At 52.5% G+C, this 56,947-nt stretch carries 55 protein-coding genes and 1 riboswitch (1 of these 56 only partly in view); of the genes, 21 read left to right on the top strand and 34 right to left on the bottom strand.

Features of this window, described 5'->3' with window-relative positions:
- Nucleotides 1–476: 476 nt before the first annotated feature.
- Nucleotides 477–1,376, top strand: coding sequence for a lipid kinase YegS (gene yegS, locus LDB27_RS07845; RefSeq protein WP_001273393.1), 900 nt, complete (start codon nt 477–479; stop codon nt 1,374–1,376).
- A 52-nt stretch (nt 1,377–1,428) separates the two neighbouring features.
- On the opposite strand, the gene fbaB is transcribed toward yegS, so the two are convergent.
- Nucleotides 1,429–2,481 carry a class I fructose-bisphosphate aldolase gene (gene fbaB, locus LDB27_RS07840; protein WP_000129590.1) on the bottom strand — a complete coding sequence of 351 codons (1,053 nt, stop codon included), beginning with the start codon at nt 2,479–2,481 and terminating at the stop codon, nt 1,429–1,431.
- Between the two features lie 253 nt (nt 2,482–2,734).
- On the opposite strand from fbaB, the gene LDB27_RS07835 reads away from it, so the two are divergent.
- Genes LDB27_RS07835 through LDB27_RS07825 form a run of 3 tightly spaced genes read left to right on the top strand, consistent with a single transcriptional unit; the run spans nt 2,735 to nt 5,969 of the window.
- On the top strand, nt 2,735–4,006 hold the full coding sequence (locus LDB27_RS07835) for a nucleoside permease (protein WP_000858692.1): 1,272 nt from the start codon (nt 2,735–2,737) through the stop codon (nt 4,004–4,006).
- Nucleotides 4,003–5,007, top strand: a complete 1,005-nt coding sequence (locus LDB27_RS07830) for an ADP-ribosylglycohydrolase family protein (protein ID WP_000642800.1) — start codon at nt 4,003–4,005, stop codon at nt 5,005–5,007. Before LDB27_RS07835 ends, LDB27_RS07830 begins: the two co-directional genes overlap by 4 nt.
- Nucleotides 5,004–5,969, top strand: a complete 966-nt coding sequence (locus LDB27_RS07825; RefSeq protein WP_000012011.1) for a PfkB family carbohydrate kinase — start codon at nt 5,004–5,006, stop codon at nt 5,967–5,969. Before LDB27_RS07830 ends, LDB27_RS07825 begins: the two co-directional genes overlap by 4 nt.
- On the opposite strand, the gene LDB27_RS07820 is transcribed toward LDB27_RS07825, so the two are convergent.
- From LDB27_RS07820 to thiM, 3 genes are read right to left on the bottom strand one after another with little or no spacing between them, the layout of a single operon-like run.
- Entirely contained in the window at nt 5,943–6,689 is a 747-nt protein-coding gene (locus tag LDB27_RS07820; protein ID WP_000434062.1) for a GntR family transcriptional regulator, read from the bottom strand. The two genes, LDB27_RS07825 and LDB27_RS07820, sit on opposite strands and share 27 nt — an antisense overlap.
- A 35-nt stretch (nt 6,690–6,724) precedes the next feature.
- Nucleotides 6,725–7,525 carry a bifunctional hydroxymethylpyrimidine kinase/phosphomethylpyrimidine kinase gene (thiD, locus tag LDB27_RS07815; protein ID WP_000822248.1) on the bottom strand — a complete coding sequence of 267 codons (801 nt, stop codon included), beginning with the start codon at nt 7,523–7,525 and terminating at the stop codon, nt 6,725–6,727.
- On the bottom strand, nt 7,512–8,309 hold the full coding sequence (thiM, locus tag LDB27_RS07810) for a hydroxyethylthiazole kinase (RefSeq protein WP_001182171.1): 798 nt from the start codon (nt 8,307–8,309) through the stop codon (nt 7,512–7,514). The genes thiD and thiM overlap by 14 nt, the downstream gene beginning before the upstream one ends.
- A 31-nt stretch (nt 8,310–8,340) precedes the next feature.
- A riboswitch (TPP riboswitch) is annotated at nt 8,341–8,437 on the bottom strand.
- A gap of 281 nt (nt 8,438–8,718) precedes the next feature.
- Between thiM and rcnB the strand changes: the two genes are divergently transcribed.
- The gene (rcnB, locus tag LDB27_RS07805; RefSeq protein ID WP_000837534.1) at nt 8,719–9,033 is read left to right on the top strand and encodes a Ni(II)/Co(II) efflux transporter accessory subunit RcnB; all 315 of its coding nucleotides are present in this window, start codon (nt 8,719–8,721) and stop codon (nt 9,031–9,033) included.
- A gap of 43 nt (nt 9,034–9,076) precedes the next feature.
- Here the strand turns inward: rcnB and LDB27_RS07800 are convergent, their stop codons facing one another.
- The 6 genes from LDB27_RS07800 to apbC form a co-directional block, all read right to left on the bottom strand.
- Nucleotides 9,077–10,099: a fimbrial protein gene (locus LDB27_RS07800; RefSeq protein WP_000825909.1), complete on the bottom strand. Its 1,023-nt coding sequence runs from the start codon at nt 10,097–10,099 to the stop codon at nt 9,077–9,079.
- A gap of 15 nt (nt 10,100–10,114) precedes the next feature.
- Nucleotides 10,115–12,601, bottom strand: a complete 2,487-nt coding sequence (locus LDB27_RS07795) for a fimbrial biogenesis outer membrane usher protein (RefSeq protein WP_023231101.1) — start codon at nt 12,599–12,601, stop codon at nt 10,115–10,117.
- Between the two features lie 28 nt (nt 12,602–12,629).
- Nucleotides 12,630–13,310 (bottom strand): fimbrial assembly chaperone, encoded by a 681-nt coding sequence (locus tag LDB27_RS07790; RefSeq protein WP_000827109.1) that lies wholly within the window; start codon nt 13,308–13,310, stop codon nt 12,630–12,632.
- A 61-nt stretch (nt 13,311–13,371) separates the two neighbouring features.
- Nucleotides 13,372–13,905 carry a fimbrial protein YehD gene (yehD, locus tag LDB27_RS07785; RefSeq protein WP_000830680.1) on the bottom strand — a complete coding sequence of 178 codons (534 nt, stop codon included), beginning with the start codon at nt 13,903–13,905 and terminating at the stop codon, nt 13,372–13,374.
- 280 nt (nt 13,906–14,185) lie between these two features.
- Nucleotides 14,186–14,467, bottom strand: a complete 282-nt coding sequence (locus LDB27_RS07780) for a YehE family protein (RefSeq protein ID WP_000760404.1) — start codon at nt 14,465–14,467, stop codon at nt 14,186–14,188.
- A 277-nt stretch (nt 14,468–14,744) separates the two neighbouring features.
- Nucleotides 14,745–15,854, bottom strand: coding sequence for an iron-sulfur cluster carrier protein ApbC (gene apbC, locus LDB27_RS07775; RefSeq protein WP_001005425.1), 1,110 nt, complete (start codon nt 15,852–15,854; stop codon nt 14,745–14,747).
- 164 nt (nt 15,855–16,018) lie between these two features.
- On the opposite strand from apbC, the gene metG reads away from it, so the two are divergent.
- The 3 genes from metG (at nt 16,019) to LDB27_RS07760 (ending at nt 19,454) form a co-directional block, all read left to right on the top strand.
- On the top strand, nt 16,019–18,052 hold the full coding sequence (gene metG, locus LDB27_RS07770; protein ID WP_000195345.1) for a methionine--tRNA ligase: 2,034 nt from the start codon (nt 16,019–16,021) through the stop codon (nt 18,050–18,052).
- A 241-nt stretch (nt 18,053–18,293) separates the two neighbouring features.
- Entirely contained in the window at nt 18,294–18,752 is a 459-nt protein-coding gene (locus LDB27_RS07765; RefSeq protein ID WP_000703136.1) for a YehR family lipoprotein, read from the top strand.
- A gap of 171 nt (nt 18,753–18,923) precedes the next feature.
- A complete protein-coding gene (locus LDB27_RS07760) occupies nt 18,924–19,454 on the top strand; it encodes a YehR family lipoprotein (protein ID WP_001221798.1) in 531 nt (176 codons plus the stop codon).
- A 56-nt stretch (nt 19,455–19,510) separates the two neighbouring features.
- Here the strand turns inward: LDB27_RS07760 and LDB27_RS07755 are convergent, their stop codons facing one another.
- The 3 genes from LDB27_RS07755 to LDB27_RS07745 are packed head-to-tail and all read right to left on the bottom strand — an operon-like array spanning nt 19,511 to nt 22,426.
- Nucleotides 19,511–19,978 (bottom strand): DUF1456 family protein, encoded by a 468-nt coding sequence (locus tag LDB27_RS07755; protein ID WP_000950413.1) that lies wholly within the window; start codon nt 19,976–19,978, stop codon nt 19,511–19,513.
- 46 nt (nt 19,979–20,024) lie between these two features.
- The gene (btsR, locus tag LDB27_RS07750) at nt 20,025–20,744 is read right to left on the bottom strand and encodes a two-component system response regulator BtsR (RefSeq protein WP_000598637.1); all 720 of its coding nucleotides are present in this window, start codon (nt 20,742–20,744) and stop codon (nt 20,025–20,027) included.
- On the bottom strand, nt 20,741–22,426 hold the full coding sequence (locus LDB27_RS07745; protein WP_000272850.1) for a sensor histidine kinase: 1,686 nt from the start codon (nt 22,424–22,426) through the stop codon (nt 20,741–20,743). Before LDB27_RS07745 ends, btsR begins: the two co-directional genes overlap by 4 nt.
- Before the next feature lie 222 nt (nt 22,427–22,648).
- On the opposite strand from LDB27_RS07745, the gene mlrA reads away from it, so the two are divergent.
- On the top strand, nt 22,649–23,380 hold the full coding sequence (gene mlrA / locus LDB27_RS07740) for an HTH-type transcriptional regulator MlrA (RefSeq protein ID WP_001240418.1): 732 nt from the start codon (nt 22,649–22,651) through the stop codon (nt 23,378–23,380).
- 59 nt (nt 23,381–23,439) lie between these two features.
- Nucleotides 23,440–23,547 (top strand): protein YohO, encoded by a 108-nt coding sequence (locus tag LDB27_RS07735; RefSeq protein ID WP_001261696.1) that lies wholly within the window; start codon nt 23,440–23,442, stop codon nt 23,545–23,547.
- Here the strand turns inward: LDB27_RS07735 and LDB27_RS07730 are convergent.
- From LDB27_RS07730 to bglX, 5 genes are all read right to left on the bottom strand, one after another.
- Nucleotides 23,528–24,259: an ABC transporter permease gene (locus tag LDB27_RS07730; RefSeq protein WP_000824858.1), complete on the bottom strand. Its 732-nt coding sequence runs from the start codon at nt 24,257–24,259 to the stop codon at nt 23,528–23,530. The genes LDB27_RS07735 and LDB27_RS07730 overlap by 20 nt on opposite strands.
- Nucleotides 24,243–25,190 carry an ABC transporter ATP-binding protein gene (locus tag LDB27_RS07725; protein WP_000569166.1) on the bottom strand — a complete coding sequence of 316 codons (948 nt, stop codon included), beginning with the start codon at nt 25,188–25,190 and terminating at the stop codon, nt 24,243–24,245. The genes LDB27_RS07730 and LDB27_RS07725 overlap by 17 nt, the downstream gene beginning before the upstream one ends.
- A complete protein-coding gene (locus LDB27_RS07720; RefSeq protein WP_001278104.1) occupies nt 25,183–26,352 on the bottom strand; it encodes an ABC transporter permease in 1,170 nt (389 codons plus the stop codon). Before LDB27_RS07720 ends, LDB27_RS07725 begins: the two co-directional genes overlap by 8 nt.
- A 3-nt stretch (nt 26,353–26,355) precedes the next feature.
- Entirely contained in the window at nt 26,356–27,273 is a 918-nt protein-coding gene (locus LDB27_RS07715) for an ABC transporter substrate-binding protein (RefSeq protein WP_000155868.1), read from the bottom strand.
- A 180-nt stretch (nt 27,274–27,453) separates the two neighbouring features.
- A complete protein-coding gene (gene bglX / locus LDB27_RS07710) occupies nt 27,454–29,751 on the bottom strand; it encodes a beta-glucosidase BglX (protein WP_000871554.1) in 2,298 nt (765 codons plus the stop codon).
- A 266-nt stretch (nt 29,752–30,017) separates the two neighbouring features.
- Here bglX and dld point away from each other — a divergent pair, with 266 nt between their 5' ends.
- Nucleotides 30,018–31,748, top strand: a complete 1,731-nt coding sequence (dld, locus tag LDB27_RS07705) for a D-lactate dehydrogenase (protein WP_000095235.1) — start codon at nt 30,018–30,020, stop codon at nt 31,746–31,748.
- Between the two features lie 58 nt (nt 31,749–31,806).
- On the opposite strand, the gene pbpG is transcribed toward dld, so the two are convergent.
- Both pbpG and LDB27_RS07695 read right to left on the bottom strand, forming a co-directional pair.
- Nucleotides 31,807–32,754, bottom strand: a complete 948-nt coding sequence (pbpG, locus tag LDB27_RS07700) for a D-alanyl-D-alanine endopeptidase (protein ID WP_000911555.1) — start codon at nt 32,752–32,754, stop codon at nt 31,807–31,809.
- 165 nt (nt 32,755–32,919) lie between these two features.
- Entirely contained in the window at nt 32,920–33,507 is a 588-nt protein-coding gene (locus LDB27_RS07695) for a Yip1 family protein (protein WP_001017057.1), read from the bottom strand.
- Between the two features lie 158 nt (nt 33,508–33,665).
- Between LDB27_RS07695 and LDB27_RS07690 the strand changes: the two genes are divergently transcribed.
- Nucleotides 33,666–34,235, top strand: coding sequence for a DedA family protein (locus tag LDB27_RS07690; protein WP_001530335.1), 570 nt, complete (start codon nt 33,666–33,668; stop codon nt 34,233–34,235).
- 47 nt (nt 34,236–34,282) lie between these two features.
- Here the strand turns inward: LDB27_RS07690 and LDB27_RS07685 are convergent, their stop codons facing one another.
- Entirely contained in the window at nt 34,283–35,044 is a 762-nt protein-coding gene (locus tag LDB27_RS07685) for an SDR family oxidoreductase (protein ID WP_000169617.1), read from the bottom strand.
- A 65-nt stretch (nt 35,045–35,109) separates the two neighbouring features.
- The gene (mdtQ, locus tag LDB27_RS07680; protein WP_023231102.1) at nt 35,110–36,546 is read right to left on the bottom strand and encodes a multidrug resistance outer membrane protein MdtQ; all 1,437 of its coding nucleotides are present in this window, start codon (nt 36,544–36,546) and stop codon (nt 35,110–35,112) included.
- Nucleotides 36,547–36,863: 317 nt separating this feature from the next.
- On the opposite strand from mdtQ, the gene yohP reads away from it, so the two are divergent.
- Nucleotides 36,864–36,947: a small membrane protein YohP gene (gene yohP / locus LDB27_RS23920; protein ID WP_000698460.1), complete on the top strand. Its 84-nt coding sequence runs from the start codon at nt 36,864–36,866 to the stop codon at nt 36,945–36,947.
- A gap of 57 nt (nt 36,948–37,004) precedes the next feature.
- Here yohP and dusC read toward each other — a convergent pair whose 3' ends face one another.
- The 6 genes from dusC to LDB27_RS07645 all read right to left on the bottom strand — a co-directional run bounded on the left by dusC (nt 37,005) and on the right by LDB27_RS07645 (nt 43,037).
- Nucleotides 37,005–37,943: a tRNA dihydrouridine(16) synthase DusC gene (gene dusC, locus LDB27_RS07670; protein ID WP_001264834.1), complete on the bottom strand. Its 939-nt coding sequence runs from the start codon at nt 37,941–37,943 to the stop codon at nt 37,005–37,007.
- A gap of 108 nt (nt 37,944–38,051) precedes the next feature.
- Nucleotides 38,052–39,245 carry a 3-hydroxybenzoate 6-monooxygenase gene (locus LDB27_RS07665; protein WP_000150099.1) on the bottom strand — a complete coding sequence of 398 codons (1,194 nt, stop codon included), beginning with the start codon at nt 39,243–39,245 and terminating at the stop codon, nt 38,052–38,054.
- A 14-nt stretch (nt 39,246–39,259) separates the two neighbouring features.
- On the bottom strand, nt 39,260–39,904 hold the full coding sequence (gene maiA, locus LDB27_RS07660; RefSeq protein WP_000781183.1) for a maleylacetoacetate isomerase: 645 nt from the start codon (nt 39,902–39,904) through the stop codon (nt 39,260–39,262).
- Between the two features lie 8 nt (nt 39,905–39,912).
- Nucleotides 39,913–40,614 carry a fumarylacetoacetate hydrolase family protein gene (locus tag LDB27_RS07655; protein WP_023231103.1) on the bottom strand — a complete coding sequence of 234 codons (702 nt, stop codon included), beginning with the start codon at nt 40,612–40,614 and terminating at the stop codon, nt 39,913–39,915.
- A gap of 15 nt (nt 40,615–40,629) precedes the next feature.
- A complete protein-coding gene (gene gtdA, locus LDB27_RS07650; RefSeq protein WP_023231104.1) occupies nt 40,630–41,667 on the bottom strand; it encodes a gentisate 1,2-dioxygenase in 1,038 nt (345 codons plus the stop codon).
- An 11-nt stretch (nt 41,668–41,678) separates the two neighbouring features.
- Nucleotides 41,679–43,037 carry an MFS transporter gene (locus LDB27_RS07645; protein WP_000194222.1) on the bottom strand — a complete coding sequence of 453 codons (1,359 nt, stop codon included), beginning with the start codon at nt 43,035–43,037 and terminating at the stop codon, nt 41,679–41,681.
- Between the two features lie 125 nt (nt 43,038–43,162).
- Between LDB27_RS07645 and LDB27_RS07640 the strand changes: the two genes are divergently transcribed.
- The 8 genes from LDB27_RS07640 (at nt 43,163) to preA (ending at nt 50,144) form a co-directional block, all read left to right on the top strand.
- Nucleotides 43,163–44,071 carry a LysR substrate-binding domain-containing protein gene (locus LDB27_RS07640; RefSeq protein WP_000024658.1) on the top strand — a complete coding sequence of 303 codons (909 nt, stop codon included), beginning with the start codon at nt 43,163–43,165 and terminating at the stop codon, nt 44,069–44,071.
- A gap of 131 nt (nt 44,072–44,202) precedes the next feature.
- The gene (locus LDB27_RS07635) at nt 44,203–44,601 is read left to right on the top strand and encodes a CidA/LrgA family protein (protein WP_000045719.1); all 399 of its coding nucleotides are present in this window, start codon (nt 44,203–44,205) and stop codon (nt 44,599–44,601) included.
- Nucleotides 44,598–45,293, top strand: a complete 696-nt coding sequence (locus LDB27_RS07630; RefSeq protein WP_000989296.1) for a CidB/LrgB family autolysis modulator — start codon at nt 44,598–44,600, stop codon at nt 45,291–45,293. The genes LDB27_RS07635 and LDB27_RS07630 overlap by 4 nt, the downstream gene beginning before the upstream one ends.
- A 153-nt stretch (nt 45,294–45,446) precedes the next feature.
- Nucleotides 45,447–46,331, top strand: a complete 885-nt coding sequence (gene cdd / locus LDB27_RS07625; RefSeq protein ID WP_000553526.1) for a cytidine deaminase — start codon at nt 45,447–45,449, stop codon at nt 46,329–46,331.
- Nucleotides 46,332–46,507: 176 nt separating this feature from the next.
- Nucleotides 46,508–47,227 (top strand): outer membrane permeability protein SanA, encoded by a 720-nt coding sequence (gene sanA / locus LDB27_RS07620; RefSeq protein ID WP_000920081.1) that lies wholly within the window; start codon nt 46,508–46,510, stop codon nt 47,225–47,227.
- Nucleotides 47,224–47,469 (top strand): DUF2542 family protein, encoded by a 246-nt coding sequence (locus LDB27_RS07615; protein WP_000605187.1) that lies wholly within the window; start codon nt 47,224–47,226, stop codon nt 47,467–47,469. The genes sanA and LDB27_RS07615 overlap by 4 nt, the downstream gene beginning before the upstream one ends.
- Nucleotides 47,470–47,673: 204 nt before the next feature.
- Nucleotides 47,674–48,915, top strand: a complete 1,242-nt coding sequence (locus tag LDB27_RS07610) for an NAD(P)-dependent oxidoreductase (protein WP_001136398.1) — start codon at nt 47,674–47,676, stop codon at nt 48,913–48,915.
- Nucleotides 48,909–50,144 carry an NAD-dependent dihydropyrimidine dehydrogenase subunit PreA gene (preA, locus tag LDB27_RS07605; protein ID WP_023231105.1) on the top strand — a complete coding sequence of 412 codons (1,236 nt, stop codon included), beginning with the start codon at nt 48,909–48,911 and terminating at the stop codon, nt 50,142–50,144. The genes LDB27_RS07610 and preA overlap by 7 nt, the downstream gene beginning before the upstream one ends.
- Nucleotides 50,145–50,218: 74 nt before the next feature.
- On the opposite strand, the gene mglC is transcribed toward preA, so the two are convergent.
- From mglC to folE, 6 genes are all read right to left on the bottom strand, one after another.
- Nucleotides 50,219–51,229 carry a galactose/methyl galactoside ABC transporter permease MglC gene (mglC, locus tag LDB27_RS07600; protein ID WP_001275101.1) on the bottom strand — a complete coding sequence of 337 codons (1,011 nt, stop codon included), beginning with the start codon at nt 51,227–51,229 and terminating at the stop codon, nt 50,219–50,221.
- 15 nt (nt 51,230–51,244) lie between these two features.
- A complete protein-coding gene (mglA, locus tag LDB27_RS07595) occupies nt 51,245–52,765 on the bottom strand; it encodes a galactose/methyl galactoside ABC transporter ATP-binding protein MglA (protein WP_023215249.1) in 1,521 nt (506 codons plus the stop codon).
- 133 nt (nt 52,766–52,898) lie between these two features.
- Entirely contained in the window at nt 52,899–53,897 is a 999-nt protein-coding gene (gene mglB, locus LDB27_RS07590; RefSeq protein ID WP_225519936.1) for a galactose/glucose ABC transporter substrate-binding protein MglB, read from the bottom strand.
- A gap of 498 nt (nt 53,898–54,395) precedes the next feature.
- Nucleotides 54,396–55,418 (bottom strand): HTH-type transcriptional regulator GalS, encoded by a 1,023-nt coding sequence (gene galS / locus LDB27_RS07585; protein WP_000628629.1) that lies wholly within the window; start codon nt 55,416–55,418, stop codon nt 54,396–54,398.
- 149 nt (nt 55,419–55,567) lie between these two features.
- Nucleotides 55,568–56,710, bottom strand: coding sequence for a DUF418 domain-containing protein YeiB (gene yeiB / locus LDB27_RS07580; RefSeq protein ID WP_001528497.1), 1,143 nt, complete (start codon nt 56,708–56,710; stop codon nt 55,568–55,570).
- A gap of 14 nt (nt 56,711–56,724) precedes the next feature.
- Nucleotides 56,725–56,947, bottom strand: the 3' end of a protein-coding gene (gene folE / locus LDB27_RS07575; RefSeq protein WP_001139611.1) for a GTP cyclohydrolase I FolE. Its footprint extends 446 nt past the window's final position; only the last 223 of its 669 coding nucleotides appear in the window; its start codon lies off the right edge, out of view — the gene reads right to left on this strand; it ends in the stop codon at nt 56,725–56,727.

Genomic DNA, 56,947 nt, shown 5'->3' with positions numbered 1-56,947 from the left:
CATCATCTAAATAGGTTTTATTTGATAACAAGAATAGTGTACTGCTAATAGTGCGTCTTGTTCCTGCCAAAGCAGTCTAAAGAACATTTCGATTTTATGCTATTAAAAAGTATGTTTGGTAATAAATATCAGGTTTTTATCTGATATTATGGTGTTTGAAATTAATACTGATAACTGACGTATGTTCGTCTTGTTAATCCTCCGTTTCGTTATTAAAGGCGCTATATCGGAAAGCGTCTGACTCCCCCTTGTGGTTTCCCTGCACTCTCACAAGCGCTACTCAATGCGCATACCGGCATCTCTCTTGTCGCCATTTGTCTTAAACCATGCTTCGCTTACCGCTGCGTACAGCAGGAAGAAAAACGGTAAAGCAATAAGTGCGCAACATTTCAATTTTCATCCTGTTCTGACCTCGCTTTTTCATTTCTGCTATACACTTTCTGGAGATTGTTGTTCAACCTATTAAGGCATAACGGATGGCTAACTTTCCCGCCAGCTTACTGATACTCAATGGCAAAAGCGCTGATAACCAGCCGCTACGTGAGGCCATTACTCTCCTTCGCGACGAAGGCATACAGATTCACGTTCGGGTAACCTGGGAAAAAGGCGACGCGCAGCGTTACGTTGATGAAGCCCGTAGACTGGGCGTTGAAACGGTGATTGCCGGCGGCGGAGACGGTACCATTAATGAAGTGTCGACCGCGCTCATCCAGATCCGCGACGGCGTAGCCCCTGCACTGGGCCTTTTGCCGCTCGGCACTGCCAACGATTTTGCCACCAGCGCCGGTATTCCTGAAGCGCTGGACAAAGCGCTGAAACTGGCGATTGCCGGAAACGCGATGGAAATTGATATGGCCAGGGTCAATGATAAAACCTGTTTTATCAATATGGCGACGGGCGGTTTTGGCACCCGCATTACCACTGAAACGCCGGAAAAACTCAAGGCCGCGTTGGGCGGCGTCTCCTATCTTATCCACGGTCTGATGAGAATGGATACGCTGACCCCTGACCGCTGCGAAATACGTGGCGAAAACTTTCACTGGCAGGGAGATGCGCTGGTGATCGGCATCGGCAACGGTCGTCAGGCCGGCGGCGGGCAGCAATTATGTCCCACCGCGCTGATTAACGACGGACTGTTACAGCTACGGATTTTTACCGGCGAAGAGCTGCTGCCGGCGCTGTTTTCCACACTCACGCAGTCAGATGACAATCCGAATATTATTGACGGCGCCTCGGCGTGGTTTGATATTCATGCGCCGCATGAAATCACGTTTAATCTGGATGGCGAACCACTCAGCGGACAAGAATTTCATATTGAGGTGCTACCTGGCGCATTACGCTGTCGGCTGCCGCCAGACTGCCCGTTGCTACGTTAATAACACCTGTCGCTGGCCGGATGCGCTCACATCCGGCTTTTCTTCGTTAAACTCAGGCGATGGTGACTTTGCTATCCAGATAGACATCCTGTACGGCGTTAATCAACTTCACGCCATCAGCCATCGATTTCTTAAAGGCTTTACGTCCCAGAATTAGCCCCATTCCACCGGCTCGTTTGTTGATCACCGCGGTACGAACCGCGTCGCCGAGATCAGTATCGCCGCCGTCCGCGCCGCCGGAGTTGATAAGCCCGGCGCGTCCCATATAGCAGTTCGCCAACTGGTAACGAACCAAATCAATCGGGTTATCGCTGGTCAGTTTGCTGTACACGCGATCGTCGGTATAGCCGAAGTTGACCGCTTTATAACCGCCATTATTCTCGGCCATTTTCTGTTTCACAATATCCGCACCAATCGTAGCGGCCAGATGGTTGGCTTGCCCCGTCAGGTCAGCAGATACATGGTAATCGACGCCGTCTTTTTTAAAGGAAGAATTACGCAGGTAAGCCCACAATACGGTCACCATACCCAGCTCATGCGCACGCTCAAAAGCGGCGGAGATCTCTTCAATCTGGCGACGAGACTGTTCCGAACCGAAATAGATCGTCGCGCCTACCGCCACGGCGCCCATATTAAACGCCTGCTCAACGCTGGCGTACAGGGTCTGATCGTACTCTGTCGGATAGCTCAATGTTTCGTTGTGATTCAGTTTGACCAAAAACGGAATACGGTGCGCATAACGCCGTGAAACCGAGGCCAGTACGCCGTAGGTAGAGGCCACGCAGTTACAGCCGGCCTCAATCGCCAATTCAACAATGTTTTTTGGATCAAAGTAGCGCGGGTTGGCCGCAAAAGAAGCGCCGGCGGAGTGCTCCACTCCCTGATCGACGGGCAGTATCGAAAGGTATCCTGTTCCCGCCAGGCGACCAGTATTATAGAGCGTCTGCATATTACGCAGAACGGCTGGTGGACGATTATTGTCAATCATCACCCGGTCAACGTAATCCTTGCCGGGTAGATAAAGCTGATCGGAAGGAATGGTCATACAACGATGCTGTAAAAGGCTGTCGGCGTCTTTGCCAAGCAACTGCGCAATATCAGTCATAGCTATGCTCCCGTAAGTTCCGATAAGGTATCGGAAGGTGAATAGTCCTGCCCCGCAGATTGCGGGTCGCAATAAGCCTGGTACTGACCGACCATTTTTGCCAACTTTAGCGCATTTTTTCGGCGCTATCTGCTGACTCGATTCACGTCCGAAAAAGTGTTAGATCGGTCAAAATTAATGCTCAATGGTATTTAAAAGGTATTATTAAATGGTATTGTCGTGGCGTACCTTACCTGTCATGAAGGATTCAAAAATGAAAACGACCTTTAAACTGTCGTTCATGATGTTCGTGGAGTGGTTTATCTGGGGCGCCTGGTTCGTCCCCCTGTGGCTATGGCTAAATAAAAGCGGGTTTTCCGCCGGTGAAATAGGCTGGTCTTATGCCTGTACCGCCATTGCGGCGATCCTGTCGCCGATTCTGGTCGGCTCCGTTACCGACCGTTTTTTCTCGGCGCAAAAAGTCCTGGCGGTACTGATGTTTGCAGGCGCCGTGCTGATGTATTTCGCGGCGCAGCAAACCACCTTTGCCGGATTCTTTCCGCTGCTTCTGGCCTATTCATTGACCTATATGCCGACCATCGCGCTGACAAACAGCATTGCCTTCGCTAACGTACCGGACGTTGAACGCGATTTTCCACGCATTCGCGTTATGGGAACCATTGGGTGGATTGCCTCCGGCCTCGCCTGTGGATTCCTGCCGCAAATGTTAGGCTATAACGATATTTCCCCCACCAACATTCCACTGCTCATAACCGCCGCAAGTTCAGCGTTGCTGGGCGTATTTGCGTTCTGTCTGCCAGACACGCCGCCAAAAAGCACCGGCAAGATGGATATTAAAGTGATGCTGGGGCTGGATGCGCTGGTCCTGCTGCGCGATAAAAACTTTCTCGTTTTCTTCTTCTGTTCCTTCCTGTTTGCGATGCCGCTGGCCTTCTACTACATCTTCGCTAACGGCTATCTGACAGAAGTGGGAATGAAAAACGCCACCGGCTGGATGACGCTCGGCCAGTTCTCTGAAATCTTCTTTATGCTGGCGCTGCCCTTTTTCACTAAGCGCTTTGGTATTAAAAAGGTATTATTGCTTGGTCTTATTACCGCCGCGATCCGCTACGGCTTTTTTGTCTATGGCGGCGCGGAGACGTACTTCACTTACGCCCTGCTGTTCCTCGGTATTTTGCTGCACGGCGTAAGTTACGATTTCTACTACGTCACCGCCTACATTTATGTCGATAAAAAAGCGCCGGTTCATATGCGTACCGCTGCGCAAGGGCTTATCACCCTCTGCTGTCAGGGATTCGGCAGCCTGCTGGGGTATCGTCTCGGCGGCGTGATGATGGAAAAAATGTTTGCTTATCCGCAACCGGTTAACGGTCTGACATTCAACTGGGCGGGCATGTGGACGTTTGGCGCAGTGATGATTGCCGTCATCGCGCTACTGTTTATGATTTTCTTTCGCGAATCGGACAAAGAGATCACTGCTATTGACGATCGCGATATTGCGTTGACACAAGGGGAAGTAAAATGAAAGCAGAACGTATTCTCGGTGCTCTTTACGGGCAAGCGTTAGGGGATGCGATGGGAATGCCCTCTGAGCTGTGGCCGAGAACGCGCGTCAAAGCGCATTTCGGCTGGATTGACCGCTTTCTGCCCGGGCCAAAAGAGAATAATGCCGCCTGCTATTTTAACCGCGCGGAGTTTACGGACGATACCGCAATGGCGCTCTGCCTGGCCGACGCGCTACTCGAATGCGAAGGCAGTATTGATCCCGAGATTATTGGACGTAACATCCTCGCCTGGGCGGAACGCTTTGATGCGTTCAATAAAAATGTACTCGGCCCGACGTCAAAAATTGCGCTGAATGCGATTCGCGACGGCAAACCCATCGCGGCGCTGGAAAATAACGGCGTGACTAACGGCGCGGCCATGCGCGTTTCGCCGTTGGGCTGCCTGTTGCCGCCAACTAACCTGACAGCCTTTATAGCAGAAGTAGCGTTAGCCTCCAGCCCGACGCATAAATCCGATCTGGCGGTGGCTGGCGCCGTGGTTGTCGCCTGGGCCGTCTCGCGAGCGGTTAACGGCGACACGTGGCAAAGTATTGCCGACTCGCTCCCCGCCGTCGCCCATCAGGCGCAGACAGCGCGTATTACCACGTTTAGCGCCTCGCTATCGGCACGTCTGGAACTGGCGCTAAACATTGTCCGCCGCGCCGACGGCGTCGAATCTGCCAGCGAACAGCTCTATCAGATCATCGGCGCGGGAACCAGCACCATTGAATCGGTTCCCTGCGCTATCGCCATGGTGGAACTGGCGAATACCGATCCTAACCGCTGTGCCGTGCTGTGCGCTAACCTCGGCGGCGATACCGACACTATCGGCGCGATGGCTACCGCCATTTGCGGCGCGTTGCACGGGGTAAGCGCCATTAACCCCCAGTTAAAGCAAACGCTGGACGAGGTTAATCAGCTGGATTTTGCGCGCTATGCCGTTGCGCTGGCGAGTTATCGTCAACGGCGGGAGGCACTATGAGCGGCGCACGGTTGCTGACATTATTACCGACCCTGCATACCCGGCGTCCGCTCACCGTTATCGGCGCGGCAGTGATCGATATCATTGCCGACGCCTGGACGTTGCCGCGTCGCGGAGGCGATATTGAACTGCAACAACAGAGCGTCAATGTCGGCGGCTGTGCGCTGAATATTGCCGTGGCGTTGAAACGACTGGGGATTGACGCCAGCAATGCGCTGCCACTGGGCCAGGGCGTGTGGGCGGAGAGGATTCGCCGCCGTCTGGCAAAAGAGGGATTATCCAGCGTGATTGACGCGGTTGAAGGAGATAACGGCTGGTGTCTGGCGTTAGTCGAACCGGATGGCGAACGCACGTTTATGTCTTTTAGCGGCGTGGAAAACCAGTGGAATGCGGACTGGCTGTCGCAGCTCAGGACACCGCGGGGCAGTCTTGTCTACCTGTCCGGCTATCAACTGGCCTCGTCCTGTGGCGAGCCACTGATCCAGTGGCTGGAAACCGTCGACGATGTAACGCCTTTTATCGATTTTGGCCCACGAATCGGTGATATTACAGACGATGCAATGGCGCGCATTATGGCCTGCCGGCCCATCGTCTCCCTCAATCGCCAGGAAGCCATCATCGCCGCGGAACGCGCCGGACTTGCGACCGATACGCGCACTTTCGGCGAAGCATGGGTAAACCGCTTTTCCGCGCCGCTGGTAGTGCGCCACGATAAAGACGGAGCGTGGTATTTTAGCGCGCAATCTTCCGGCGTTGTGCCAGCGTTTCCGGCAACCGTGGTGGATACCATCGGCGCGGGCGACAGCCATGCTGGCGGCGTGCTGGCAGGACTGGCGTCAGGCTGGTCGCTCGCGGATGCCGTACTGCTGGGAAATGCGGTGGCGAGCTGGGTGGTCGGGCATCGCGGCGGCGACTGCGCGCCCACACGCGAGGCGCTACTCCTCGCACACAAAAACGTATAGGTCGCTACGACAATAACTGATGCTGTATTCAATAGGCCGCTGCTGCTGATCGAGCGCCACCTGCTTAATCACCAGCACCGGCACTTTACCATCCATTTGAATATGCGACTGAAACTCATCATCCGGCATCCGGGCGCTGACGCGAGATCGGGTACGCTGAGGGTAAATGTGCTGGCGACGAAAATAGTCATACAACGAAATGCCAATCGCGTCGACATCATGAATCAGATGCGCGGGCACCCAGGACTCTTCAATCGATACCGCGTCCTCATCAACATAACGAATGCGTTTGAGTAAAAAGACGTCGCTGCCTGCGGGGATCGCCAGGTGCTGCGCGACCTCATCCGGACAACTTACCACGCGTTTGTTAACCCATAGCGTATCCGGTTTTTTGCCGCGCAAGACAACCTGCTGAGAAAATCCCCGCGCCTCTTTCAGGGAATATTCAAAGATATTATTGATTTGCGTACCGTAGCCGCGGGCGCGCGTGACGACACCCTCTTCTTCCAGCGCCTGCATCGCTTTTCGTACCGTGATGCGCGAGACGCCAGTAAGCTGGCTGAGATCGCGTTCGCCAGGCAAAATATTACCGTGCTCAAGAATACCGCTGCGCACGGCATCCTTTACCGTCTGGGCGAATTTCATGTATAGCGGCGTATTATCCGCCGCTGAAATTCGTTCATTCAGTTGCGCGATGAGCCGGGTATGCGCTTGTTCCATTTATCTTTCCTGACGACGGGTCTGTAGGCAGTATACTACCACCACGCGTGGAAATGATGTACCGGACCAATGCCCTTCCCCACTTCCAGCGTGTCCGCCTGCGCCAGCGCCGCCGAAAGCCATGCCTTCGCCTCGTTTACCGTCTCTCCCCAACAGCGATGCCGGGGCCGTAACGCCGCCAGCGCCGCCGACAACGTACAGCCCGTCCCATGCGTATTTTTGGTGTTCACACGCGGCGCGCTAAAACGCTGCTCGCCCTCACGGGTAAAGAGCCAGTCCGGGCTTTGCGCATCCTCTAAATGCCCGCCTTTCATCAATACCGCTTCACACCCCATCGCCAGTAACGCCCGCCCCTGCGCCAGCATCTCCTGTTCCGTACGCGCATGGGGCGCATCCAGCAACGCTGCGGCTTCCGGCAAATTAGGCGTAATCAGCGATACCTGCGGCAACAGCCGGACGCGTAATGTTTCTATCGCAGAGGGCGAGAGCAACGGATCGCCGCTTTTCGCCAGCATCACCGTATCCAGCACCACATTACGTACATGATGGCGCTGTAGTCGTTCCGCCACGGCCTCGACAATATCGGTTTCCGCCAGCATCCCGATTTTCGTGGTATCAATGCGCACATCGCTGAGCACGGAATCAAGTTGAGCGGCGACAAAGTCCGGCTCTATCCGGTACACCGACTGTACGCCACAGGTATTTTGCGCCACCAGCGCGGTGATGACCGAACAGCCATATGCGCCCAGCGCGGAAAAGGTCTTGAGATCCGCCTGGATACCGGCCCCGCCGCTGGGATCGGTACCGGCAATCGTCAGCGCGTTAATTCTCTTCATTGGCCGCCTCTACATCCAGATGATAGAGCGCATCAAGAAAAGCCGGGATGAAGCTGCCCGGTCCTTCGCTACGCTCTGCCGCGGTCTGTCCAGCCAGTTTCATCCAGCAGCAGGCCGACGCGACATTGTCCAGCGCGGCGCCCGGTAACGCGCAACTGGCGGCGACGACCGCCGACAACGCGCAGCCGGTGCCTACAATGCGAGTCATTAACGGATCGCCGCCGGGAATGCTCAGCGTGCGCTGACCGTTAGTGACGTAATCTACCTCGCCGGTGACCACCACGATGCAGTCTATCTGACGCGCCAGCGCCTGCGCCGCAGGCAGTGCGGCCAACGCCGCCTCGGTGGTATCTACGCCGCGTCCGCCCAGCGCCATGCCGGATAACGCCAGGATTTCCGAGGCGTTGCCGCGTATTGCCGCCGGGCGCAGGGACAAGAGATCCAGGCAAAATCGCCGACGAAATTCCAGCGCGCCTACTGCGACAGGATCAAGCGTCCACGGCGTTTTGGCATCATAAGCGCTTTCTACCGCCGCACGCATCGCTTCAGCGCGTGAGGCGGTTAATGTTCCGACATTAACCAGCAAGGCGTTGGCGATGGCGGCAAACGGTCTGGCCTCGACAGGATCAATCACCATGGCGGGTGAAGCGCCCAGCGCCAGCAACGTATTGGCGGTAAACGTTTGTACGACGTCATTCGTCATACAGTGCGTAAGCGGGGAGAGCGCGCGAAAGTGTTTTAACGTATGCGCCGCAAGCGTGCGGCAGTGCAGGTCAGGCTGCATGGTTCAGCTCCTGCCCGCGTGAAGAAGGGACACGAGCAGTGTCAGACTTCCCTACGCTGGCATTATCCAGATCAGGTGGTACGGGTATTTCTCAGCCTTCACAACGAAGGGCACCCCGAGTCGTCAAGCCCCGCCGTGTTAAGCGGGGTTTCGCTATTAAGCATACTGTCTGCGCCAGACAATGTAAATTTACAGCCAGCGGCGGACGATAATTTCAGCGTTATCAGATAGTTCTCAAAACCTATTCGGTTCTGGCAAACTTGCTGGCGGATATGTTGCTGCACGACGCTTTCGTTTACACTTTTTACGAAAAGGGGCGTGAGATAACAAAATAGCGCTTGTCAGATACGCCACCAGCAGAAATGATACACACGATGTTAACTGACCCGCATATGTGGAGGGTAAAAGTATGAAAAGTAAGTTGCTGCCTTGCGCGCTGTTGCTTGCAACCAGTTTTGCATGGGCCGCCCCCGCGACAACGGGCATTGATCAATATGAGTTAAAAAGCTTTATCGCCGACTTCACCCACTTCAAGCCCGGCGATACCGTTCCGCAAATGTACCGCACCGATGAGTATAATATTAAACAGTGGAAATTACGTAATCTGCCCGCGCCAGATGCCGGTACTCACTGGACCTATATGGGCGGCGCGTATGTACTGATTAACGATACCGATGGAAAAATCATCAAAGCCTATGATGGCGAGATTTTTTATCATCGATAATGATATACGCACTCTTTGTATAAAGAGTGCGTACAGCATAAAATTAATTATAAGATACCACGATTAATGCTTTCGATTGTAATGGCCCCGCTTTAACTTTTGCAGGATCAAGAACATAATATGTGGCAAAGACAGGAATAGCTTCCACCGAATTCACTGCACTGCCTTTGGCATAGGTTTTGAAAATACTGTTTATCGCTGCTCCTTTGTTTATTTTAAGCAGGCTCCTATTTGAATCTCTTAAGATAAACCCAACGCCATTATCGTTATCCGGTTTCAGGACTGCTTCATTCTCATCCCAGACTAAATCACTACGTAGATTCACCGCTATTTGCCGTGATGTCAGCATCGCATTCCGTACCTGATTTTTGCAATCCAGAATAATATCACCCTGCTTAGAAAATTCACTAACCTCTCCTTTAGTGCGGAGTTTAGTCATAGGCACCGGGTCCAGCGTGATGGTGAGATTCTGGGGGGCGCAGGTAGTTTCTTTACGGTTGTAATTTATCGTTAAATTGGCTTTATAAACGCCTTTCCCATTCAGATCAGTGATAACGTTCGCAACACACTCTCTATTCCCCCAACAGCCAATATATTTTAAAATAAATACCACCCAATCGCTACCGCTCCATTGATTCTTTGCACCCGACATCACCGTTATATTATCTATCGTAACCGAGTATCCCCCCCTGGCAGACACAGTCACCGCCTCCAGTGAGTTTATTTCTGAAATCGTTATCTTATAGGGGGCTTCAATTACACCGTTTTGGTTGCGCATATTTATCGCACTACTGCTTTGCCATTCAACTTTTAATTTTAACTTAACACTATCATTCGGCCCCATACCAATAATATGATCGGATGTCTCTAATTTAGTCACAACATCACTATTAGAACAATTGGCATCAGTGAAACCATTTGTAATAATGGCTGACTCCTCCCCCCCCAGCATTAAGCTATCGGATTGAATCGTATAATCCTTCGTGTTGGTTAAGGTCGCATTACACGCCGCGTAACCCAACTGCGTAAACTGCATCATTATTAATAAAAATAGTAGTCTTTTCATGGCGTCACCTAAAGATTACCGACAAATATAAACGTTATTTTCATCAATCTGTTTATCAAAAGTGATCTTACAGAAAAGACCCTGTTGTTTATCTGTTGCGACTTTTACCGAAACGGGAACCTTTTCAGTACGAATAAATACCCGGCTCCCCTGACCTACCAGTCCTACATTATTTCCCTCGTCATCTTCCACTTCATAACCAAACGTTAAAGGCTCGCCATCTGCGCGCCGCGCCAGGAAATAAAAAGGTTTACTGGTCTCTGTTTCAAAATCAACCACCACTACGGCTCCGCGATAAGGCACTGTAACTTTACGGTTTCCCAGCAGAGCGACATCACTTTCACTCTCGGAGACATCAAGAGAGATAAAATTTTGCCGGTATGGCGTCAATGCTTCAAATACGGCATAACCTTTTGCATTGGTACGTAAATAGGGACGCCCCTGCACCGCCGCGCCTTCCAGGTACGGCGCGTTAATAATCGCGATAGTATCATTAAGGCGAGAGGCTAAATGCACGCCATCGGCCCATGCAACCAGCCCTCCCTGAATATTTCCGCCCACCTGATGATATTGATTGGATTGGCTGTAACTGCCGCCGACCGTCGCCAGCGGGGCGTTCCAGGTTACTGATCCCCCGAATGTCGTTTGGTGTTCCTGTCGCTGCTGGCTGAGGTTAGTCGTATAATTAAACTGATCGCGATTACCGAACGTGCCGCTAAGGCTGGTGTTATTCGCCTCATAACCTTGATCGTCAAAGGTGGTGGAATTCGATAAATGGATATCACGATTTCCCCCATTCTCCTTTACTCCCCATGTTAAGGGAATCGATAAATAGATATTAAAGCGCTTATCTTCACGGTTATCGCTGTCATAAGTCTGGGTTGCCGATAGCGTAAAACTGAGCCGCTGCCAGGTATTACTGTAGCTTAACTGATAATCCTTGCCTGTACCGCTACGCCCCCAATAGTCGCGCCACAGGGCGCTGGCAGTAAAATATCCCCACCCATCGGGTAGCGTCTGATTAATATTGAGAGTGAAAGTATTTTTACGCCCAAAGTCATTCTCATAATAATCTGCAATATCATAAATATCGTCATCATCGCGACGATAGTTGTCCCGGTTATTAGCCCAGACATGATCGTTAAAAGTGCGATAATCACGTGATGAGTAGCGATATGCTGCCAGAGAAAAATGGGTGGCTGATTGCGGGAGATATTTATTCCAGGCAATCTGGTAGCTTTCCCCATCAAAAACATCGCCATTATCCTGCTTGCTATGAGACAACGTACCGTCGACAGATACCGCGCCAATCAGCGTGTTCCACCCAGTGCCAAGGGTAAATGAGCGATAATCGCTGGCTAACATCGTTCCGCCATACAACGTTAGCAGGTTATTGACCCCGTACTGATAGGTTCCCTGGAGAAAATCAGTTTGCTGAGAGGCTCCTTCAATTCTGCTTCGTCCGGCGGCGAAATCATATTTTGCTACGCCGGGCTGCACCATATTGGGAACGGAAGAATACGGAACAATAAACCGTGAAACAGTACCGTCAGCCTCTTTAACGCTCACGTCCAGATCGGCTCCCCCCCCTGCCAGCTGAAGATCTTCAAATACAAAGGGGCCAGGCGGAACTTCTTTTTGATAAACAATGAAGCCATTCTGTTCAACCGTCACCAGGGCGTTACTTTGCGCCACGCCACGCACAACCGGAGCGAAATTTTGCTTAGAGTGCGGCAGCATTTGCATATCACGCCAGAAGCGCACCCCGCGAAAGCGCACCGTATCAAACATATCCCCGCTAGTGTACTGTTCCCCCAGACGCGTTGTCCCCAGTACCGCCGGGAAATCACGTTCCAGATACAGAGTATTGCTCTGCCATTTGCCAGCTGAATTGTCACTTTTGGAAAAATTAGCGTTAGAATGTAATTGCCATCCAAGCAGATTCAATCCGCTGACAAAATTTGCGTAAGTATTTTTCTCACTACCGCCGCTTTTATAATGGCTGTAATATTCGCTGGCATAATACGATGTATAAAAAGCGTTAATTCCACGGTCCCATGTCTCTGGAGACGCATAGCCCGCTTCATATTCCAACACATAAGCCTGAGGGACGCTCAGATAAAGGTTAAAAGCGGCAGTGTCATAAGAAACACTACCTCCATGAACCACCGTTTTCAGCGCAATACATTCATTTTCTACTGTTGTACTCTGCGGGGTAAATTTAATTCCCAGGCTGGCGATCAGATCCGGAGAAATACAGGTACTATCGGGGTCATCCTGAATATTAACCTCATAAGTTCCACGCCATTCTTTATTGACATAAACGTCCATCTCATAAACGCCAGCCATGGGTTTGGTGCTATCAATCTGATAACGGGACACCTTTTCACCTTTCAACCCACCGAACATAAAGTTAGTATCGAATGTTTCTTCTTCAGCCCAGGCGGGTGAAGTAAGCAACGCTGCAAAAAGTGACAGCGTGATGGCGTTTAACTTTTCCATTATCTATCCTTAGGTTAATTCCCCGCTTTTAATTTTCTATTTTGATAGTCTCGTTTAAATAATTCCCAGAATCATCAATTAGCGTCACGGTATAACTATTTACAACTGCCGTTGTGGTGATACTCTGCGATGACCATGGAGCCAGTAATAAGGTTTCTTTATTTACTTTACTTTTTGCTTTAACTTCTGGAATAGTGATCCAGTTTGCGGAATTATTTTTCACGCTAATACTCCCTGGCGCACGAAGCAACTGCAAGCGGGAAAATGTTGCTTTATCGACTTTCTGTACCCCCGGTGGGCGATAGATCAACTTTATCCGGTTTTGTAGCGCAAATTTAATAATGTTTTTATCTTTGTTCTCGTCTGAATTTGGTGGAATATCCAGTACATTGAGGTAGAAAAGACTTTCACGATCGCCAGGCAAGTTATTAGCGAGTTTTTTTATTTTTAATTGCTGACCTGAATTTGCCGCGACTCTAATTACAGGTGGGGTCATAATAAATGGAACCTGTAATTTTTCTGGCGGCAGGCTGGTATCACCGTTATCAATCCACGCCTGGATGAGTGAGCTTCGTTTACCGTCATTCATTAATTGTACGGTAATATCTTTTTTCTGCGCCGGATAAATAATACGTGTACCATATATATAAATGCCGCTCCACGCAGGCATAGCGGCACAAGCCAGGCATAATGCAATCATCCGTTTCATGGCCGATAACCTTATAAAAGAGATACAAGCGGCTAAAAGCTTAGCCGCCAAAAAAAGATTGTTAATCAGTTAATACCGTCATTGTCAGTACAGATTCAACAGAACCTGGTGTTACAGTATTTTCAACGGCGGCATAGCGGGCAGAAAAGTTCAGGGTATATACACCATTTTCAAACTTACTTGAATTCAGAGTGTAATTCCCCGACTCATCAGGTTTCACCTGAATACCATCAAGATAAACAGCGAAGCCCGCACCATTATTAGTAGCATTATTTTTGGTGATTTGCATATTATCCACAAATTGAGAACGGTTAAAACTAATTCGTGGATTAGCTGTATTCGAACATTTTACTTTTAAAATCGCTTCTGGACTAGTGTATCCTGTATATATATCGCCAGGGTTTAAGTCAGTCAATCTATCAACACCTACCTGGGATAATTCAATAGTCGCGCTATTTGCGCCTTCGAACGTACAGGATGTTCCTACCACTTCTCCGTTGATTTTTAATTCACCCATATCTTCATCAGCAGCAAAAGCCCCAGCGCTCATAAATACAGCAGACAATACAGAAGCAGCAATAAGTGAACGTTTCATAATCTCTTCCTTAATGAAGTAATTTCTATTTGTTAAGAGTTATTAACCCTTGCAAAGAAAATTCTCACAGACAGGAAGTTATCGCAATGTAAACACGATGTTTTGTTGATTTAAAACAATTTACAGATTGCAATATAATTGCAACAAATAATCATTGCTTATCATTATTTTGTAAACTTATTAATTTCCGAAATTTACTGTCCTTAAATATAAACACAACAAATAAAAAAAAGCCCATATCATTGATGTCAATGATATGGGCCTGCGGAATTAATAAGAATTAGTCGTAATGATTAACAACAATCTGTCGGGTGCTATCACCAGGCACCGTGTATAGCTGCGTTGTCACACCTCTCATCGGCGTAGCGGCGGGTGTTTGCAGCGTTGAAACGTGGATAGTGTTGCCGCAACGCTGCTGCAACTGTGCGTTTACCACTTCTGTACTGCACGTTGGCGCGGTCACTTTTCCACTGATGGTTAATGTTGCGGTGTCGGAGGCAAAAACAGGTACGCTTATCCCATAAGCCGAAACTATAATTCCCATCAGCAAATATTTTTTCATAGTGAGCAATTGTTCCTCTGGTGAACGTCAAACAGTATGCAGGCCGTCCTGATGAGCAGGATGAACGTATCGATACCTTAAAACCAATTGAAAAAATAAATCAGTAGGATAGGTATGATCAATTCAAATAATGTTTTTGCCGATTATTTCAGATAAACACCTGTCTGTTTAAGCAGGAATTAACAATGCGGGGGCTATTATTTTATTAATACATTCACTGCATCAATATATATTAATGCAGTGAATGCCATATTCTCTTTAGAATACGTCAGGAGGATTACACCGCGCGGAAGGCGATTTCTCCCGGAATCACTTCACCCTGCCAGTAAAGCTGTGCCGCAACGCGATCGGCCAGTTCGCGATAGATCGCGGTAAATTCGCTCTCCGGACGGCTAACCACCGTCGGCGTACCGCGATCGAGATCTTCGCGCAGACTAATATGCAACGGCATCTGACCCAGAAGCTGAGTATGGTATTTTTCCGCCAGCTTCTGCGCGCCGCCCGTGCCGAAGATCGGTTCGTGATGGCCGCAGTTGCTACAAATATGCATACTCATATTTTCCACAATGCCGAGCACCGGCACTTCCACCTTCTCGAACATCACGATACCTTTTTTGGCGTCGATTAGCGCGATATCCTGCGGCGTAGTCACCACCACCGCGCCGGTAACAGGAATGTTCTGCGCCAGCGTTAGCTGAATATCCCCGGTTCCCGGCGGCATATCCAGTACCAGATAATCCAGATCCGGCCACAGCGTCTCCTGCAACATCTGCATCAGCGCCTTACTGGCCATTGGGCCGCGCCATACCATCGCGTTATCGTCAGTCACCAGATAACCGATCGAGTTGGTCGCCAGGCCGTGAGACATAATCGGCGCCATATGCGTACCGTCTGGCGATGTCGGGCGCTGATCTTCTGCGCCAAGCATGGTTGGGATCGACGGGCCGTAAATATCGGCATCGAGAACCCCGACCTTTGCGCCTTCAACCGCTAACGCCAGCGCCAGGTTTACCGCCGTGGACGATTTACCCACCCCGCCTTTACCGGAGCTCACGGCAATGATGTTTTTCACGCCATTAATGCCAGGCTGATTTTTGACGCGTTTCAGCGTCGCAATGTTGTACGACAGTTTCCAGTCGATCGCTTTTGCGCCTGTAATACGTAACAGATCGGCGCTGCATTGCTCTTTTAAGACCTCAAACGCGCTGTTCCAGACGAACGGCATGACCAGCTCAACGTGCAGCGTATCATCCATCCAGGCGACGTGGTGCAACGCCTTAAGCGTGGTGAGGTTATGCTTCAGGGTTGGGTGCTGAAAATTCGCCAGCGTCCCGGCGACCATCGCTCGCAGGGTATCTGGTGATTTGGCCTGGGATTGTTCGTTCATCCCGACTCCTTTTGTAGTTCTGAAAAGTACGATTGTAACTTTGTAGTTTACTCCAGCGGTAACAATTATTCATTTACGGATAAATGCCCTTATCGATTGGCGCAGTAATTACCATTTTGGTACTATCAAAGCCCTTTTTTACAACAGAAGAAGTAATACCCACTATGACTCAAGTCGCGAAGAAAATTCTGGTAACGTGCGCGCTGCCGTACGCCAACGGCTCTATCCACCTCGGCCATATGCTGGAGCACATCCAGGCTGATGTCTGGGTCCGTTACCAGCGAATGCGCGGCCATGAGGTTAACTTCATCTGTGCCGATGACGCTCATGGCACGCCGATCATGCTGAAAGCGCAGCAGCTTGGTATTACGCCGGAGCAAATGATCGGTGAAATGAGCCAGGAGCACCAGACCGATTTCGCCGGTTTTAATATTAGCTACGACAACTACCACTCAACGCACAGCGACGAGAATCGCGAGCTGTCCGAGCTGATTTATACGCGCCTGAAAGAGAACGGTTTTATTAAGAACCGCACTATCTCTCAACTCTACGATCCGGAAAAAGGCATGTTCCTGCCGGACCGATTTGTGAAAGGCACCTGCCCGAAATGTAAATCCGCGGACCAGTACGGCGATAACTGCGAAGTCTGCGGCGCAACTTACAGCCCGACCGAACTTATCGAGCCGAAATCCGTGGTGTCCGGCGCGACGCCGGTAATGCGTGACTCCGAGCACTTTTTCTTTGACCTGCCGTCATTTAGCGAAATGCTGCAGGCGTGGACCCGCAGCGGCGCGCTGCAGGAGCAGGTGGCGAACAAAATGCAGGAGTGGTTTGAATCCGGCCTCCAGCAGTGGGACATTTCCCGCGACGCGCCGTATTTTGGTTTCGAAATCCCGAACGCGCCGGGCAAATATTTCTACGTCTGGCTGGATGCGCCGATTGGCTATATGGGTTCCTTCAAAAATCTGTGCGATAAGCGCGGCGACACAACCAGCTTTGAAGAATACTGGAAGAAAGACTCCGACGCCGAGCTGTACCACTTTATCGGCAAAGACATCGTCTATTTCCACAGTCTGTTCTGGCCGGCCATGCTGGAAGGCAGCCACTTCCGTAAGCCGACCAACCTGTTCGTTCACGGTTACGTGACGGTGAACGGCGCGAAAATGTCTAAGTCTCGCGGCACCTTTATTAAGGCCAGCACCTGGCTGAAACACTTTGACGCCGACAGCCTGCGCTACTACTACACCGCGAAGCTCTCTTCACGCATTGATGACATCGACCTGAACCTGGAAGACTTTGTCCAGCGCGTCAATGCCGATATCGTCAATAAAGTAGTTAACCTGGCATCCCGTAACGCCGGTTTTATCAATAAGCGTTTCGACGGCGTGCTGGCGGCTGAACTGGCCGATCCGCAATTGTATAAAACCTTTACTGACGCTGCTGTGGTGATTGGCGAAGCATGGGAAAGCCGTGAATTCGGCAAAGCTATCCGTGAGATTATGGCGCTGGCCGACGTCGCTAACCGTTATGTTGACGAGCAAGCGCCGTGGGTGGTGGCTAAACAGGAAGGCCGCGACGCGGACCTGCAGGCCATTTGCTCGATGGGCATCAACCTGTTCCGCGTGCTGATGACGTATCTGAAACCGGTACTGCCGACGCTTTCTGAACGCGTTGAAGCCTTCCTGAACAGCGAACTGAACTGGGATGCTATTGAACAGCCGTTGCTCGGTCACAAGGTCAACACCTTTAAGGCGCTCTACAATCGCATCGACATGAAGCAAGTTGAAGCGCTGGTTGAAGCGTCTAAAGAAGAGGTGAAAGCCGCAGCCGCGCCGGTTACCGGCCCGTTAGCCGACTTCCCGATTCAGGAAACCATCACCTTTGACGATTTTGCGAAAGTCGATCTGCGCGTGGCGCTGATTGAAAACGCCGAGTTTGTGGAAGGATCTGACAAATTGCTGCGTCTGACGCTGGATCTGGGCGGCGAGAAGCGTAACGTCTTCTCCGGCATTCGTTCCGCCTACCCGGACCCGCAGGCGCTGATTGGCCGCCAGACGGTAATGGTCGCCAACCTCGCGCCGCGCAAAATGCGCTTTGGCGTCTCCGAGGGAATGGTGATGGCCGCCGGCCCTGGCGGGAAAGATATCTTCCTGTTAAGCCCTGATGACGGCGCGAAGCCTGGCCAGCAGGTGAAATAAGCAACAAGCCGGAGCATGCTCCGGCTTTTTTAACCGCTTAATCCTGAGTGGCATATCGCCCCATCCGCGCGTTTTAACTTTTTCCTTAATAAGCAATAGCGCCAAGACTCCATATCCGGACTGCTAAATAACGGCTAAAAGTCATATTCTATCTCTCCCTGATACATTGCTATTACTGGGTTAAATTAATTCATTGAAATTATTTTAAATAACCCAATCATTATATAAAATGGAGTTTTAGATGAAAATTTCTGGCAAGTTATTGTCCGCGGCTTTGGCTTCCGTACTGGTGTTCTCTCTTGCTGGCTGTGGCGATAAAGAAGAATCAAAGACCTTTAACGCAAACCTGGCGGGGACAGAAATTTCAATTACCTACACCTATAAAGGTGACAAAATCATTAAGCAGACGTCTGAAAGTAAAATCAGCTATGCCACTGTAGGCGCTAAAACGAAAGAAGATGCCGCCAAAATTCTCGATCCGCTGAGCGCGAAATATAAAAATATCGCCGGAGTGGAAGAAAAATTAACCTATGAAGATACCTATGCCCAGGAAAACGTCTCTGTGGATATGGAAAAAGTGGACTTTAAAGCGTTACAGGGAATCTCTGGGACAATGGTGTCCGGCGATACCAGCAAAGGTATCAGCATGAAACAAACCCAGACGCTGCTGGAAGCCGCTGGTTTTAAAGAAGCGAAATAACTGGCAGGCATAATGTATTGCATCGACTGATAAAGTCGCTCAGGGCGCTGCTTCGGCAGCGTCTTTTCTTTATGAATTCCGAAAAAAGACAGCCTCGCTGTAAGTCCCCTCGCCAAAGCCTATAATCCCTGAATTCCTGGCCACACCAATACTTAACGACAAGGAATTGTTATGCGGATTCTACGCCTTATGGCGCTGCCACTATTCGCGCTCTCTCTATCGGTTAGCATAACTGGCTGCGATCAGAAAAACGATACTCTCCAGGGAAAGCAAAATAACATGACAGCGTTTATCAAAAAGATAGCCGCTAACAAAGAGTCAGAGGAAACACAACGCTATGTAGGTAATCTCAACGGTATTGAAATCAAGTTAACCTATTACTACAAAGGGGATATCGTTTTACGTCAAGCATCTGAAAATAAAATACTTTATAAAATCCTGAAAGCCAATAATAAAGAAGAAGCACAAAAAATGCTGAGTCAAGTCAGCGAAGCTTATCAGGGTATGCCGGGTTTGACTGAACGAATCGACTATTATGATAGCTATGCTACGGAATATGTGGATATTGATTTTACCCAGGCAAAAATAAGCGACCTCTGTAAATTGCCAGGATCATCAATTGACAACTGTTCCGCGTACTATCTGTCAATGATTCGCTCGCAGAAACTGTTGGAAGAGAGCGGGTATCATAGAATCAATTAGTATAATAATGCGTTTTCCCGGTCAGACAGGACGCTGCCGGGAACAATACCGCAGAATTACTTCGCCGCGTGTTCACGGGCCGCCAGGCCGCGCAGAAAATAACGCATAAACTGATCGCCGCATTCGCGGAAGTTCTTATGATCCGGCGCGCGCATCATCGCGGTGATCTCTGGCATTGAGACACGAAACAACTGACCGGTAAGTATCGCCAGGATATCATCTGTTTTTAGCGAAAAGGCGATACGCAGCTTTTTCAGCACAATATTGTTGTTGATACGACGTTCCGCCGTCAATGCAGGCGCCGCCTCATCTTTGCCGCGTTTTTCATAAATGAGGCCATTGAGAAATGAGGACAACACGATATCCGGGCAACGCTGAAACCCCTCTTCCTCTTCTTTGCGCAACCAGATTGCAATCTGCTCCGGCGTAGCATCAACGTTACCCAGCGCCAGGATACGCGCCAGATCGGTATTATTAGCTTTTAAAATGTAGCGCACGCTACGCAGAATATCGTTACTCAGCATGAGGCCTTCGGTCGTTTCTATGGCAAAACGATATTCTAACAGTCTTTTACAGGCCAATCGCCTCTTTTAAACTTTTCAGATAGCGACGGCTTACCGGCACCGTCAGGCCGTTGCGTAAAATCAGCTCTGCCTGCCCATTATCCTCCAGCCGAATTTCCTGCAAATGGGCCATATTCACCAGAAACTGACGATGACAACGCAGTAGCGGCGTCCGGCTTTCCAGCGTGCGCAGCGTCAGCTCGGTAAACCCCTCTTTCCCTTCACTGCTGGTCACATAAACGCCGCTCATACGGCTACTGACAAAGGCGACATCATCCATTTGCAACAAATAGATCCGGCTGTGTCCGGTACAGGGAATGAATTTAAGCGCCTGCTGGTTTTCCGGCAGCAACGAAACATCCTGTTTACTGCGCTCCTGACGCAGACGATGTAACGTTTTTTCCAGCCGTTTCTCCTCTATCGGCTTGAGCAGATAATCAAAAGCGTGTTCTTCAAAGGCTTTGATGGCGTATTCGTCAAACGCGGTTAAAAAAACGATATACGGGCGGTGTTCCGGGTCAAGCATTCCTACCATCTCCAGCCCACTGATACGCGGCATCTGAATATCCAGAAACAGCACATCAGGTCGCAGCTTATGTACCGCGCCAATCGCTTCTACCGCATTCGCGCACTCTCCCACAATCTCAATGTCATCCTGCCCCTGGAGCAAAATCCGCAGATTTTCCCGCGCTAACGGCTCATCATCCACAATCAGCACTTTAATCATGCGTCCTCCTCCAGTGGAAGTCGTAATGTAATTCGGGTAAAACAGTCCGGCTCGCAGGCCACGCTAATACCATAATCATCGCCAAAGTGTTCGCGCAGACGTTTATCCACCAGACTCATCCCCAGCCCGCTACTGCCGGCGGAAGGCTGATACAGTCCCGCATTATCTTCAATATCTAACATCAAATGCTGCCCTTCGCGCCGGGCGCGAATAGCGACGTTGCCGGTATCAAGCAGTTGCGACGTGCCATGTTTAATGGCGTTCTCAACAATCGGCTGTAATGTAAACGCAGGCAATTTCTGACGTGAAAGCGTCGATGGAACATCAAGCTGTACCTGCAGACGCGACTGAAAACGCGCTTTTTCAATTTGCAGATAAGCGTTTACGTGTTCAATTTCATCCGCCAGCGTGACGATTTCCGACGGGCGTTTTAAATTTTTGCGAAAAAAGGTCGACAAGTACTGCACCAGTTGGCTGGCCTGTTCGCTGTCGCGGCGAATCACCGCTTTAATGGTATTGAGCGCATTAAACAGAAAATGCGGATTCACCTGCGCGTGCAACAGCTTGATCTCTGACTGCGTCAGCAACGCCTTCTGCCGTTCATACTGCCCGGCCAGGATCTGCGCAGATAAAAGCTGCGCAATACCCTCTCCCAGAGTGCGGTTAATTGAGCTGAACAGCCGGTTTTTCGCTTCGTACAATTTAATGGTGCCCATGACTCGCTGATTTTCGCCACGCAGCGGGATCACCAGCGTCGAGCCGAGTTTACACTGCGGGTGTAGCGAACAGCGATACGGCACTTCGTTGCCATCGGCATAAACCACCTCTCCGGTTTCAATTGCTTTCAGCGTATAACCTGATGAAATGGGTTTGCCCGGTAGATGGTGATCGTCGCCAATACCAGTAAAAGCCAGCAGTTTTTCGCGATCGGTGATGGCGACGGCGCCGATATCCAGCTCCTGATATAACACCTGCGCCACCTTCATACTGTTCACTTCGTTAAATCCCTGACGCAGAATCCCCTCCGTTGACGCAGCGACCTTCAGCGCGGTAGCAGAAAATGCCGAAGTATATTTTTCGAACATGGCGCGCTTATCGAGCAAAATACGCATGAACAGCGCGGCGCCAACGGTATTCGTCACCATCATCGGCGCGGCAATATTACTGACCAGATGCAGGGCATCGTCAAACGGCCTGGCTATCAGTAAAATGATCAGCATCTGCACCAGTTCGGCAACACACGTAATTGCTCCCGCCGTCAGCGGGCTAAACACTTTGTCCGGGCGTCCGCGACGTATGAGAACGCTGTGTACCAACCCGCCCAGCAGCCCTTCGACGATGGTGGAAATCATACAGCTCAGCGCCGTCATGCCGCCCATAGAATACCGATGTAACCCACCGGTCAGACCGACCAGCCCGCCGACGACCGGCCCGCCGAGTAGGCCGCCCATCACCGCGCCAATCGCGCGGGTATTGGCAATTGAATCTTCGATATGCAGCCCAAAATAAGTGCCCATAATGCAGAAGATAGAAAACGTGACGTAACACAGAAGCTTGTGCGGCAGACGAACCGTGACCTGCATAAGCGGGATGAACAGGCGCGTTTTACTCATTAGCCACGCAATGACCAGAAACACGCACATCTGCTGAAGCAGCAGCAACACCAGATTAAACTCGTACATACCCGCAAACCACACTTCAATTAAAAGCGCGTAACATACATTGAGTACGATTAACTTTCTTTGAACTGTTGCATAAAAATATGAATTCGTGAATACGATCACTTAAACGCCGCGCCGCAACCCGCTACTTCGCGTTTTAATGCATAAAAAACAGGCAAAACTTCCTGGTTCCTAAAAGAGCGTCTAAAGTTAAACCGGGACCTCGCGAGCAAGGGTGAAACGATGGCGCTTTACACAATTGGTGAAGTGGCTTTGCTTTGTGATATCAATCCTGTCACGTTGCGCGCGTGGCAGAGACGTTATGGACTTTTAAAACCACAGCGAACGGATGGCGGTCATCGTCTGTTTAACGATGCCGATATCGACAGAATCCGCGAAATCAAGCGCTGGATAGATAACGGCGTCCAGGTCAGCAAAGTCAAAGTGCTGCTCAGTAGCGACAGTAGCGAACAACCTAACGGCTGGCGCGAACAGCAGGAGATCCTGCTGCACTACCTGCAAAGCAGTAATCTGCACAGTTTACGGTTATGGGTCAAAGAACGCGGTCAGGATTATCCAGCCCAAACATTGACCACGAACCTGTTCGTCCCGCTGCGGCGACGGTTACAGTGCCAACAACCCGCCCTTCAGGCGCTGCTCGGCATTCTTGACGGTATCCTGATCAACTATATTGCGCTCTGCCTGGCGTCTGCGCGTAAGAAACAGGGAAAAGATGCGTTGGTGATCGGCTGGAATATCCATGATACCACCCGCCTGTGGCTGGAAGGTTGGGTCGCCAGCCAACAGGGATGGCGAATCGACGTGCTGGCGCACTCGCTTAGCCAGTTCCGCCCGGAACTGTTTGACGGCAAGACGTTACTGGTATGGTGCGGAGAAAACCAGACGCTGGCGCAGCAGCAACAACTCCTGGCATGGCGCGCCCAGGGACGCGACATTCATCCCCTAGGCGTTTAAACAGCAGCTAACAAATTCGCTTTAATGTATACTCCTTTTATTAACATAAGGAGTACATAATGCGCGTAGCGAAAATCGGGGTGATCGCCCTTTTCCTGCTGATGGCTATTGGCGGTATCGGCGGCGTGATGCTGGCAGGTTACAGTTTTATTTTGCGTGCCGGGTAAGCGCGCGCGTCAGCCTTTCAAACAGGCGATCGATAATGATCGCCGCCAGCGCCACCAGCAGCGCCCCCTGGATAACATAGGCCGTATTAAAGCCGCTAAGCCCGATAATGATCGGCGTGCCTAACGTACTGGCTCCCACCGTTGAAGCGATGGTCGCCGTACCAATATTGATAATCACCGAGGTTCGGATGCCCGCCAGAATCACCGGCGCGGCCAGCGGCAGCTCAACCTGATACAACTGTTGGCGACGGCTCATTCCCATACCGCTGGCAACGCTCATCACGCTGGCAGGCACCGCGCCCAGCCCGGCCAGGGTCGCCTGCAGGATGGGCAACACCCCATACAGGATCAAGGCGATAATGGCCGGTTGCTGACCAAAACCCATGACGGGTACCGCGATCGCCAGTACCGCGACCGGCGGAAAGGTCTGCCCGACGGCGGCGATAGTCTCCACCAGGGGACGAAACTCCTTCCCACTTTCTCGCGTGACCGCAATCCCTGCGCCGACGCCCACCACGACGGCAAACAGACTTGAGATGCCCACCAACCAGAAATGGGCGAGCGCGAGGGCGACAAAACTCTCCTGTTGGTAGACCGGGCGCGGCAAATCGGGAAACAGCGCGGCGAAGAACGGCTGGCTATAAGGCAATCCAAACAGCAGAAGCAAGAACAGAACAATAAGCCAGAGAAGTGGATCACACAGTCGTTTCACGGGGGGACGTCTCCGAAAGCAGATCGCGGAAATGGAGCGTACCGCAGGGCTCGCCCTGCTGATTCGCCACCGGCAGGACGTCGCACCGGCGGGCGACAAACATCGATAGCGCATCGCGTAACGTCATCTCTTCCACCAGCGCGTCGCCGCTGAGCTGTTCATGCCGGCGTACATAATCGCCTACGCTACGTAACGAAAGCAGCCTTACGCCCAGCTCGCTGCGGCCAAAAAACGCCTGCACGAAATCATTTTCCGGCGAGGTCAGCATAGAAAGCGGCGATCCCTGTTGGATAACGTGGCCCCCGTCCATCAGCACCAGATGGTCGGCGAGGCGTAGCGCCTCGTCGATGTCGTGCGTCACCAGTACGATGGTGCGCCCCAGTAGCTGATGAATGCGGGTCATCTCCTGCTGCAATGCGCCGCGCGTTACCGGATCAAGCGCGCCGAAAGGCTCGTCCATCAGCAATACCTGCGGATCGGCAGCCAGCGCCCGCGCAACGCCGACCCGCTGCTGTTGCCCGCCGGAAAGCTGATGCGGATAACGATCGCGCAGCGCGCTTTCCAGACCCAATAATGCCATCAGTTCATCAATACGATCGTTAATCCGCGCACGCGACCACTTTTGTAGTTGCGGTACGGTGGCGATATTTTGCGCCACCGTCCAGTGGGGAAAAAGACCGATAGACTGAATGGCATAGCCCATGCGACGGCGCAGTTCAAGCACCGGCAGGCTGCGGATCTCTTCCCCGGCAAAACGGATCGTTCCGCTATCATGCTCTACCAGCCGGTTAATCATCTTCAGCGTGGTCGATTTTCCCGAACCGGAGGTGCCAATTAACACCGAAAAGCTGCCTTCGCTAAAGTGCAAATTGAGGTCGCTAACAGCCTGTTGATCGCCGAAGGTTTTACTAACATGGTTAAATTCAATCATCGGTTGCTCCCTTCAAAAACGCGATCCATAAATCAAACAGCGCGTCGATCACTACCGCCAGCGCAATCACCGGAATGACGCCCAACAGGACTAAATCAATGGCGCTGCTCAATAGCCCCTGAAACACCAGCGCGCCGAAACCTCCCGCGCCAATCAGCGCGGCGACGACGGCCATTCCCACTGTCTGGACCATTACTACCCGCAGGCTACGTAAAAAGACCGGCAGCGCCAGCGGCAGTTGCACATGCCTGAAGCGCTGGCCGCTACTCATTCCCATTGCTCTTGCGCTCTCCAGCACATCGCGCGGCACCTGATTGAGCCCGGCGACCACGCCGCGCACCAGCGGCAATAACGCATAGAGCACCAGCGCTATCAACGCAGGCGTCATGCCGGTTCCCGCGACGCCGAATGCGGCAAGCCACGGAAACTGTTTCACCAGTCCGGCCAACGGCGCAATCAGCAGGCCAAACAGCGCGACGGAAGGGATAGTCTGGATCACATTCAGCACGGTAAACACCGGCCCCTGGCGTGAGGCGGAAAAATAACACCAGACGCCCAATGGTAGTCCGATCGCCAGCGCCGGCAGCACCGTGCCCGCCAGCAACATCAAATGTTGCACCAACGCGGCATCGAAAACATCCTGGCGATTGGTATACTCTTTCAGAAGCGAGAGGTTGTCGAACGTGCCTGAAAACAGCAGCACCAGCGGGACAATGACAATTTGCGCGTGCAGCAACCAGCGCCACAGCGGCCCAACGGTAATACGGCGGATCGCATCGCTACAGGCCAGCAGCATCAGACCGAGGCCCAGCCACAATCCACTTCCCAGACTGGTACGCGCCAGCGGGCTGCCCTCCTGCGCCAACTGGGTCGCCGCCCTACCGACTCCCCACAGCATGACAATAAAAAGCGTCTGCGCCATCATCAGCGTCAGTACGCTACCGCGTTTACCGGGTACAAAGCACAGCGTAAACAGCGCGCATCCCGCGCCAGTCAGCATCCAGATGGTCGCCGGCCAGATCTCCCATAACTGGCGCCCCTCGCCGCTCACCAGACGATTCGGGGCGTAATTAATGAAAGGTAGCGCGACAGCAAGCAGGGCCAGAACAACCAACAGCAACAGCACACGATTAACCGTAATTTTTTTGGCAGCGTCACTCACAGATTACTTCACCCACCCTTTTTGTCGGAGGTAATCTGCGGCGACTTTTTTCGCATCCAGCCCTTCTACGGCGATTCTGGCGTTCAACTGTTGCAGCGTTTTCTCATCAAGGCTGGCGAAAACGGGCTGCAGCCAGTCGGCTATCTGCGGATAGGCTTGTAACACCGATTCACGCACTACCGGCGCGGGGGCATAGATAGGCTGGACGCCTTTCGGGTCGCTCAGGGTTTGCAGACCCAGCGCGGCGACAGGGCCGTCGGTGCCATACGCCATCGCGGCGTTAACGCCGGATGTTTGTTGCGCGGCGGCTTTGATCGTGACCGCCGTATCGCCGCCCGCCAGCGACAAGAGCTGGTTCTGATTCAAGGTAAAATCATAGGCTTTTTCAAATGCCGGCAGCGCATCCGCCCGTTCGATAAATTCCGCAGACGCCGCCAGTTTAAAAGTGCCGCCCTCTTTCAGATAACGGCTGAGATCGGCAAGCGAGGAGAGTTTATTTTTTTCCGCGATGTCCTGGCGTACCGCGATGGTCCAGGTGTTATTTGCCGGCGCAGGCATCAACCAGACCAGCTTATTCTGCTCCGCATCCAGTTTTTTGACTTTCTCAAAGCCTTGCTTTGCATTCTTCCATGCCGGATCGTTTTCATCTTTAAAAAAGAACGCCCCGTTACCGGTGTATTCCGGATAGATATCCAGCTCTCCGGCGGTAATCGCGCCACGAACGACTGGCGTGGTCCCGAGCTGAATTTTATTGACCGTTTTAACGCCGTGGCTTTCCAGTACCTGCAAAATCATGTTGCCGAGCAGCGCGCCTTCGGTATCAATCTTTGACCCGACCGTCACGGGCGATGCCGCCTGTAGAGGTAAACTCACCGTCGCCAGCAACGCCAGCGAACTTACCCATAGCTTTGAGATCGTCATGATGCTTTCCTCATCCTTTTACGGCCTTTTTCAGAGACTTGAGAAAAAAGCATAGTTGAAAAGTCTGCGTTTAACCTGGGATTTTCCGCCAGTGTAAGTGACGTGACTGGTAATAAAAGGGGGGACAGGAAAAGTCATTGCCAGACAGGGCGCAGCTATCGCACCCTGTTGACGGCAGGCTTACAGTAGTTCGAACGATCCTTGTTTAACGCGAGCGGAATCCACGCCGATAAAGACGTTGAACTTGCCGGGTTCCGCGTCATATTTCATCTGCTGATTCCAGAACTTCAACGCCTCGATATCAATCGGGAAACTCACGGTTTTACGTTCGCCGGGTTTGAGGGTGATTTTTTCAAAGCCTTTTAATTGCTTCACCGGGCGGCTCATTGACGCCGTGACATCCTGTAAGTACATCTGGATGACCGTTGCCCCTTCGCGTTTACCGGTGTTCGTGACCTCTACGCTGGCCGTGACTTTGCCGTCGCGTTGCATTGTCGGTGAGGAGAGCGTGACGTCAGACACCGTAAATGTGGTGTAGCTCAGACCGTAACCAAACGGATAGAGCGGGCCATTCGCTTCGTCAAAATAACGTGAGGTGTATTTGTTTGGCTTTTCAGGATTATACGGGCGTCCCGTATTGAGATGGCTGTAATAGACCGGAATTTGTCCCACCGAACGCGGGAAGGATATCGGAAGTTTGCCTGACGGGTTGTAATCGCCAAACAGCACATCGGCAATGGCGTTGCCGCCTTCCGTCCCGGCAAACCAGGTCTCCAGAATCGCATCGGCCTGTTGATCTTCTTTTACCAGCGCCAGCGGTCTGCCGTTCATTAATACCAGTACGAGCGGCTTACCGGTGGCTTTCAGAGCGGTGATTAAGTCGCGCTGACTCTGCGGAATGGTGATATTGGTACGACTGGAGGCTTCATGCGCCATCCCCTGCGACTCGCCTACCACTGCGACCACCACATCGGCCTGTTTCGCCGCCTGCACCGCCTCATCAATCATCGCCTGCGGTGAGCGCGGATCGATTTTCACCGCCTCTTCATACAGGTTTAAGAAATCGACGATGTCTTTATCGTTAGTGATATTCGCCCCTTTGGCATAGAGGATCTTCGCCCCGTCGCCGACGGCATTTTGAATACCCGCCAGCACCGTCACCGACTGATTCGCGACCCCAGCAGCAGACCAGCTCCCCATTACATCACGTTGACTGTCGGCCAGCGGCCCAACAACGGCAATGGTGCCCGATTTTTTCAGCGGCAACGTTTCCAGCCGGTTTTTCAGCAGTACCACACTTTCCCGCGCCACTTCCCGCGCCTCTTTACGATGCAGGCGGCTTTCGGCATTGGTGTCCACCGGGTCGCTCTCTTTCGGCCCCAGATGGCTATAGGGGTCGTTAAACAATCCCATGTCATATTTTACGTTGAGCACATGGCGCGTCGCGTCGTCCAGTTCCGCCATCGTCACTTTGCCCGACTTAATCAGGCCCGGCAGATATTTGCTGTAATACTCATCCGCCATGCTCATATCCACCCCTGCCTTTAGCGCCACGCGCACCGCATCTTCCGGGTCGGCCGCCGTGCCGTGTTTAATCAGTTCTTTAATAGCGCCGTGGTCGGAAACGGTAATTCCCTTAAAGCCCCACTCATCGCGCAGGACATCTTTCAATAGCCAGGAATCTGACGTCGCAGGCGTGCCGTTCAGCGAGTTCAGCGCCACCATCACCGCGCCGCTCCCCGCATCCAGCCCCGCTTTGTACGGCGGCATGTAGTCATTAAACAGACGCTGGGAACTCATATCCACGGTGTTGTATTCTTTACCGCCTTCAACGGCGCCATAGGCGGCAAAATGTTTCACGCTGGTCATCACCGAGTAGCGATCCGCCGGACTTTTGCCCTGCATCGCTTTCACCATGGTTTCGCCCATGATGGAGGTTAAATATGTATCTTCGCCAAAGCCTTCGGAGGCGCGCCCCCAACGCGGATCGCGGGAGACATCCACCATCGGTGCCCAGGTCATATTCAGACCGTCGTCCGCCGCTTCATACGCCGATACGCGTCCTACGGTTCTTACCGCATCCAGATTAAAAGAAGAAGCCAGACCGAGGCTTATCGGGAAGACGGTTCGCTGGCCGTGTACCACATCATAGGCAAAAAAGAGAGGAATTTTCAGGCGGCTCAACGCCATCACCTGATCCTGCATTTGACGAATATCCTGGCGGGTGACGGTATTGAAAATCGCCCCTACCTGCCCGTCTTTGATCATCTCGCGAATCGCTTCTTTCGGGTTATCAGGGCCGACGCTAATCAGACGTAACTGACCAATTTTTTCATCGACAGTCATTTTCTTGAGTAAATCTGTGACGAACGCGTCGCGCGCTTCGGGCGTCAGCGGGTGATTGCCAAACAGGTTTTCCGCCAATGCTGGCTGCATCGCCAGACTCACAGCAACACCTACTGAACATAACCATTTCATGTTGAGTCTCTCTTTATCTTTATCCCGACGAGGCGGTAAAAACAGAATAAAAACCGCAGTTTGCCATAAGCCTAAACGCGAGAGGAGAAGAAAGCGAAGGTTATTCTCCTAATTTTCCGCACAGTCGAATACGCAACCGCCAGCAAATGGTATCAAGGCGGCAAATGAATACTACCAACACAGAGACAATTTGAATGAGAAAGCGTATTGTCATACAAAGCGCTATGCTTAACGCTGATATTTTGTCCCACCACAAGGAGTGGAGAATGTCTTCCATAACAATGACTGATAATAAAACGTTCCTGAATGAGCTGGCCCGCCTGGTAGGCCATTCTCACCTGCTGACAGACCCCGCCAAAACCGCCCGCTATCGCAAGGGTTTCCGTTCCGGTCAGGGCGACGCGCTGGCCGTTGTTTTCCCGGGTTCGTTACTGGAACTGTGGCGTGTGCTCAACGCCTGCGTTAACGCTGACAAAATTATTCTGATGCAGGCCGCCAACACCGGTCTGACGGAAGGCTCCACGCCGAACGGCAACGACTACGATCGCGATATTGTGATTATCAGCACCCAGCGGCTGGATAAGCTGCACTTACTGGATAACGGCCAACAGGTTCTGGCCTGGCCCGGTACGACGCTCTATGCGCTGGAAAAAGCGCTTAAACCGCTGGGCCGTGAACCGCACTCGGTGATTGGTTCGTCGTGTATCGGCGCGTCGGTCATCGGCGGCATCTGTAATAACTCCGGCGGCTCGCTGGTGCAGCGCGGCCCGGCCTATACCGAGATGTCGCTCTTTGCCCGTATTGACGAGCAAGGCAAACTGCAACTGGTCAATCATCTGGGTATCGATCTTGGGCATACGCCGGAGCAGATCCTGAGCAAGCTGGATGACGAACGGATTAAAGATGAGGATGTGCGTCACGATGGTCGTCATGCGCACGATCACGACTATGTGACGCGGGTACGAGATATCAACGCCGATACGCCCGCCCGCTATAACGCCGACCCGGACCGTTTGTTTGAATCTTCCGGCTGCGCCGGAAAACTGGCGGTTTTTGCCGTTCGCCTTGATACCTTTGCAGCGGAAAAAAATCAGCAGGTTTTTTATATCGGCACCAATCAGCCCGCGGTACTGACTGAAATCCGTCGGCATATTCTGGCGAACTTCGACAATCTGCCAGTGGCGGGAGAATATATGCATCGCGATATCTACGATATTGCGGAGCAGTACGGTAAAGATACCTTTCTGATGATCGATAAACTCGGCACCGACAAGATGCCATTCTTTTTCACGCTAAAAGGCCGAACCGATGCGATGCTGGAAAAAGTAAAATTTTTCCGTCCGCATTTCACCGACCGCGCGATGCAGAAATTCGGCCATCTGTTTCCCAGCCATCTGCCGCCGCGAATGAAAAACTGGCGCGATAAATATGAGCATCATCTGCTGTTAAAAATGGCGGGAGACGGCGTCGCAGAAGCGCAACGCTGGCTGAATGAATTTTTTAAATCCGCTGAGGGCGGTTTCTTCACCTGTACGCCGGAAGAAGGCAGCAAAGCCTTCCTGCACCGCTTCGCCGCTGCTGGCGCGGCGATTCGTTATCAGGCCGTACACTCTGATGAAGTGGAAGATATCCTGGCGCTGGATATCGCTCTGCGCCGCAACGATACCGACTGGTTCGAGCATCTGCCGCCGGAAATCGACAGCCAACTGGTACATAAACTCTATTACGGACACTTTATGTGCCACGTTTTTCATCAGGACTATATCGTAAAGAAAGGCGTCGACGTCCATGCGCTGAAAGCGCAAATGCTGGAGCTATTGCAGGCGCGCGGGGCGCAGTACCCGGCGGAGCACAACGTGGGACATCTGTATAAAGCGCCGGAAACGCTGACGCGTTTTTATCGGCAAAATGACCCAACCAACAGTATGAACCCCGGTATCGGCAAAACGAGTAAGCGGAAATTCTGGCAGGAAAATACGCCCGACGAAACGCATTAACACCGTGCGGTTTACCGTGAATGCCCGGCGGCGCGATGCCTGCCGGGCCTGCGGCGACTTAATCGTTCTGTGCGGTTTGCGCTCCGGCGCTGGCGCTGGCTGCCGCCATTTGCGCGGCTTTTTGCTTTTTATAGCTCAGCGCGGCAGCCGGAACGGGCATGACTTTACCGGTTTCAATCCATGTACGCAGGCGACTGGCGTCCGCAAAGTGGGTATATTTGCCGAACGCATCCATGACCACCAGCGCGACCGGTTTGTTATTGATCACGGTACGCATCACCAGGCAATGCCCCGCCGCATTGGTAAAGCCGGTTTTCGTTAACTGGATATTCCAGTTATCACGGTAGACCAAATGGTTGGTATTGCGAAACGGCAGCGTATACGCCGGATGCGAGAATGTCGCCATGTCTTCGCGCGTGGTGCTTAGCTGGCCAATCAGCGGGTATTGCTTCGTGGCAATCAGCAGTTTTGTTAAATCCCGCGCGGTCGAGACGTTATGAATCGACAGCCCCGTCGGCTCAACGAAGCGGGTATGCGTCATGCCCAGCGCTTTCGCCTTCGCATTCATCGCTTTAATAAACGCGTTATAACCGCCAGGATAATAGTGCGCCAGGCTTGCCGCCGCACGGTTTTCGGATGACATCAACGCCAGCAGCAACATATTTTTGCGACTAATTTCGCTGTTCAGGCGCACGCGGGAGTAAACCCCTTTCATTTCCGGCGTCTGGCTGATATCGACCTTCAGTATTTCATCCAGCGGCAATCGCGCGTCGAGCACGACCATCGCCGTCATTAATTTGGTTATTGAGGCAATCGGACGCACCAGATCCGGGTGGTTCGAATAGATCACTTTATTGGTGTTGAGATCAACAATCATTGCGCTACCGGAGGCAATCTCAGGTTGAGACGCCGCGGTTGTCGCTGCCGTTTTCGCCACGGCCTGCGGGGCAAAAGGTACGGCCAACATCAGAGCAAGGCTCAGGAATGAAGCTCGGAATTTCAGCATGATGAGATTTCTGATAATGATTCACGCGCGTCGTAACGCACACCGCCTGAGCTAAGATTATACTCAAGCTAGCAGTGGCATCATAGCGGCACGACAGCGTTGCCGCTACAGAAGAATCGTCAGCAAATGCTGCATTGCTGGCTTTTGCGCCAGCCCTTTTTCGCATCAGAACAGGCGGTAGCCGTATCCCCACAGGATCACGGTGATCGCCAGTAGCACCTCCAGGACCAGCACGCCGATAGCGAGCGTCGAACTGGAGAAGCTTAATCCTTCCTCTCTATTAATGTTAAGGAAAGTCGGAATACCCAAATACAGCAAATAGCCGGTGTAAAAGAGCGCGACAGCGCCGACCAAAGCGCATAGCCATACCAGGGGATAGAGCGCCACCAGACCACTTAAAAACAGCGGCGTCGCGACATAGCCGGCAAAAACCATACAGCGCGCAAGCGATGGCCGTTGCGGATAGTTTCGCGCCATCCACCAGATGACGCGTCCCATCACCGCGACGCCCGCCAGCATCACGCCGTAGAACAAGACCGCCAGCGCAAAAGCGGTAAACAGCGAGAGTTGTAACACGTTGCCGTCGCCAAAATTCCAGCCGATTTGCGTCGTGCCGATAAAGGCGCAGACGACGGGAATCGCCGCCATCAGCAAAACATGGTGCGTATAGTGATGCGAAACGGTTTCGTTTTCGCTTTTGATCACCTGCATTTCCCGATCGGGATGGGAAAAAAGCCCCCATACATGGTTCATACTGCCCCCTTCTGCTGCCTCAGATGCCAGTATGTTCAAGTATAATTCAGTTTCTGGTTATTTTATGAACAACAGCGAAATAGTCTCCGGCAAAACGTCGGCTTTGCCACGCACGCCTCTTGCCAGGGTGTATGCTTAATGCCGGAGGTGGTTTACGCATGGATATCAACACGCTTATTACGCATTATGGCTATGCGGCGCTGGTTATCGGCAGTATGGCCGAAGGTGAAACCGTTACCCTGTTGGGGGGCGTCGCGGCGCATCAGGGATTGCTCAAGTTTCCGCTGGTGGCGGCGGCCGTCGCGCTGGGAGGGATGATGGGCGATCAGCTACTTTACTTGTTAGGACGATGCTATGGCGGGAAGATCCTGCGTCGTTTCCCGCGTTATCATACGAAGATTCGTCGCGCGCAGAAAATGATCCAACGCCATCCGTATCTGTTTGTGATCGGCACGCGTTTTATGTATGGCTTCCGGGTGGTTGGCCCGTTGCTGATTGGCGCCAGCCGCCTGCCGCCTAAAATTTTTCTGCCGCTGAATATTGTAGGCGCGCTGATCTGGGCGCTGCTGTTTACCACGCTGGGATATCTTGGCGGCGAGATGATCGCGCCATGGCTGCACGACCTCGATCAGCATCTCAGGCATGGGGTCTGGCTGATTCTGGCCATCGTCCTGGTGGTGGGCGTGCGCTGGTGGCTGAAAAGCCGCGGCAAAGCGGAGGCCCGTTAAACCCGATGGTATCCGGATGGCATAACGCCGCCATCCGGCCCCGGCGTTTATTTTGCGTTGAATTGCGGATTCGCCAGCATAAACCCGCCGTCGACAATCAGCGACTGACCGGTGGTATAGCTTGCGCCTTCCGAACACAGCCAGGCGACGAGGCTGGCTATTTCATGCGTAGAACCCGGTCGGGCGATAGGGATCGAGGGTTCCGATCCCGGCTCAATGTCGCTGTCATCCATATCATTCATCGGCGTGGCGATAGCGCCTGGCGCGACGGCGTTGACCAAAATATGATGTTCAATCAGTTCCAGCGCCATGGATTTAGTCAATCCCCCCAGCGCATGTTTCGCCGCGGTATAGGCGCTGGCTTGCGGAAGCGGCGTATGCTCATGGACGGAGGTGATGTTGATAATACGCCCTCCCTCTCCTTGTTTAATCATATGCCGGGCGGCGATCTGCGCGCAGAGAAATGCGCCATCGACGTCCACGGTAAAAATTTGCCGCCACTGCGTAAACGGCATATCAATAAACGCGGATTTGGTCATCGCCCCGGCATTATTGACCAGCACGTCAACGCGCCCCAGGCGCTGGATAAGATGTTCAATGGCCTGCGCGCCCTCGGGTAACTGGCTCAGGTCAAGATGAATGGTCTCTACCCGCACACCAAATTGCGCCGCTTTTTTCGCCGTCTCCTGCGCGCCGCGTTCATCGGAATGCCAGGTGATACCAATATCAAAACCGTTTTGTGCTAATAACAACGCACACGCTTTGCCAATTCCCGAATCTGATGCCGTTACAATTGCAACTTTGGTCATATTCCTCTCCGGATGATTCATACACAGCCTAAGTATAGGAACCCTGTCTGAATCATCCGGAAAAATCAGGAATGATAACCGCCGCCCAGCGCGCTGGTAAGCTGAATGGAGGCATCCAGCCACTGGCCCTGCAACAGCAAGCCGTTACACTGCTCGCGCAGTGCCGGGATTTTGGCCTCGCTCACGCGGGAACCCGCAATAATGCCGGCATTAAAGCGCGCTTGCGCCAGACCGACCACACGCTGCGCGTCATGCTCAATCTGCTGCTGATGCTGGTTTTTCTGCGCCAGCGTCTCTACCTGACTGGCAGCGCGCGCCACATCATTAACCGCATCTACCACCGCTTTGTTGTAGTTGGCGATAGAAAGGTTGCTTTGCGCTTTGGCGATATCGAGGTTGGCATTCAGCCTGCCGCTGTCGAAAATCGGCAGCGTCAGCCCGCCGGTAATGCCATATTGCTGTGCGGAATGGCGGAACAGATCGCTCAGATGTAACGCATCCTGCTGTAAAAAAGCCATCAGATTGATATCGGGATAAAACGCGGCCTTCGCGGCGTCAATGCTGCTCAACGAGGATTCAATGTACCAGTGCGCGGCCTGTAGATCCGCCCGGCGCGCCAGCAACGAATACCCCAGTTGCGACGGTAACTGGCTTTCAACGGCGGGGAGACTCACCTGACGCAGCTTGAGCGCCGCCGATTGCGTATTGGTTAACGCGCTGAGCCGCGCTTCAATAACCTTCATTTTACCGTTAACGTCATTCATCTGCTGCTGGGTTTTACTGGCGTCGATATCGGTCTCGACCCCTTCAACAGAAGAAGTAATGCCGTGTTGATACAACTCCCGGTTTACCGCCACCACGTTTTGCTGCTCATGCTCGATTTGCATCAGCACATTTTTCAGCGCCGCCTGCGTCTGCCACTCCCAGTAGAGTCGCGCCACGCCGCTTGCCAGCAGTTGTCGGGTTTGCTCCTGCTCCGCTTCGCGCGCTTTGACCGCCCCGATCCGCGCGGTAACTTCAGCGCGGTTTTTCCCCCATAAATCCAGATCCCAGCCCGCCGTCAGGCCGAATGTACCGTTGGTATACCACGGCCCGGTCGTTCCCGCCGCGGGGTCGGTAATCGCGAATGGCCCCATCAGTCCTTCTGCGGACATTCGCTGGCGCTCAATGTCGGCAGAAAAGTCGAGCTGCGGGCCGTCCTGCGCCTCAACCGCTTTCGCCTGCGCTTCCGCCAGTTGAATACGCTGTTCAGCCACCTGCATATCCGGCGAATGCTGTATGGCATTATCAATCAGCGCGTCAAGCTGCGTATCGTGATACGCCTTCCACCACTGGCTATCCGGCCAACCGTTTTTCAATGCCGCCGGCAGGCTGGAATCAACATGAGAAGAGGGCGTCTGCTGGGTCAGCGACTGGCGGGTATCGTGCATAGGGGCGCAGCCCGCCAGCAAAATAAAAAGCGGTAAGCTCGCTGTCGCGGCAAGGAAAGAATTACGATTCATGGAGGTGTTCTGATAAAAAAAGGTGCGCAGAGAGTACGTCTTACGGCGATCTATTTTTTAGTTACGCGTGGCAATACATCATCAGACAACAAAAGACATATTTTGAAATTTATATGATTAGCAAATAATTTCATCTGATACATTTTTTGATGTAATGATTCAATGTAAAGTCCCATTAACCCGTTAATAAATGAACGATTTTGCTGCAATACGCGCCAGCAGCCTTCATGAGTTAAACGTCGCCGCGCCCAACAAAGCAGCAGATGGCTTAATACTTTCCTATACTTTGTTTGTATTTACCAATAAAGGGACAAACAATGAAAATTCTTCTATGGGCAATCTTAATTATTTTTCTGATTGGGCTGTTGGTGGTAACGGGCGTGTTTAAGATGATTTTCTGATTCCTGCGCCGGGCAGCGATAGTATCTGTCCGGCACACGTTCTGGACGCTGTAGAGATTAGATTTTAATAGCCTGAATCGCCCGCGCAATCTCGGACGAACGGTTTAACGCCCGAATCGACTGAAAGAGTTCCGTCGCCTCAATATATTCCTTACGTAAATATCCCAACCACTGTTTAATACGCGCGACATGGTATAAACCGGTATCGCCCTGCTTTTCCAGTCGGGTATATTTTTGTAATAATGCAACCACTTCCGGCCACGGCATACGCGGCTCGTTATACTTCACCACCCGGCTCAGGTTAGGAATATTTAACGCCCCACGGCCAATCATCACCGCATCGCAGCCGCTGGCCGCCATACATGCCTGCGCGCTCTGCCAGTCCCAGATTTCGCCATTCGCGATAACCGGAATAGTCAGACGCTGGCGTATTTCGCCGATCGCCTGCCAGTCGATATGCTCGGCGCGGTAGCCCTGCGCTTTGGTACGGCCATGCACCACCAGTTCACTGGCGCCGGCCTGCTGCACCGCATCGGCGATTTCAAATTTTCTATCGCCGCTATCCCAGCCGAGACGCACTTTTACCGTCACCGGCAGATGCGACGGTACCGCGGCCCGCATCGCTTTCGCGCCCTGATAGATGAGTTCGGGATCTTTGAGCAATGTCGCGCCGCCGCCGCTGCCGTTCACCACTTTTGACGGACAGCCGCAGTTCAGGTCCACGCCATACGATCCCAACGCCGTCGCCCGCGCGGCGTTTTCCGCCAGCCACTGCGGGTGCTGGCCCAGAAGCTGAATACGCACCGGCGTGCCGGACGGCGTGCGGCTGGCGTGATGCAACTCCGGGCAGATGCGATGAAACACTTTTACCGGCAGCAGCTGATCCACCACGCGCACAAATTCGGTGATGCAGAGATCGTAATCATTCACTTCGGTCAGCAGCTCGCGCACTAACGCGTCGAGCACGCCTTCCATCGGCGCCAGTAAAACACGCATATCGGTATCCACAGCAAAAAAAGAGGCGCTATCATAACGCCTCTCTGCGATGAGCAAAACTTTTTGCCGGGTGGCGGCGCAAACGCCACGCTACGTCACGTAAAGTGCTCAACGCGGCTCAAGACAGTTATCTTCTTTCCAGCCGTACAGCCATTCGATACCGCGATAAAACGCCTCCTGCGATTTCCCTTTCCACAACAGATTACGCACCTGACGCTCCACCCCGGCGGCGTGATAGAGACGCCCCATCTCGCGGGTAGACCAGACGATACGCGCCGTGCGGGGAATACGCACCGACTCATACAGCGCAAATGCCTGCTGCGCGTCGCCGTCGCAGCGTTCCAGCGCTTTGCCCAGCGTGACGGCGTCTTCCAGCGCCATACAGGCGCCCTGGGCCATATATTGCGCCACCGGATGCGCGGCGTCGCCCACCAGAGTGATACGCTCGGTTCCCCATTTCGCGACCGGCTCGCGATCGGCGGTCGACCAGCGGCGCCAGGAGGTCGGCTTATCCAGCATCTGACGCGGGCGGGGATGAATGCCGGCAAAATAAGAGAGCACCTCTTCTTTACTGCCGTCTTTCACGCCCCACTCTTCTTGCTGGCGGCTGTGGAATGTCACCACCAGATTGTACTGTTGGCCTCCACGGAGCGGATAATGGACCAGGTGACAATGCGGGCCTGCCCACAGCACCGGTGCGTTAATACGTAAATCGTCCGGCATATCGTCGCAATCAATCACCGCCCGATAAACTACATGCCCCGTTACGCGCGGCGCATCGCCGAGTAAACTTTGCCGCACGACCGATTTAACGCCGTCGCAGCCCACGAGAATATCCGCCGTCCAGCTATTTCCCTGCTCATCAAACACCGTAACGTCATCCGGCGTCTGGCGGATATCGACAATATGGGTCGAGGTACGATACTCCACGCCAGGGTGCGTCAGCGCCGCTTCCCATACCGTTGCATGAATATCTACCCGGTGAATTACCGCATACGGCCCGCCAAAATGGTCACGGAACGCCTGTCCGGTTTCAATGCATACCACTTCTTCGGCATTCACGGCATCCATCATGGTAATGTGATCGGTAAACACCGCACGCTGGCGGGCAACATCGCCCACACCGAGACTATCCAGCGCCGAAAAAGCGTTCGGCCCAAGCTGAATACCCGCGCCAATCTCGCCAATTTCGTGCGCTTTTTCCAGCAGCATGACTTTTATTCCCTGGCGCGCCAGCGACAGCGCGGTCGCCGCGCCGCCGATTCCGCCACCTACAATAATTGCGCTTGTCACGTGAGTCATGGTCATTCTCCTTTTCAGGCCGGGATTTTATCTTGTTGATTTTCCGGCGCGGCGGCAATAAACGCCGGTAGCTGTACGCAGGCGTCATAAACGGCTTTACAGCGCGGATAGCCTGATAAATCGCAGCCCATCCTGAGCGCATTCGCCCACTGAGGAATCAGGCAGCAGTCCGCAAGGCCTGGCGCGTCGCCCACGCAGAATCGGCCGGACTGACTTTTACGCAATAGCTGCTCTACCGCGCTTAACCCTTGCTGTATCCAGTGGGCGTACCAGCGTTTTTTATCCTCTTCGCTAACCTTCAGCTCATCGGTCAGGTAGCGCAACACGCGCATGTTATTGATTGGGTGTATATCGCAGGCGATAGCGTAAACAATTTCCAGCGCCTGGCTGCGCGCCGGGTCGCTCGTCGGCAGCAGCGGCGTTTGCGGAAAATGTCGGTCCAGCCAGTCGACGATGGCCAGCGATTGCCCCAACGATTCGCCGTCATCAGTGACCAGCGTCGGCACCAGGCCTACCGGATTCATCCGTCGGTAGGCCAGCGCATTCTGCTGGCCGATACGAATATTGACGCCCACCGTCTGGTAATCAATCCCCTTTAACGCCAGCGCAATACGTACACGATAAGACGCCGAACTATTAAAGAAACTGTACAGCTTCATCGTTCACCTCAGACAATTTTCACAGCAATCGGCGTCAGACCTTCTACGTTCCCGGTGATGACATCCCCTTTCACCACGGCGCCCACCCCCTCTGGCGTACCGGTGAAAATCAAATCGCCTGGCTGCAATTCAAAAAAGCCGGACAAATAGCTGATGGTTTCATTCACCGACCAAATCAGATGACGAATATCGCTGCGCTGCTGGTCTTCGCCGTTAACCTGTAGCCAAATAGGGGCGTTATCCACATTATGCGTTTCAGCGGCTTTGTGTAATGGCGCAATGGGCGCGGAGAGATCGAACGCTTTGCCAATTTCCCACGGGCGTCCCATCTGACGCATTTCCATCTGACGATCGCGACGCGTCATGTCCAGACCAGTGGCGTATCCCCAGACATATTCATGGGCTTTTTCCAGCGGGATATCGCTCCCCTTTTTACCAATCGCCACCACCAGCTCAATTTCATAATGGTAGTTATCGGTCTGCGCCGGATACGGCAGTTCCAGTGTATCCCCCGCCGCTACCGGGACGACAGCGTCTGCTGGTTTACAAAAGAAGAACGGCGGTTCGCGATCGGGATCAAAGCCCATTTCACGGGCATGGGCGGCATAGTTGCGACCCACGCAGTAAACGCGACGTACCGGAAACTGCTCATCACTGCCCGCCACTGGTACTGTTACCGGGGCCTGCGGCTGGAATACATATTTGGTCATGTTCTCTCTCCCTAATTAATAACGTGCTTCGCGGAACAGCCCCAGGGCTTCCTGAACCGGCTTGTCCGAAAAGCTGAATAACACCGTGTCTTCACTGCTGCGAAACGACACCTCATGCCAGGTCGGCGCCACAAAAATGTCTTTTGCGGAAAAATGAAAAGTTTCGTTGCCGATAGTGACCTGCCCTGCCCCTTCAACGACGTGGTAGATAGTGCTGTCGGTGCTCCGCGCCACACGCGAGGCAAAGTCTTTTGGCAGCAATTGCAGGAACGCGCCCATTGACGGCATCGGATAACCGCCGGTGACGGGATTAACGTAACGCAGCTTGTAACCTTCCCACTCATCCGGATCGCCCATACGGGTCAGATCGTGCAGCGCCTCGCGGCTGCGGTCGTAACGGTAGTTGAAAATCGGCGACGAGTTCCCGCACTGGTGGCGCAGCGGCAGCATATTCGCTGCATAGCGCGGCAGATAATCGCCCTCTTTTCGCGTCACCGGCTGCTGATCTTCGGGATAGTCTTCCGCAAACCCACAGCCCAGGAGGTTGACTAACGGCAGATCCAGACCATCCAGCCATACCACCGGCTCTGACCCCGGATTACCATGATCGTGCCAGCGCCACTGCGGCGTCAGGATAAAATCGCCGGTATGCATTGGCGTGCGCTCGCCGTCCACCGCGGTAAATGCGCCTTTACCTTCGACGATAAAACGCAGCGCCGACTGGTTATGGCGATGACTCGGCGCGACTTCGCCGGGCAGGATCAGCTGTAAACCAGCATATAAGGTCGCCGTGATCGACGACTGACCGCGCAATGCCGGATTTTCCAGCACCAGCACCCGGCGGATCGCCTCTTTCGCGCCAATGACATTGCCGCTTTCCATCAGTAGCGGACGAATTTCCTGATAATTCCAGTAGGCCGGCGCGCAGTTGGCGTTTGGCGTCTGCGGTACCAGGTGATGTAACGATTCCCACAGCGGCGTCAGATTCTGCCCGGAAATATGCTGGTAATACTGCTGACGGCTATCTTTTACGTTCTGATTTATTTCAGACATGGAGATTCTCCTTATTCGTTTACGACGCTGGCACGCGGCAGGTCGTCAGGTACAGAAATCGAAAGGCGGACAACCACCGTCAGCAGGGTAAGCATTACCGCGCTGATAGCCGCCGGAATAGCAATGACAAAAAACAACGTATCGAAAGAGAAATTGAGGGCCATCATCATGCCGCCGGAGAGCGAACCGACAATCGCCCCGCAGCGTCCAATGGCGTTCGACCAGCTCACGCCCGTCGCCCGGCTTTGGGTGGGGTACAGCGTCGCCGTCAGAGCATTCAGCCCTACCTGGGAACCGCTAATACCGATGCCAGTACCAAAAATCGCCAGCGCCATCAGCCAAAGGCCGTTTTCGCTCAGGCCTATCATGACAATGCAAACCGCGCCCAGCGCATAGCTCACCGCCAGTACCCGGAACGGGTTAAGCCGGTCCATCAACACGCCGAGTAACAGCGCGCCAAGCGTGCCGCCAACCTGGAATGCGGCAGTCACCCACGACGCCTGTTGCAGATCAATACCGCGATGGTTAAGTAACGTCGGCATCCAGCTGGAAAGCAGATAGATAATGAGCAGGCTCATAAAGAACACCACCCATAACATCAGAGTAATGACAAGCTGTCGCCCGGCAAAAAGCTGGCGAATACTGCCTTTGGCGACGGCTGCCGTCTCATGCAGAAAGAATTGCGTATCGTGATAGCGCTCGCCGGTAATGGCGCTGACCGTCCGGGCGACAACGGCTTGCGGTAGTTGGCGACGTACCTGCCAGCGAGGAGATTCCGGCAGCGCGAACAGCAGGCCGAAAAACAGCATCAAAGGCAAGATGCCGCCTAGCGCCAGAATTCCGTGCCAGCCAATCAGCGGCACCAGTTGCGCGCTCACAATCCCACCCATCGCCGACCCCAGGGTAAAACCGCAGAACATCAGCGTGACCAGCGCTCCGCGTCGACGAGCGGGAAGGTATTCCGACGTCATGGTGATGGTATTCGGCATCGCTCCCCCCAGTCCCAGACCGGTTAAGAAGCGCAGCAACACCAGGGTTTCTATATCCGGCGAGAAAGCGGAAAGCAGGCTCAATGCGCCGAATAGCGCCACGCAAAGCTCAATGACCCGCTTGCGGCCAAAGCGATCCGCCAGCGGCCCGCATAGCAGCGCGCCGGCCGTAAGCCCCAGCAGCCCTGCGCCAAACAGCGGCGCAAGTTCGCTGGCGCTTAGCTGCCAGTGAGTACGAATATCCGGGGCGATGAAGCCAATCGCGGCGGTGTCGAAACCGTCGAGCATAACCACCAGAAAACAGCAGATGATAACGCGCCACTGCATTTTGCCGACGGGCGCGGCATCAATAAGGGCTTGTAGATCACGTCGTTGAGTCATAGCTAATGCCTCAGTGCAGGGAGATAGATGTTGTTTTTATGTTTGCTATGTTACGAGTTTGTAGAGTGAGCGATAAAATGTACAATGGCTTTTCAGGCAGAGACATAACCTGGAGGTTATAGCGAATGGCGAACTGGGCGCAGAAATTGAAATTACATCACCTGCAAACGCTGGTTGCGCTGGGCGAACAGGGCAACCTGACGCATGTCGCCCGGATGATGAATATCTCCCAGCCGGCGCTATCGAAGTGGTTATCTCAACTCGAAGATGAGATAGGCATCACGCTTTTTGAGCGCCACAGTAAAGGGCTACGGCCCTCGGAAGGCGGTAAATTACTGCTCCAGCACGCCCAGCGCCTAATTAACGATCTGGAGCGTTCACAGTATGAAATCGCCCGTTTCAAGCAGGGCGGCCTGGTTGGCAGCCTGAAGATCGGCTGTTCGCCCGTGGCGACTGACTGCGTATCACAGGCGATTCTGAGCCTGCTTAACGAAATGCCGACGCTGCATCTGAATATTGAAGAAAAGGTAATGACGCCGCTGCTGCACGATTTGCTTGCCGGTCAGGTGGATGTGGTGGTAGGGCGTGTCGGCGGCCGCGCCCTGCAACTGCCGCTTAATTATCAGGTACTTTATACCGAGCCGGTCTGCTTTGTGGCGCGTCCGCACCATCCGCTGGCCGCGCGAGCGCAGATCGCCTGGAGCGATCTGGCGCACTGGCGATGGATAGTCTGGCCAACCGGCACCCCTATTCGCATCAGTATTGATAACGCCCTCGTCGATAATGGCGTCATGCTCCCGGAAAACACCATTGAATCGGCGTCAATGAACGTCAGCACCAATTTGCTGCAAAGCAGCGATATGATCTCTATTCTTTCTTTACGGCTGGCGCAACGCTATGCCAGCCAGGGGCAACTGGCGATTTTAAACTTGCCAAAAATTGAGCAAAAAGGCAGCGTAGGGATGTTCTGGCGTAAGAATGAGACGCCGTCTTTGGCCCTGAGTCGCTTTTTGTATTTTTTAGCCCAGGTTTAACGCCGCCGACCAGGGGCATTGCCCGATGTTCCTGCTGTCTATACCCACTATGCTAAGAATTCATGATGTGATCGGTAGCACGTTTTAACGTTTAATTGTATGATGAATCCATCTCATCAAGGGCTTTAAACATGAGTAAGTCACTGAATATTATCTGGCAATATATACGCGCTTTTGTATTGATTTATGCCTGTTTGTACGCAGGCATTTTTCTTGCATCACTGCTTCCTATCACTATTCCCGGCAGCATTATCGGGATGTTAATTCTGTTTGTGTTGCTGGCGCTGCAAATTCTGCCGGCAAAGTGGGTTAACCCCGGCTGTTATGTGCTGATTCGTTATATGGCGTTGCTGTTTGTGCCGATTGGCGTTGGGGTCATGCAATATTTTGATTTACTGCGCGCGCAATTCGGCCCGGTGGTGGTCTCTTGCGCTATCAGTACGCTGGTCGTTTTTGTGGTCGTAAGCTGGAGTTCACATCTGATACACGGTGAACGTAAAGTGGTTGGGCAGAAGGGAACGAAAAAATGATGACATATATCTGGTGGTCGTTACCGCTGACGCTGGCGGTATTTTTCGCCGCCCGCAGACTGGCGGCGCATTTTAAAATGCCGTTGTTGAATCCGCTGCTGGTGGCAATGGTAGTCATTATTCCTTTTCTGTTGCTGACCGGTATTCCCTACGAGCATTACTTCAAAGGCAGCGAAGTGCTTAACGATCTGCTGCAACCGGCGGTGGTGGCGCTGGCCTATCCCCTTTATGAACAGTTGCACCAGATTCGCGCGCGTTGGAAATCCATTATTAGCATCTGTTTTGTCGGCAGTCTGGTAGCGATGATTACCGGAACATCCGTTGCCTTGCTGATGGGCGCAACGCCTGAAATCGCGGCATCGGTACTGCCTAAATCCGTGACTACGCCTATCGCGATGGCGGTGGGCGGCAGCATCGGCGGCATCCCCGCGATCAGCGCGGTATGCGTAATTTTTGTCGGTATTCTGGGCGCGGTGTTTGGCCACACGCTGTTAAACGCGATGCACATCCGTACTAAAGCCGCACGCGGGCTGGCAATGGGGACCGCCTCACATGCGCTCGGTACTGCGCGCTGCGCCGAGCTGGATTACCAGGAAGGCGCGTTTAGCTCCCTGGCGCTGGTGATCTGCGGCATTATTACCTCGCTGGTAGCGCCCTTTTTGTTTCCGCTCATTCTGGCGGTAATGCGCTAACGACGGGACAAAAGACCGGGTTAAAATTTGCGATACGTCGCGCATTTTTCATTGAAGTTTCACAAGTTGCATAAGCAATGAGATTTAGATCACATATCAAGACATAGCAGGCCCGTAAACTACGGTTCCATTACATTGTTATGAGGCAACGCCATGCATCCACGTTTTCAAACTGCTTTTGCCCAGCTTGCGGATAATTTGCAATCAGCGCTGGCCCCTATCCTGGCGGACCACCATTTTCCCGCCATGCTGACCGCAGAGCAGGTCTCGACGCTTAAAAATACGGCGGGACTGGACGAAGACGCGCTGGCTTTCGCACTGTTACCTCTGGCGGCGGCCTGCGCCCGTACCGATTTGTCCCATTTTAACGTCGGCGCGATTGCGCGCGGCGTTAGCGGCAACTGGTATTTCGGCGCGAATATGGAGTTCCTGGGCGCCACCATGCAACAAACTGTGCATGCTGAACAAAGCGCGATTAGCCACGCCTGGCTACGCGGCGAAAAAGGGCTCGCCGCCGTCACAGTTAACTACACGCCTTGCGGCCACTGTCGCCAGTTTATGAACGAGCTGAACAGCGGTCTGGATCTGCGCATTCATCTGCCGGGCCGCGCGCCGCATACGTTACGCGATTATCTGCCTGACGCTTTCGGGCCAAAAGATCTGGAGATCAAAACGCTGCTGATGGACGAGCAGGATCATGGCTTTACGTTAACGGGCGATACGCTAACGCAAGCGGCGATTACGGCAGCCAATAAGAGCCATATGCCTTATAGCCACTCACCGAGCGGCGTGGCGCTGGAATGTAAAGATGGCCGTATTTTCACCGGCAGCTATGCGGAAAACGCCGCCTTTAACCCTACGCTTCCCCCGCTGCAAGGCGCGCTAAACCTGCTGAGTCTCAATGGCTATGACTATGCGGATATTCAGCGTGCGATTCTGGCGGAAAAAGGCGATGCAGCATTAATTCAATGGGATGCCACCGCCGCAACGCTGAAAGCGTTAGGTTGCCATAATATTGACCGCGTGCTTCTCGGCTAAGCAAATGTGCCGGATAGCGACGCCCTGGCGTCTTATCCGGCCTGACTCTCCTCTCCCGCGACCCGATACAAGGGAAATCATGCTGAAAATCTCCGCAATCAGACGGCGGTTTCTTGCGCTACGTCTTCGGGTACAGTAGCCTGATCGTACTTTCATCCTGGTATCGAGTTTCCTGCATGTTAAAGCGCGTGTTTTACAGCCTGTTGGTCCTGGTAGGCTTGCTGCTGTTGACGGTGCTTGGCCTCGATCGGTGGATGAGCTGGAAAACAGCGCCCTATATCTATGACGAGCTACAGGATCTCCCCTACCGCCAGGTTGGCGTCGTGTTAGGGACAGCCAAATACTATCGCAAGGGTGTCATTAATCAGTACTATCGTTATCGTATCCAGGGCGCGTTAAACGCTTACAATAGCGGTAAAGTCAATTACCTGCTGCTCAGCGGCGACAATGCCCTGCAAAGCTATAACGAACCGATGACCATGCGCAAAGACCTTATCGCGGCGGGCGTCGATCCTGCGGACATTGTGCTTGATTACGCTGGCTTCCGTACGCTTGACTCCATTGTGCGTACCCGCAAAGTGTTTGATACCAACGACTTTATTATCATCACTCAGCGCTTCCACTGCGAACGCGCCTTGTTTATTGCGTTGCATATGGGCATTCAGGCGCAGTGTTACGCGGTACCTTCGCCCAAAAATATGCTGACAGTGCGCCTGCGCGAATTTGGCGCCCGCTTTAGCGCGCTGGCGGATCTCTATATTTTTAAACGCGAACCGCGTTTTTTAGGCCCGCTGGTACCTATTCCCACGCAGCATCAGGTGCCGAATGACGCCCAGGGGTATCCGGCCGTTACGCCGGAACAATTGCTTGAACTGGAAAAGAAAAAAGGGAAATGATCATGGATGTACAGACGATATTTGTCATATTAGCCTTTCTGCTACTCCCGCTTTTTTGCTTCCGTGAGGCCTGGAAAGGCTGGCGAACCGGCGCGGTAGATAAAGTTGTCAAAAATGCGCGAAAACCGGTTTATGTTTATCGCCATGCCGATCCCGTACAATATTGGTCTTATCTTTTTCTTTATACCGGTTGCGGTTTTTTATTTACTGGAATGATTATTTATCTTCTTTTTTATCGTTAATCTATTTATTACTCCTTTAAAATTGAGAATAGTTATTATTATGATATAAGGAACAAATGCTGTTTTGCATTCTGGTTTCATTTTTTTGTGAATTCTTTCACAGAATACCCTTCTTTCAATGCTTAGGCTGGCGGTAGATTTTGGATCATTAAAACGCGTTATTTGCGTTTCGCCTTAATTTATTCAAGCATTAAGGAAGATTATATGCCGCAACAAAATTATCTGGATGAACTCACGCCTGGTTTTACGCCATTACTGGCAATAAAAGAGGCTTCCCGTTGTTTATTATGTCACGATGCGCCCTGTAGTCAGGCTTGCCCGGCGCAAACCGATCCGGGGAAATTTATTCGTTCTATTTACTTTCGCAATTTTAAAGGCGCAGCGGAAACTATCCGGGAAAATAACGCGCTTGGCGCCGTCTGCGCCAGAGTCTGTCCGACGGAAAAATTGTGCCAGCGCGGATGTACACGTTCCGGAATAGATAAACCTATTGATATTGCACGCCTGCAACGTTTTATTACCGATTTTGAACAGCAGACTGCCATGCAGATTTATCAGCCCGGGAGTAAAACACGCGGGAAAGTCGCGATTATTGGCGCGGGTCCGGCAGGTTTGCAGGCAAGCGTGACGCTAACGCATTTAGGCTATGACGTCACCATTTACGAAAAACAGCCGCAGCCCGGCGGATGGCTGCGTCACGGCATCCCGGCATTTCGTCTGCCGCAAAGCGTACTCGATCAGGAAATTGCCCGCATTGTAGAAATGGGCGTCAATATTAAATGTAATTGTGACGTGGGCGGGTCGCTATCGCTTGCGCAACTCAAAGCCGAATATCGCGCCGTGCTGATGACCATCGGGATGTCCTATGGATCTGATTTACCGTTATTTGAGCAAGCCAGTCACGTAGAGATTGCCGTTGATTTTTTACAGCGCGCCCGTCAGGCCGACGGCGATATTAGCGTTCCGCGTAGCGCATTAATTATTGGCGGCGGCGACGTAGCGATGGATGTCGCCAGTACGTTAAAAATTCTCGGCTGTCCTTCCGTCACCTGCGTGGCGCGGGAAGAATTAGCCGAATTCCCCGCCAGCGAAAAAGAATTTACCAGCACGCAGGCATTAGGCGTATCGATTATTGATGGTTTTACGCCTGTCGCCGTCAGCGGAAATAAAGTGACCTTCCACCATGTACGCCACTCAGGAGAACTGACGCTGGAAGCGGAAAATATTATTTTGGCCGTGGGTCAGCACGCGCGACTGGATACCTTTGCGGAGATAAAAGCGCAGCATAATATTATCGACACGCACAATTATCAAACCGACGACCCGGCGATCTTTGCCGCTGGCGATATTGTTAAAGGCGATAAGACCGTCGTTTATGCGGTAAAAACCGGAAAAGAAGCCGCTCAGGCTATTCATCATTATTTAGAGGAGGCCTGCTCATGTTAACAAAAGATTTGTCTGTTACCTTTTGCGGCGTTAAGTTTCCCAATCCGTTTTGTCTTTCTTCTTCTCCGGTAGGCAATTGTTATGAGATGTGCGCCAAAGCCTATGATACCGGCTGGGGCGGGATCGTTTTTAAAACCATTGGTTTTTTTATTGCCAACGAAGTCTCTCCACGTTTTGACCACCTGACGAAAGAAGATACCGGTTTTATTGGTTTCAAAAACATGGAGCAAATTGCTGAGCATCCGCTGGAAGAGAACCTGGCCGTCATTCGACGGCTAAAACAGGATTATCCGGATAAGGTGCTGATTGCTTCCATCATGGGGGAAAATGAGCAGCAGTGGCAGGAACTGGCGCGTCTGGTTGAAGAAGCCGGCGCGGATATGATTGAGTGTAACTTCTCTTGCCCGCAGATGACCTCGCACGCCATGGGAAGCGATGTAGGGCAAAGCCCGGAGCTGGTTGAAAAATACTGCCGCGCCGTAAAACGCGGTTCATCTTTGCCAATGCTGGCGAAAATGACGCCGAATATTGGCGATATGTGCGAAGTCGCGCTGGCCGCCAAACGCGGCGGAGCCGACGGTATCGCCACCATCAACACCGTGAAATCCATTACTAACATCGACCTGAACCGCAAAATCGGGATGCCGGTGGTTAACGGTAAATCCAGCATCTCCGGTTATTCAGGAAAAGCGGTGAAACCCATTGCGCTGCGTTTTATCCAGCAGTTGCGAATGCACCCTGAACTGCGCGATTTCCCGATTAGCGGTATCGGCGGCATTGAAACCTGGGAAGACGCTGCCGAATTTCTGCTGCTGGGCGCGGCGACCCTACAGGTGACGACAGGCATTATGCAATACGGTTACCGCATTGTAGAAGATATGGCGAGCGGCCTCAGCCACTATCTGGCCGATCAGGGATTTGCCTCATTACAGGAGATGATCGGGCTGGCGAATGGCAATATTATCCCGGCGGAAGACCTGGATCGCAGCTATATCGTCTATCCGCGGATTAATCAGGAGAAATGCGTCGGCTGCGGACGTTGCTATATCTCCTGCTATGACGGCGGTCATCAGGCGATGGAGTGGGATGAACACAGCCGCACGCCGCATTGCAATACGGAAAAATGCGTCGGTTGTCTGCTGTGCGGTCATGTCTGCCCGGTCGCCTGTATTGATTTAGGCGAGGTCAAATTTAAAAAAGGCGAAAAAGAGCACGCGTTAACGCTGTAGCTCGCGGTATGAAGCCCGGCGCGCAGTTTCGCTGCGCCGGGTTATCTGATAAGCAAGGCAATAGGTCTGGATAACTACTTCTTACGCGCGTATTTCAGCGAGTCCAGCGCCACGGCGAAAATGATAATGCCGCCTTTGATAATGTACTGCCAGTACGGGTTTACCCCGATATAGGTCAGGCCGTAGTTGATGACGGTAAAGATAATGACGCCGGTCACCACGCCGAAGACCGTACCCACTCCGCCGCTAAACGATACGCCCCCGACAACGCACGCGGCAATCGCATCCAGTTCATACATAAAGCCGAGGTTGTTGGTGGCAGAACCAATACGCCCAGCTTCCAGTAAGCCGCCGAAAGCATAAAACACGCCGGAGAGCGCATAAATCATCAGCAGGTTCAGCGCCACGTTTACTCCAGAAACTTTTGCCGCTTCCGGGTTGCCGCCAATAGCAAAAATGTTTTTACCAAAACGGGTCTTATTCCACAGCACCCAGACAAACGCTACCGCAATCAGGGCGTAAAAAGTGATGTAGGAGAGCCGGAAACTGCCCATCGCCACAAAGCCCTGCGCAAAGGTGGAAAAGCCGCTGTCAAAGCCGGAAATGGGCGAAGCGCCAACAAAGTCATAGTAAAGGGAGTTGATCCCATAAACGATAATCATCGTGCCAAGCGTGGTAATAAACGGTGTCACGTTCAGGTAAGCAATAATGATGCCGTTCACCAGGCCAATCACCGCGCCAATCGCGCAGACAATCAGGATGACCAGCGCAATCGGCATGGTCGCCATTTCCGGAAACACTTTGTTGGCGTTTTCCATTGATTGCAGTAATGTTGCCGCCACGACCGCCGCCAGCCCTACCTGACGCCCCGCCGACAGGTCTGTCCCCTGGGTGACGATGAGTCCCGCCACGCCCAGCGCGATAATAATACGTACCGAAGATTGCGTCAGAATATTACTTAAATTCAGCAAACTTAAAAAAGTCGGGTCCTGGAAAATAATAATCGCCAGCAACACTAAAAGAACGACGTAAATTCCGCCCTCTTTCAGCCAGGTCAAAAAGCTTTTCTTGTTTAACGCACTCATAAGGAGCCCCTGATCTTAAAGGTGCAAAGAAGCAAGACGCAAAATTTCGTTTTGCGTTGTTGTTTTAGTATCGACAATGCCGGAAACGAGACCGTTACTCATCACCAGGATACGATCGGTAATCCCTAACAGCTCCGGCATTTCAGAAGAGATAATGATGATCCCCTTGCCTTTTTTCGCCAGTTCCGCAATAAGCTGATAAATTTCAAACTTTGCGCCGACATCAATGCCGCGGGTCGGTTCGTCCAGCATTAATATTTCCGGCTGCGTTAATAGCCAGCGACCAATGATCACCTTTTGCTGATTGCCGCCGGAAAGTGAACCAATTTGCGTGCGATGCCCCGGCGTTTTTACCCGCATGGAATCAATGACCCATTGGGTGTCGCTTTTCATCCGGGAATTATCCAGTAACCCCACTTTATTTTTATAATTACGGATATTCGAAATTAATGAGTTAAACCCGATATCCAGATAGGCATAAATTCCGGTGGAACGACGCTCTTCCGTCACCAGCGCAAAACCGTGGTTAATCGCTTCGTTCGCAGTGTGATTATTAATTTTCTTGCCATGTAAAGTGATTGTCCCGGACGACTTCTCACGAATGCCAAACAGCGTTTCGACGATATCGGTACGCTTTGCCCCAACCAGACCGGCAATGCCCAGAATTTCGCCCTTGTGCAAATCAAAGGAGACATCGCGAATGGAAGGCTGGCGCAGCGAGGTCAGGTGACGGACCTCCAGAATCACGTCGCCCGGCTTATTTTCTTTATCCGGGAAGCGCTGGTTCAGGGAACGCCCGACCATCATCGCAATGATCTTATCCATATCCAGCCCTTCCAGCGGCTGGGTGGCAATCCACTGACCGTCGCGCAAGATAGTAATTTCATCGCACAATTGAAAAATTTCTTCCATTTTATGCGAGATATAAACAATTCCGCAGCCGCGTTCTTTCAGCTTGCGAATAATAGTGAACAGATGATTAACCTCTTTCTCAGTTAACGATGAGGTCGGCTCATCCATAATAACGATCTTAGCGTTATAGGAAAACGCCTTCGCAATTTCGATCATCTGCATTTGCGAAACGGATAACGTTCCCACACGCGCGCGCGGGTCAATATCGATATCCAGCTCATCAAATATCGCTTTGGTATCCTGGTACATTTTATCCTGGTCGACAAACATACCTTTGGTGGGATAACGTCCCAGCCACATGTTATCCATGACCGAACGTTGCAATACCAGGTTTAACTCCTGGTGTACCATCGAAATCCCATTCTCCAGCGCTTCTTTCGCCGAATGGAAGTCCACTTCCTTTCCCTGAAATATAATGCTGCCGGAGTCTTTTTGATAAATACCGAAAAGACATTTTAATAACGTTGATTTGCCTGCGCCGTTTTCGCCCATTAATGCATGAATAGAGTGCGGACGAACGTTTAAGTTGACATTATCAAGCGCTTTCACGCCGGGAAATGATTTGTTAATGCCACGCATTTCCAACAAATATTCACCCGACGACGGAGAGATCGTGCTGCCCATAATGATACCCTGTCGGCCTTTTTAATTATGACTATCCGCGCCGGATGGCAAAAGAAATACGTTATCCGGTCTGCGACGCGTCACCCTTCCACGGTTTCAGGGCGCAACAAAATTGCGCCCACAGACGGAAAAGTTATTTTTGGGTAAATTCGCTCAGATTGTCTTTGTCCACGCCGACATAAGGCACGCGCACGATTTTGTTCTCAATCTTCCAGTTGGTGCCGTCAGCCGCGCCCTTGCCTTCGGCGAGGTTTTTCGCCAGATCGAATGTCGCTTTCGCCTGATTGTTGGCGTCATTCAGTACCGTACCGGCCATCGCGCCCGATTTCACCAGCGCCAGGGCTTCCGGTAACGCATCGACGCCAAAGACCGGAATCGACGATTTATTATGCGCTTTCAGCGCCTCTACCGCGCCCATCGCCATCGCATCGTTATTCGCGATAACCACTTCAATCTTGTTAGCGTTCGGGCCAGACAGCCAGGCATCCATCTTATCTTTTGCCTGCGCGGTATCCCACATGGCGGTGTCTAACGCCAGTTGCTCGGTCTGAATACCTTTAGCATTTAACTCTTTCACCACATACGTCGTACGGGCTTCCGCATCCGGGTGCCCCGGCTCGCCTTTCAGCAGAACATACTGAATTTTACCGTCTTTATTCAGATCCCAACCCTGATTCGCCTGCCAGTGTTTGGCAATCAAGTCGCCCTGAATCACACCGGATTCTTTAGAGTCAGTCCCGACATAATACGCCTTGTCATAGCTGTCCAGCACTTTGCGGGAAGGCTCTTTGTTAAAGAACACCACCGGCACATTTTGCCCGCGCGCTTTCTCAATCACCGTACCGGCGGCTGCCGGGTCGACCAGGTTAATCGCCAGAGCTTTAACCCCTTTCGCCAATAAAACGTCAATTTGATCATTCTGTTTGGACTGATCGTTTTGCGAGTCATTCATCAGTAGCTGAACATCCGGCGCGGATTTGCCATCTTTTTCAATAGCCTTACGCACCACGGACATAAAGTTATCGTCATATTTATAAATCGTCACGCCAATACGAGTATCAGCCGCGTGCGCGTGCGCGCCGAATAACAGACTTGCCATCACGGCAGAAAGGGTCAGTACCTTCTTATTCATGGTAGCTCCGGTTTTATTATGTAGGGTATAGCGTAAAAAAATGCCCGGCTGTTCAGCACGTTAACGCGTGTTACTGAACGCCGAAGCGTATTTAGAGCCTATCCCACCAGGCGTTATTGGCGCAGCCAGTTTGGACACGGACAGCGCGCAAAAACCGGAGCGTACACGTAGTACGTGAGGTTTGACTCGCTACGCTCGCCCTTCGGGCCGCCGCTAGCGGCGTTCAAAACGCTAACGCGTTTTGGCGAGCACTGCCCAGGTCCAAAATGGCAAGTAAAATAGCCCTAATGGGATAGGCTCTTATTCAACTCTTTATTTTTGTCCGGTAGTCGCGGGATATTGTGATAACGGTTTTTATAAGCGAAATACCCCAGCAAAACTGACAACTAACTGTTACACATTAGTTACAGTGCGACAAACGTTGTCATCATAGCTATCACAATGTTAATAAACTGTGAATTTACTCACAGATTGAAAACGGTTACATGCGGTGCGTAATCAGTTAGTGATCAGTACCGCATTCTGTCGCCACGCCACCGAATGGCGCCGCACCAGTGTCGGCATGAAGCAGTGCGTCGCCGTGATATCCAGGGAGCCTGCGGCCCCCTGTAACGCCAGCTCGGTCGCGATTTTCGCCATAGAAGCAATAGGATAGCGCACGGTAGTCAGCTGAGGATCGGTATAACGAGCAATAGGGATATCATCGAAACCGATGACAGACAGATGCAAGGGAATGGCGATGCCGTTATCTTTTAACGCCGTCAGCGCGCCCGCCGCCATGTTATCGTTATAGGCAAATACCGCCGTCAGTTGCAGATTGCGTCCCAACAACTCAACCATTGCCGACTCGCCGCCCTGCATATCCGGCGTGCCGGTGCCAATCCAGCTCTCCGACGCAGCAACCCCCTGCTCTTGCAGCGCGTGAAACCACCCTTCTCTGCGCATCGCGTCATCTTCAATACGGTGGCTGGAGGCCAGGTAGCCGATGCGTTGATGTCCATTATTCAGCAACATTCGGGTCGCCATTCTGGCGCCGCTCACATTGTCGAGACAGACACAACGATGCGCATAACCCGGCACGATACGGTTAATCAGCACCATGCCGGGGATCTGATCCATAAAGTCGCTCAGCTCGCGATCGGTTAAGGCTTTTGAGTGAACAATCAATGCGTTACAACGCTGACGGATCAAGACTTCAATCGCATGACGCTCTTTTTCCGCCTCATGATAACTGTTGCCAATGAGAACATATTTCTGGTGCTGCTGCGCGACCAGATCTACGGCTTTCACCAGAGCGCCGAAAAAGGCATCGGAAACATCCATGACCACGACGCCGATGGTATCGCTCACCTGGGTGGCCAGCGCTTGCGCATTCGCATTTGGCCGATATCCCAGCAGAGTGACGGCCTGCATAACGGCGTCACGGGTGTCGGGACTGACCAACGCGCTGTTATTCAGTACGCGGGAAACGGTCGCTACAGACACGCCAGCCTGGCGCGCTACATCACGAATGGTGATCATATTCACTGCCCTGTTTGAGTTCAAAAATGCTCACAAATGCCCCGTTAGCAGGCGGCTATTTTGTCAGCACCCTGCCCAGGGCTGCGTGAGAAACATCACAGGGATGGAAACGGTTACAGCCATTTTGTTAATGAATGTGATCCAGATCGTTATCTGAACGATCCTGACGCGCGCAACGTGAGTTGACGCCATAACCACTCGACCGGTCCCTGTCGCCAGAAACGTAGCCAGATGACGGAAAAGAGAAGGTTTATTGCCCATACCGGAACGACAAAGAACAAGAGTTCCAGTCGATTGAATTCCATAAATAAGCCAAACTGATAAAACAGCGTGGTACAGATGATCGTCTGCAGCAGATAATTGGTCAGCGCCATTCGCCCTACGCAGGCAATGGCAAGCGTCAGTCTGCATCGGCTAAGCTGCGGCCAGAAGCCAAACATCAGCGCGGCATAGCCCAGCGTTTGCAACGGCGCGCTCAGTTCGCGCGGCGCCTGCAATAAGAAGGCGCACCAGCGGTACGCCCAGTCCAGCCGCCATTGTAAGATGACCGCAGGCAGGTTGATCATTAGCCCTAACGCCACCAGCAGAATCCCGGTACGGCGATAGTGCCGCAGACTGTACTGACCTTTCAGCCAGCCGCTACGCATTAGCGCGGCGCCCAGCAGCATCATACCCGCCAGTTGCCAGCCATACTGCGCGCCGAGCGCCAGTAAACTATTCGACAGCATCTCTGCCCGGTTGCTGATAGCCTCCATGCCGCCGTTCAGCTTCCAGTATTTTTCATACAATATTGCCGACGCATCCGGCGTCCAGGCGCGGCTGGTTTCGCTACTCGATGCTACGCCCAGCAGCAGTAGCACGCCAATCCCGACCAGATAAAGGAGTATGCCGGTATTAAACAGGCTTTTTACCGAAGGCGCGTCGCGTACCAGTCGCCAGCAAATTAACCCGACCAGACCGTAGGCCAGCAGAATGTCGCCGTCCCAAAAGAATAACGCATGGATAAAACCTAACAGTACCAATAGCGTTAAGCGCGACTGAATCCACTGTTTACCACGCGGAAGCAGCATTTGTAGCCCCGCGCCAAACAACAACGCGAACAGCGTAAGAAACTTAGCCTGCGCCACAATATCGAGAATCGCCCAGGACCAGGCGTCTTCGGGAACGATCGCGCCGTACCAGGCGGGATTGAGATAAGCCGCCTTCGGCAATCCAAAGGCGCTAATGTTAAGAAGCAGGATACCGAGGATGGCGACGCCACGTACAAAATCCAGCGTGACATTACGCTCCATCGTCTCCGCCTTAATCATGGATGATGGCGAACGGCACGCAGAAACTCCTGGCGCGTATTCTGGCTGGACTTAAACAATCCGCCCAGCGATGTCGTCGTCGTGGCGCTGGTTGCGTCACGAATACCGCGCGCTTTCACGCAGTAATGCACCGCATCAATCGATACCGCTACATTATTGGTGCCGAGCAAGGTTTGCAGCGCCGTCAGAATTTGTTGGGTCAAACGTTCCTGAACCTGC

The sequence above is a fragment of the Salmonella sp. JXY0409-18 genome, from assembly GCF_020268625.1.
Classification (GTDB): domain Bacteria; phylum Pseudomonadota; class Gammaproteobacteria; order Enterobacterales; family Enterobacteriaceae; genus Salmonella; species Salmonella enterica.
This window is presented reverse-complemented; position numbering and strand designations above follow the sequence as displayed.

Bases quoted from the DNA above. Each gene is read 5' to 3' on its own strand.
- yegS (WP_001273393.1), top strand. From the start codon at position 477: ATGGCTAACTTTCCCGCCAGCTTACTGATACTCAATGGCAAAAGCGCT.
- fbaB (WP_000129590.1), bottom strand. From the start codon at position 2,481: ATGACTGATATTGCGCAGTTGCTTGGCAAAGACGCCGACAGCCTTTTA.
- LDB27_RS07835 (WP_000858692.1), top strand. From the start codon at position 2,735: ATGAAAACGACCTTTAAACTGTCGTTCATGATGTTCGTGGAGTGGTTT.
- LDB27_RS07830 (WP_000642800.1), top strand. From the start codon at position 4,003: ATGAAAGCAGAACGTATTCTCGGTGCTCTTTACGGGCAAGCGTTAGGG.
- LDB27_RS07825 (WP_000012011.1), top strand. From the start codon at position 5,004: ATGAGCGGCGCACGGTTGCTGACATTATTACCGACCCTGCATACCCGG.
- LDB27_RS07820 (WP_000434062.1), bottom strand. From the start codon at position 6,689: ATGGAACAAGCGCATACCCGGCTCATCGCGCAACTGAATGAACGAATT.
- thiD (WP_000822248.1), bottom strand. From the start codon at position 7,525: ATGAAGAGAATTAACGCGCTGACGATTGCCGGTACCGATCCCAGCGGC.
- thiM (WP_001182171.1), bottom strand. From the start codon at position 8,309: ATGCAGCCTGACCTGCACTGCCGCACGCTTGCGGCGCATACGTTAAAA.
- rcnB (WP_000837534.1), top strand. From the start codon at position 8,719: ATGAAAAGTAAGTTGCTGCCTTGCGCGCTGTTGCTTGCAACCAGTTTT.
- LDB27_RS07800 (WP_000825909.1), bottom strand. From the start codon at position 10,099: ATGAAAAGACTACTATTTTTATTAATAATGATGCAGTTTACGCAGTTG.
- LDB27_RS07795 (WP_023231101.1), bottom strand. From the start codon at position 12,601: ATGGAAAAGTTAAACGCCATCACGCTGTCACTTTTTGCAGCGTTGCTT.
- LDB27_RS07790 (WP_000827109.1), bottom strand. From the start codon at position 13,310: ATGAAACGGATGATTGCATTATGCCTGGCTTGTGCCGCTATGCCTGCG.
- yehD (WP_000830680.1), bottom strand. From the start codon at position 13,905: ATGAAACGTTCACTTATTGCTGCTTCTGTATTGTCTGCTGTATTTATG.
- LDB27_RS07780 (WP_000760404.1), bottom strand. From the start codon at position 14,467: ATGAAAAAATATTTGCTGATGGGAATTATAGTTTCGGCTTATGGGATA.
- apbC (WP_001005425.1), bottom strand. From the start codon at position 15,854: ATGAACGAACAATCCCAGGCCAAATCACCAGATACCCTGCGAGCGATG.
- metG (WP_000195345.1), top strand. From the start codon at position 16,019: ATGACTCAAGTCGCGAAGAAAATTCTGGTAACGTGCGCGCTGCCGTAC.
- LDB27_RS07765 (WP_000703136.1), top strand. From the start codon at position 18,294: ATGAAAATTTCTGGCAAGTTATTGTCCGCGGCTTTGGCTTCCGTACTG.
- LDB27_RS07760 (WP_001221798.1), top strand. From the start codon at position 18,924: ATGCGGATTCTACGCCTTATGGCGCTGCCACTATTCGCGCTCTCTCTA.
- LDB27_RS07755 (WP_000950413.1), bottom strand. From the start codon at position 19,978: ATGCTGAGTAACGATATTCTGCGTAGCGTGCGCTACATTTTAAAAGCT.
- btsR (WP_000598637.1), bottom strand. From the start codon at position 20,744: ATGATTAAAGTGCTGATTGTGGATGATGAGCCGTTAGCGCGGGAAAAT.
- LDB27_RS07745 (WP_000272850.1), bottom strand. From the start codon at position 22,426: ATGTACGAGTTTAATCTGGTGTTGCTGCTGCTTCAGCAGATGTGCGTG.
- mlrA (WP_001240418.1), top strand. From the start codon at position 22,649: ATGGCGCTTTACACAATTGGTGAAGTGGCTTTGCTTTGTGATATCAAT.
- LDB27_RS07735 (WP_001261696.1), top strand. From the start codon at position 23,440: ATGCGCGTAGCGAAAATCGGGGTGATCGCCCTTTTCCTGCTGATGGCT.
- LDB27_RS07725 (WP_000569166.1), bottom strand. From the start codon at position 25,190: ATGATTGAATTTAACCATGTTAGTAAAACCTTCGGCGATCAACAGGCT.
- LDB27_RS07715 (WP_000155868.1), bottom strand. From the start codon at position 27,273: ATGACGATCTCAAAGCTATGGGTAAGTTCGCTGGCGTTGCTGGCGACG.
- bglX (WP_000871554.1), bottom strand. From the start codon at position 29,751: ATGAAATGGTTATGTTCAGTAGGTGTTGCTGTGAGTCTGGCGATGCAG.
- dld (WP_000095235.1), top strand. From the start codon at position 30,018: ATGTCTTCCATAACAATGACTGATAATAAAACGTTCCTGAATGAGCTG.
- pbpG (WP_000911555.1), bottom strand. From the start codon at position 32,754: ATGCTGAAATTCCGAGCTTCATTCCTGAGCCTTGCTCTGATGTTGGCC.
- LDB27_RS07695 (WP_001017057.1), bottom strand. From the start codon at position 33,507: ATGAACCATGTATGGGGGCTTTTTTCCCATCCCGATCGGGAAATGCAG.
- LDB27_RS07690 (WP_001530335.1), top strand. From the start codon at position 33,666: ATGGATATCAACACGCTTATTACGCATTATGGCTATGCGGCGCTGGTT.
- LDB27_RS07685 (WP_000169617.1), bottom strand. From the start codon at position 35,044: ATGACCAAAGTTGCAATTGTAACGGCATCAGATTCGGGAATTGGCAAA.
- mdtQ (WP_023231102.1), bottom strand. From the start codon at position 36,546: ATGAATCGTAATTCTTTCCTTGCCGCGACAGCGAGCTTACCGCTTTTT.
- yohP (WP_000698460.1), top strand. From the start codon at position 36,864: ATGAAAATTCTTCTATGGGCAATCTTAATTATTTTTCTGATTGGGCTG.
- dusC (WP_001264834.1), bottom strand. From the start codon at position 37,943: ATGCGTGTTTTACTGGCGCCGATGGAAGGCGTGCTCGACGCGTTAGTG.
- LDB27_RS07665 (WP_000150099.1), bottom strand. From the start codon at position 39,245: ATGACTCACGTGACAAGCGCAATTATTGTAGGTGGCGGAATCGGCGGC.
- maiA (WP_000781183.1), bottom strand. From the start codon at position 39,904: ATGAAGCTGTACAGTTTCTTTAATAGTTCGGCGTCTTATCGTGTACGT.
- LDB27_RS07655 (WP_023231103.1), bottom strand. From the start codon at position 40,614: ATGACCAAATATGTATTCCAGCCGCAGGCCCCGGTAACAGTACCAGTG.
- gtdA (WP_023231104.1), bottom strand. From the start codon at position 41,667: ATGTCTGAAATAAATCAGAACGTAAAAGATAGCCGTCAGCAGTATTAC.
- LDB27_RS07645 (WP_000194222.1), bottom strand. From the start codon at position 43,037: ATGACTCAACGACGTGATCTACAAGCCCTTATTGATGCCGCGCCCGTC.
- LDB27_RS07640 (WP_000024658.1), top strand. From the start codon at position 43,163: ATGGCGAACTGGGCGCAGAAATTGAAATTACATCACCTGCAAACGCTG.
- LDB27_RS07635 (WP_000045719.1), top strand. From the start codon at position 44,203: ATGAGTAAGTCACTGAATATTATCTGGCAATATATACGCGCTTTTGTA.
- LDB27_RS07630 (WP_000989296.1), top strand. From the start codon at position 44,598: ATGATGACATATATCTGGTGGTCGTTACCGCTGACGCTGGCGGTATTT.
- cdd (WP_000553526.1), top strand. From the start codon at position 45,447: ATGCATCCACGTTTTCAAACTGCTTTTGCCCAGCTTGCGGATAATTTG.
- sanA (WP_000920081.1), top strand. From the start codon at position 46,508: ATGTTAAAGCGCGTGTTTTACAGCCTGTTGGTCCTGGTAGGCTTGCTG.
- LDB27_RS07615 (WP_000605187.1), top strand. From the start codon at position 47,224: ATGATCATGGATGTACAGACGATATTTGTCATATTAGCCTTTCTGCTA.
- LDB27_RS07610 (WP_001136398.1), top strand. From the start codon at position 47,674: ATGCCGCAACAAAATTATCTGGATGAACTCACGCCTGGTTTTACGCCA.
- preA (WP_023231105.1), top strand. From the start codon at position 48,909: ATGTTAACAAAAGATTTGTCTGTTACCTTTTGCGGCGTTAAGTTTCCC.
- mglC (WP_001275101.1), bottom strand. From the start codon at position 51,229: ATGAGTGCGTTAAACAAGAAAAGCTTTTTGACCTGGCTGAAAGAGGGC.
- mglA (WP_023215249.1), bottom strand. From the start codon at position 52,765: ATGGGCAGCACGATCTCTCCGTCGTCGGGTGAATATTTGTTGGAAATG.
- mglB (WP_225519936.1), bottom strand. From the start codon at position 53,897: ATGAATAAGAAGGTACTGACCCTTTCTGCCGTGATGGCAAGTCTGTTA.
- galS (WP_000628629.1), bottom strand. From the start codon at position 55,418: ATGATCACCATTCGTGATGTAGCGCGCCAGGCTGGCGTGTCTGTAGCG.
- yeiB (WP_001528497.1), bottom strand. From the start codon at position 56,710: ATGGAGCGTAATGTCACGCTGGATTTTGTACGTGGCGTCGCCATCCTC.